This window comes from Nostoc sp. FACHB-110 (assembly GCF_014697425.1).
Taxonomy (GTDB): Bacteria; Cyanobacteriota; Cyanobacteriia; order Cyanobacteriales; family Nostocaceae; genus Nostoc_B.
In genome coordinates, this window is sequence record NZ_JACJRU010000006.1 from 1 (window position 1) to 57,671 (window position 57,671).

45 protein-coding genes (1 of these 45 running past the window's edge) are annotated in these 57,671 nt (G+C 40.1%); 27 read left to right on the forward strand and 18 right to left on the reverse strand.

Annotated features, from left to right (window positions below; all coding sequences use genetic code 11):
- Positions 1-193: 193 nt before the first annotated feature.
- Entirely contained in the window at positions 194-1,378 is a 1,185-nt protein-coding gene (locus tag H6G69_RS08150) for an NAD(P)H-quinone oxidoreductase subunit H (protein WP_190684368.1), read from the reverse strand.
- Positions 1,379-2,029: 651 nt separating this feature from the next.
- Here H6G69_RS08150 and H6G69_RS08155 point away from each other — a divergent pair.
- The 13 genes from H6G69_RS08155 (at position 2,030) to H6G69_RS08215 (ending at position 17,136) form a co-directional block, all read left to right on the forward strand.
- The gene (locus H6G69_RS08155) at positions 2,030-2,359 is read left to right on the forward strand and encodes a pentapeptide MXKDX repeat protein (protein WP_242072007.1); all 330 of its coding nucleotides are present in this window, start codon (positions 2,030-2,032) and stop codon (positions 2,357-2,359) included.
- A gap of 574 nt (positions 2,360-2,933) precedes the next feature.
- A complete protein-coding gene (locus tag H6G69_RS08160; protein ID WP_190684371.1) occupies positions 2,934-3,551 on the forward strand; it encodes a thioredoxin family protein in 618 nt (205 codons plus the stop codon).
- 14 nt (positions 3,552-3,565) lie between these two features.
- Positions 3,566-4,258, forward strand: coding sequence for a cytochrome c biogenesis CcdA family protein (locus tag H6G69_RS08165; protein ID WP_190684374.1), 693 nt, complete (start codon positions 3,566-3,568; stop codon positions 4,256-4,258).
- A 229-nt stretch (positions 4,259-4,487) separates the two neighbouring features.
- Positions 4,488-4,973, forward strand: coding sequence for a DM13 domain-containing protein (locus tag H6G69_RS08170; protein WP_190684377.1), 486 nt, complete (start codon positions 4,488-4,490; stop codon positions 4,971-4,973).
- A gap of 479 nt (positions 4,974-5,452) precedes the next feature.
- Positions 5,453-6,061, forward strand: coding sequence for a cytochrome b/b6 domain-containing protein (locus tag H6G69_RS08175; protein ID WP_190684378.1), 609 nt, complete (start codon positions 5,453-5,455; stop codon positions 6,059-6,061).
- Positions 6,062-6,068: 7 nt separating this feature from the next.
- Positions 6,069-6,791, forward strand: coding sequence for a molybdopterin-dependent oxidoreductase (locus H6G69_RS08180; RefSeq protein WP_190684381.1), 723 nt, complete (start codon positions 6,069-6,071; stop codon positions 6,789-6,791).
- Between the two features lie 43 nt (positions 6,792-6,834).
- Positions 6,835-7,650, forward strand: coding sequence for a DUF928 domain-containing protein (locus tag H6G69_RS08185; protein ID WP_190684384.1), 816 nt, complete (start codon positions 6,835-6,837; stop codon positions 7,648-7,650).
- 65 nt (positions 7,651-7,715) lie between these two features.
- Complete coding sequence (locus H6G69_RS08190; protein WP_190684386.1) at positions 7,716-8,630, forward strand: DUF928 domain-containing protein; 915 nt, start codon at positions 7,716-7,718, stop codon at positions 8,628-8,630.
- A gap of 24 nt (positions 8,631-8,654) precedes the next feature.
- On the forward strand, positions 8,655-9,386 hold the full coding sequence (locus tag H6G69_RS08195) for a DUF928 domain-containing protein (protein WP_190684389.1): 732 nt from the start codon (positions 8,655-8,657) through the stop codon (positions 9,384-9,386).
- A gap of 446 nt (positions 9,387-9,832) precedes the next feature.
- Positions 9,833-10,066 carry a hypothetical protein gene (locus H6G69_RS08200; protein ID WP_190684391.1) on the forward strand — a complete coding sequence of 78 codons (234 nt, stop codon included), beginning with the start codon at positions 9,833-9,835 and terminating at the stop codon, positions 10,064-10,066.
- A 371-nt stretch (positions 10,067-10,437) separates the two neighbouring features.
- Positions 10,438-11,382, forward strand: a complete 945-nt coding sequence (locus H6G69_RS08205; protein ID WP_190684393.1) for a DUF928 domain-containing protein — start codon at positions 10,438-10,440, stop codon at positions 11,380-11,382.
- 368 nt (positions 11,383-11,750) lie between these two features.
- Positions 11,751-15,050 (forward strand): FHA domain-containing protein, encoded by a 3,300-nt coding sequence (locus H6G69_RS08210; RefSeq protein ID WP_190684396.1) that lies wholly within the window; start codon positions 11,751-11,753, stop codon positions 15,048-15,050.
- 334 nt (positions 15,051-15,384) lie between these two features.
- Positions 15,385-17,136 (forward strand): FAD-binding oxidoreductase, encoded by a 1,752-nt coding sequence (locus H6G69_RS08215; RefSeq protein WP_190684399.1) that lies wholly within the window; start codon positions 15,385-15,387, stop codon positions 17,134-17,136.
- On the opposite strand, the gene H6G69_RS08220 is transcribed toward H6G69_RS08215, so the two are convergent.
- Positions 17,133-18,080 carry a pentapeptide repeat-containing protein gene (locus H6G69_RS08220; protein ID WP_190684402.1) on the reverse strand — a complete coding sequence of 316 codons (948 nt, stop codon included), beginning with the start codon at positions 18,078-18,080 and terminating at the stop codon, positions 17,133-17,135. The two genes, H6G69_RS08215 and H6G69_RS08220, sit on opposite strands and share 4 nt — an antisense overlap.
- 110 nt (positions 18,081-18,190) lie before the next feature.
- Here H6G69_RS08220 and H6G69_RS08225 point away from each other — a divergent pair, with 110 nt between their 5' ends.
- The 3 genes from H6G69_RS08225 to H6G69_RS08235 all read left to right on the forward strand — a co-directional run bounded on the left by H6G69_RS08225 (position 18,191) and on the right by H6G69_RS08235 (position 22,270).
- The gene (locus H6G69_RS08225; protein ID WP_190684405.1) at positions 18,191-18,757 is read left to right on the forward strand and encodes a superoxide dismutase family protein; all 567 of its coding nucleotides are present in this window, start codon (positions 18,191-18,193) and stop codon (positions 18,755-18,757) included.
- 342 nt (positions 18,758-19,099) lie between these two features.
- A complete protein-coding gene (locus tag H6G69_RS08230; RefSeq protein WP_242072008.1) occupies positions 19,100-21,184 on the forward strand; it encodes a CHASE2 domain-containing serine/threonine-protein kinase in 2,085 nt (694 codons plus the stop codon).
- Between the two features lie 396 nt (positions 21,185-21,580).
- Positions 21,581-22,270, forward strand: coding sequence for a tetratricopeptide repeat protein (locus H6G69_RS08235; protein ID WP_190684412.1), 690 nt, complete (start codon positions 21,581-21,583; stop codon positions 22,268-22,270).
- A 33-nt stretch (positions 22,271-22,303) separates the two neighbouring features.
- On the opposite strand, the gene H6G69_RS08240 is transcribed toward H6G69_RS08235, so the two are convergent.
- On the reverse strand, positions 22,304-22,618 hold the full coding sequence (locus H6G69_RS08240) for a hypothetical protein (protein ID WP_190684415.1): 315 nt from the start codon (positions 22,616-22,618) through the stop codon (positions 22,304-22,306).
- Positions 22,619-23,298: 680 nt separating this feature from the next.
- Here H6G69_RS08240 and H6G69_RS08245 point away from each other — a divergent pair.
- Both H6G69_RS08245 and H6G69_RS08250 read left to right on the forward strand, forming a co-directional pair.
- The gene (locus H6G69_RS08245) at positions 23,299-25,110 is read left to right on the forward strand and encodes a ShlB/FhaC/HecB family hemolysin secretion/activation protein (protein ID WP_190684418.1); all 1,812 of its coding nucleotides are present in this window, start codon (positions 23,299-23,301) and stop codon (positions 25,108-25,110) included.
- A gap of 101 nt (positions 25,111-25,211) precedes the next feature.
- Entirely contained in the window at positions 25,212-27,983 is a 2,772-nt protein-coding gene (locus tag H6G69_RS08250; protein ID WP_190684421.1) for a CHAT domain-containing protein, read from the forward strand.
- Between the two features lie 253 nt (positions 27,984-28,236).
- On the opposite strand, the gene H6G69_RS08255 is transcribed toward H6G69_RS08250, so the two are convergent.
- Entirely contained in the window at positions 28,237-29,376 is a 1,140-nt protein-coding gene (locus H6G69_RS08255) for an acyltransferase family protein (protein ID WP_190684423.1), read from the reverse strand.
- 42 nt (positions 29,377-29,418) lie between these two features.
- On the opposite strand from H6G69_RS08255, the gene H6G69_RS08260 reads away from it, so the two are divergent.
- A complete protein-coding gene (locus tag H6G69_RS08260; RefSeq protein WP_313950305.1) occupies positions 29,419-31,044 on the forward strand; it encodes a family 10 glycosylhydrolase in 1,626 nt (541 codons plus the stop codon).
- 148 nt (positions 31,045-31,192) lie between these two features.
- On the opposite strand, the gene H6G69_RS08265 is transcribed toward H6G69_RS08260, so the two are convergent.
- Entirely contained in the window at positions 31,193-31,735 is a 543-nt protein-coding gene (locus tag H6G69_RS08265; RefSeq protein ID WP_190684426.1) for a single-stranded DNA-binding protein, read from the reverse strand.
- A gap of 899 nt (positions 31,736-32,634) precedes the next feature.
- On the opposite strand from H6G69_RS08265, the gene H6G69_RS08270 reads away from it, so the two are divergent.
- Positions 32,635-33,384, forward strand: coding sequence for a thermonuclease family protein (locus H6G69_RS08270; RefSeq protein ID WP_190684429.1), 750 nt, complete (start codon positions 32,635-32,637; stop codon positions 33,382-33,384).
- Positions 33,385-33,445: 61 nt separating this feature from the next.
- On the opposite strand, the gene H6G69_RS08275 is transcribed toward H6G69_RS08270, so the two are convergent.
- The 10 genes from H6G69_RS08275 to H6G69_RS08320 form a co-directional block, all read right to left on the reverse strand.
- The gene (locus tag H6G69_RS08275; RefSeq protein ID WP_190684432.1) at positions 33,446-34,045 is read right to left on the reverse strand and encodes a hypothetical protein; all 600 of its coding nucleotides are present in this window, start codon (positions 34,043-34,045) and stop codon (positions 33,446-33,448) included.
- Between the two features lie 167 nt (positions 34,046-34,212).
- Positions 34,213-35,808: a DUF6798 domain-containing protein gene (locus H6G69_RS08280; RefSeq protein WP_190684435.1), complete on the reverse strand. Its 1,596-nt coding sequence runs from the start codon at positions 35,806-35,808 to the stop codon at positions 34,213-34,215.
- Positions 35,809-36,439: 631 nt separating this feature from the next.
- Positions 36,440-37,129, reverse strand: a complete 690-nt coding sequence (locus H6G69_RS08285; RefSeq protein WP_190684437.1) for an SDR family NAD(P)-dependent oxidoreductase — start codon at positions 37,127-37,129, stop codon at positions 36,440-36,442.
- A gap of 63 nt (positions 37,130-37,192) precedes the next feature.
- Positions 37,193-37,984 carry a class I SAM-dependent methyltransferase gene (locus tag H6G69_RS08290; protein ID WP_190684439.1) on the reverse strand — a complete coding sequence of 264 codons (792 nt, stop codon included), beginning with the start codon at positions 37,982-37,984 and terminating at the stop codon, positions 37,193-37,195.
- On the reverse strand, positions 37,981-38,436 hold the full coding sequence (locus H6G69_RS08295; protein ID WP_190684441.1) for a GNAT family N-acetyltransferase: 456 nt from the start codon (positions 38,434-38,436) through the stop codon (positions 37,981-37,983). Before H6G69_RS08295 ends, H6G69_RS08290 begins: the two co-directional genes overlap by 4 nt.
- Before the next feature lie 79 nt (positions 38,437-38,515).
- Positions 38,516-39,352, reverse strand: coding sequence for a dienelactone hydrolase family protein (locus tag H6G69_RS08300; RefSeq protein WP_190684443.1), 837 nt, complete (start codon positions 39,350-39,352; stop codon positions 38,516-38,518).
- Positions 39,353-39,516: 164 nt separating this feature from the next.
- A complete protein-coding gene (locus H6G69_RS08305) occupies positions 39,517-40,134 on the reverse strand; it encodes a response regulator transcription factor (protein ID WP_190684445.1) in 618 nt (205 codons plus the stop codon).
- The gene (locus H6G69_RS08310) at positions 40,131-40,946 is read right to left on the reverse strand and encodes a S1C family serine protease (protein ID WP_190684447.1); all 816 of its coding nucleotides are present in this window, start codon (positions 40,944-40,946) and stop codon (positions 40,131-40,133) included. The genes H6G69_RS08305 and H6G69_RS08310 overlap by 4 nt, the downstream gene beginning before the upstream one ends.
- A 26-nt stretch (positions 40,947-40,972) precedes the next feature.
- Positions 40,973-41,878 carry a S1C family serine protease gene (locus H6G69_RS08315; RefSeq protein ID WP_190684449.1) on the reverse strand — a complete coding sequence of 302 codons (906 nt, stop codon included), beginning with the start codon at positions 41,876-41,878 and terminating at the stop codon, positions 40,973-40,975.
- Positions 41,879-42,275: 397 nt separating this feature from the next.
- Positions 42,276-43,238 (reverse strand): NAD(P)-dependent oxidoreductase, encoded by a 963-nt coding sequence (locus H6G69_RS08320; protein WP_190684451.1) that lies wholly within the window; start codon positions 43,236-43,238, stop codon positions 42,276-42,278.
- Between the two features lie 902 nt (positions 43,239-44,140).
- On the opposite strand from H6G69_RS08320, the gene H6G69_RS08325 reads away from it, so the two are divergent.
- Positions 44,141-44,809 carry a 2OG-Fe dioxygenase family protein gene (locus tag H6G69_RS08325; RefSeq protein WP_190684454.1) on the forward strand — a complete coding sequence of 223 codons (669 nt, stop codon included), beginning with the start codon at positions 44,141-44,143 and terminating at the stop codon, positions 44,807-44,809.
- Positions 44,810-44,946: 137 nt separating this feature from the next.
- Here H6G69_RS08325 and H6G69_RS08330 read toward each other — a convergent pair whose 3' ends face one another.
- On the reverse strand, positions 44,947-45,360 hold the full coding sequence (locus H6G69_RS08330) for a DUF6636 domain-containing protein (RefSeq protein ID WP_190684457.1): 414 nt from the start codon (positions 45,358-45,360) through the stop codon (positions 44,947-44,949).
- A gap of 327 nt (positions 45,361-45,687) precedes the next feature.
- Between H6G69_RS08330 and H6G69_RS08335 the strand changes: the two genes are divergently transcribed.
- The 4 genes from H6G69_RS08335 (at position 45,688) to H6G69_RS08350 (ending at position 51,842) form a co-directional block, all read left to right on the forward strand.
- On the forward strand, positions 45,688-47,946 hold the full coding sequence (locus H6G69_RS08335; protein WP_190684460.1) for an ATP-binding protein: 2,259 nt from the start codon (positions 45,688-45,690) through the stop codon (positions 47,944-47,946).
- Positions 47,947-47,990: 44 nt separating this feature from the next.
- Positions 47,991-48,440: a response regulator gene (locus tag H6G69_RS08340; RefSeq protein WP_190684462.1), complete on the forward strand. Its 450-nt coding sequence runs from the start codon at positions 47,991-47,993 to the stop codon at positions 48,438-48,440.
- A gap of 225 nt (positions 48,441-48,665) precedes the next feature.
- On the forward strand, positions 48,666-50,414 hold the full coding sequence (locus H6G69_RS08345) for an ATP-binding protein (RefSeq protein WP_190684465.1): 1,749 nt from the start codon (positions 48,666-48,668) through the stop codon (positions 50,412-50,414).
- A 156-nt stretch (positions 50,415-50,570) separates the two neighbouring features.
- Positions 50,571-51,842 (forward strand): tetratricopeptide repeat protein, encoded by a 1,272-nt coding sequence (locus H6G69_RS08350; protein WP_190684835.1) that lies wholly within the window; start codon positions 50,571-50,573, stop codon positions 51,840-51,842.
- A 296-nt stretch (positions 51,843-52,138) separates the two neighbouring features.
- Here the strand turns inward: H6G69_RS08350 and H6G69_RS08355 are convergent, their stop codons facing one another.
- Complete coding sequence (locus H6G69_RS08355; protein ID WP_190684468.1) at positions 52,139-52,303, reverse strand: hypothetical protein; 165 nt, start codon at positions 52,301-52,303, stop codon at positions 52,139-52,141.
- Positions 52,304-52,447: 144 nt separating this feature from the next.
- Between H6G69_RS08355 and H6G69_RS08360 the strand changes: the two genes are divergently transcribed.
- Positions 52,448-55,177 (forward strand): EAL domain-containing protein, encoded by a 2,730-nt coding sequence (locus H6G69_RS08360; protein WP_242072009.1) that lies wholly within the window; start codon positions 52,448-52,450, stop codon positions 55,175-55,177.
- 89 nt (positions 55,178-55,266) lie between these two features.
- Here the strand turns inward: H6G69_RS08360 and murF are convergent, their stop codons facing one another.
- Entirely contained in the window at positions 55,267-56,628 is a 1,362-nt protein-coding gene (murF, locus tag H6G69_RS08365; protein WP_190684471.1) for a UDP-N-acetylmuramoyl-tripeptide--D-alanyl-D-alanine ligase, read from the reverse strand.
- 571 nt (positions 56,629-57,199) lie between these two features.
- On the opposite strand from murF, the gene H6G69_RS08370 reads away from it, so the two are divergent.
- Positions 57,200-57,671, forward strand: the 5' end (the start) of a protein-coding gene (locus H6G69_RS08370; protein ID WP_190684474.1) for an HAD-IIB family hydrolase. 1,745 nt of this gene lie beyond the right edge of the window; the window shows 472 of its 2,217 coding nt (coding positions 1-472); the start codon lies at positions 57,200-57,202; its stop codon lies beyond the right edge, outside the window.

Consider the following 57,671-nt stretch of genomic DNA (forward strand, 5'->3'; position numbering starts at 1 on the left):
TCCTCTTCACTCTCGGCGATCGCAATTTTAAATGGACGGCTCATGGTTGGGTTAACTTACCAAGTTTGCTTTTCTCCATTATATGCAGCTTCATTTTTAATTGGTATCAAGCAGCACTTGAGAAACCAAATAGAATTGCTATAGCAGTAGAAATTACTAAATTAATGGGTGGACATTGCCCACCCATTGAAACTTACCTGTCTACAGATCCCATGATTACGTCAATACTGCCGAGAATCACCACAATATCCGCGACTTTCATACCTCGCAATAGATGAGGTAGAATTTGCAGGTTGTTGAAATCTGCTGGGCGAATTTTCCACCGCCAAGGGAAGACATTATCATCACCAACCAGATAAATTCCCAGTTCACCTTTACCACTTTCTACACGGGCGTAAACTTCGCCTTTGGGCATTTTGAAAGTGGGGGCAACCTTTTTACCAATAAACTGGTAATCAAAAGCATCCCACTCAGATTTTTTACCAGCTGCGAGGCGTTTAGCTTCTAAGTTCTCGTAGGGGCCGCCAGGTAGACCTTTGATGGCTTGCTTGATAATCTTCACAGACTCGCGCATTTCCCGCATCCGTACCATGTAACGGGCTAAACAATCACCGGCAGTTTCCCACTGAACATCCCAGTCAAAATCGTCATAGCACTCGTAATGGTCAACTTTGCGTAAATCCCACTTTACGCCAGAAGCCCGTAACATTGGGCCAGACAATCCCCAGTTAATTGCTTCTTCGCGGGTAATTGTACCAATTCCTTCAACACGACGGCGGAAGATGGGGTTATTGGTGACTAGTTTTTCGTATTCGTCAACTACTGGTAAGAAGTAGTCGCAGAATTCTAGACACTTATCTACCCAACCATAGGGTAAATCAGCCGCCACACCACCAACGCGGAAATAGTTGTTATTTACCATCCGATAGCCTGTAGCTGCTTCCCACAAATCGTAAATCATCTCCCGTTCTCGGAATTGGTAGAAGAACGGAGTTTGTGCGCCCACGTCAGCCAGGAATGGGCCAAACCACAGCAAGTGGTTGGCGATGCGATTTAATTCCAGCATGATGACGCGGATGTAGCTAGCGCGTTTAGGAACAGCAATACCAGCCAACTTTTCTGGGGCGTTAACAGTCACCGCTTCGTTAAACATTCCGGCTGCGTAGTCCCACCGACTAACGTAGGGGACATACATCACAGTCGTGCGGTTCTCGGCAATTTTTTCCATTCCTCGGTGCAGGTAGCCGATAACCGGTTCACAATCAATGACATCTTCGCCATCCAAAGTGACAATTAGCCGCAGAACCCCGTGCATTGAGGGGTGGTGAGGCCCCATGTTCAACACCATTGGTTCAGTGCGGGTTTCTAATCTGGCCATAAATTTCCGTGTTCTCCCATGATCAAAAATTGAATGGAACCGCGTAGATGCCAACCAGACCGATAAATCGTGTCTGCCAAAATCAAGTTTGTAGGGGCAATATCTTTAGGGTAAACCCTGCAATCTATTGCCGATACTGGAGTTTGTTGGAGAAGAGGTGGCAGCAGAAGTTTTACTTGATGTTTATTTTTATTTCACTTCTTCAACTATTATATGGAGCTTGAGATACCGGAATTTAAGGCATCGGAATTTTTTCAACTCCCACTTTCAACAGTGGAACGCCAGAAATTTGGTGGACTGTCACTTTAAAGTCATGAAAGCTACAGCCTAATTCAGAATATACTGTATAAATTGTTACATCTAATCTTGGGTATCCTTAAACATTTTTCTGCAAGCCCTTAATTTTACGGAACCTTTAATAAATTTTTCCAAAAATTCAAATTTTTACGTAATCGCTTACTACGTCACTGTACTAACTAATAGACATTTCTCTAACAGCCGGACGAGGCAATTTGTAGATACTTATTAATTTTCCTAAAGGAATTAAGAAAAAATAATTAATTTGACATTTACATTTGGCCCCATCCGTATGATATACAAAATGCTTCCTTACTTCTGTTTTTAGTAAGCGTACATAGAGGTTTAAAAAATATGATGAAGTTGAAATTGGTGGGTTTAGCTGCGAGTCTGGCTTTGATGGGAAGTTTAGCTGCTTGTTCAAATCCTTCTGACACCAGTAATCAAGTTGCTCCTAATGCGCCATCAGCTGCACCCGCAGCAAACACCACTCCTGGTGATGCGATGAAAAATGGCGACGCTATGAAGAAAGATGGTGACGCTATGAAAAATGGCGACGCTATGAAGAAAGATGGTGACGCTATGAAAAATGGCGACGCTATGAAGAAAGATGGTGACGCTATGAAGAAAGATGGCGACGCTATGAAAAAAACAGAACCAGCAGCAACTAATAAACCTCAATAGCTTGTTTGAGGATACATTCGATAATGTTGTCTTAAACAAGATCAAGCGGTATAAAACAAGTAAAAGCTTCTATTTATTTATAGAAGTAATTGTTTAACGAATAATTGCTCAAAAAAAAGCCTTTGTAACCAACCATTCTAAAAAAATTTCGAGAATAACATGACTTGTTACTTGTTGGTCTAAGTTATTCTCGAGAATTTGCCCTCCAAAATCAGAGGATTGGATACTTAAATCTCTTTTCTAGAGACAAGTAGATTAATCACAAGTTGCACATAATATGGCATCTGAGGTTGCTATATTTTTAGGCTGTGTAGTTTTAGGTCTTATACCAATTTAATGTGAAGTTGCACATATCCTGATCCCCCTAAATCCCCCTGAAAAAGAGGGACGTTGATTCTTGTTCCTCCCTTAAAAAGGGGGGCTAGGAGGGATAGAATTCTATGCAGCTTTATAAAAAATTGGTCTTAGATAATTATGGGTGCGTTATTGACGCACCCTTTTCGCCTAGAGTTTTGTTTAATAATTTCCTTCAATACTTAAATGGCTTAAGTATTAAATTCTTACTTATTAGTATATGGATAAAAGTTTAATTAAGCGTCGTAGACTGCTAACCTATCTGGGATTAGGTGCTATAGGCGCAGGCGGAGTGGCTCTCGCGGCTAATTTGCGCTCACAAAAAATGGTCATTCCCACAACAGTGATTACTCCTAGTATGACTACTACTCCGTCTGAGCAAGCCACAACTACGTTACCATCAAACGCAAAAACCTTACCGGAATTTAAAGGTATTTCTCAATGGTTAAATTCCCCTCCTTTAAACACTGCTGATCTCAAGGGTAGTGTTGTACTACTCCAATTTTGGACTTTTGGTTGTATTAACTGTCAGCGCACCTTACCATACATTACTCGTTGGCATCAAAAATATGTTGATAAAGGACTCAAAGTAATTGGTGTCCATACTCCAGAGTTTGCTTTTGAAAAGGATATCAATAATGTCAAACAAGCTTTGAAGAAGCATAAAATTAACTATGCTGTGCCGATAGATAATGAATTTCAAACTTGGAATGCTTACCAAAACGAATACTGGCCACACTTATTTTTAGCAGACCGTCAAGGTATCATCCGCTATGACCATATAGGTGAAGGTGCATATACAGAAACCGAACAAATGATTCAGCAGCTTTTAGGGTAATTAAGTACTGAATTATGTCAGAAATTACTTCCCTATCAACAGGATTAGCCATTGCTGCGGGGGCTTTAACTGTTCTATCTCCTTGCGTTTTACCTGTTTTGCCTGTTTTGGTGGGGCGATCGCTTTCGACTCACCGATGGGGGCCTGTCGCTTTAGTTACTGGTTTAATCAGTGGATTTGCTACGGCTGGCAGCCTGCTAGGGATTGCTAGTAGTTGGTTAGCTGGACTAGCCAGCACTATCAGATTTTTGGGGATATTTATCCTGTTGCTGATGGGGTTGTTATCTATTTTTCCTCAATGGAGTTATTGGTTACTGAGTTATTTACGCTTGGGTAGACTCAAAAGCAACACAGGGGTAGGCTTAACAGGAGAGTTTTGGTTAGGCACTCAACTTGGTTTATTGTGGACTCCTTGTGCTGGGCCTGTACTGGGCAGTATCTTGATCCTGGCAGCAGCCAAACATCAGATTTTAGGAGCGTTTGCTTTGTTATTGGCTTTTGGTGTGGGAGCGGCTTTGCCAATGTTGGCGATCGCTTATGCTGGGCGTTATGTTAGCAAATCTTTAGTAGGCTTACGTTCTCGCAGTGAAATTTTACAACGCATTGGTGGTGTTTTAGTTGCCGTTGCCGCGATCGCCATTCTTTTAGGTTGGGATGTGCAGATTCAGCTGTGGTTGGCTCCTGTTTTCCCAAAGTTGCCTCTGTGAATTTTCTGGCAACTAATTATAAATTATTGCTAAAATATCCCGTAATTTTCCCCAGTATCTGTGTAGTTTACTGTCACTTTATGCTATGTTGCGATCGCAGTAAGTAATTACCCTGGGACTAAATGTGGAGTAATTCATAGTCCACATCTTGACTCTGCGAACAAAACTTTTGGTAGGCAACAACAGCAAAAAATCTACACAAATAGTTTAATTGGAGGCTTTTGAAGCCATGCAAGGAAAATTGCTAGTTTTGGGTTTGACTGCTTTAGCAATTGTTGGTTGCACTCAACCAGTAGCTACACAGCAACAGCCGACCGAAAATCCTATCAGCCAAGATGTTCAGAGTGTACAAACCACTGAGACAGCAACTGAGTCAGTGACAGTGATTAAATCTGGTAGTTTTGTTAAAGGAGAACACACAACTAAAGGTAATGTGCGCATTATTACCAAAAACAGCAAAAATTTTTTGGAATTGGATCAAGACTTTAACACCAGTAATGGCCCCGACGTATTAGTGATTCTCTACCGCAAAGTTAAACCGCCAATCTACGGCATTACAGAAAAAGAATACGTCAGTTTAGGGCATTTAAAAAAAACATCTGGTAGCCAAAGTTATGAAATTTCCCACAAAATCAAAATTGCAGACTTCCCGACAGTAGCTGTTTGGTGTCGGCAATTTAATGCAACTTTTGGGTATGCAGCTTTAACCCAATAGTTTTAAAGTTGCTTGCTAAAATTTAATTGCTCTATAGCAGTCCTAGCTCCATAATTAGTTGCTTAATCACAGAGGATTGCTATATAAACCTCTTAAATAAGTTAAAACAAATTTATTCCCAATTTTATAGAGATTAACATAACTTTAGCAATTAAATATAGGCGATATATATATTTAAAAACTAGTTACTAAGTAGGTCGTCGTGAATATTTATCATCAGGATAAGGCAGGAGGCAGGAGGCAGGAGTAAACAGGCTTTTAGCTTAGTTAATCTTTCGTAACATAGTTAGTTTTTTTCCCACCGACTTACTTACATCCCAACAAAATCAAATTTATCAAAACTGCATAAAGTGGAGAAATAAACCTGATATAAATATTAAGTAGATAAAAAATCATCCAAATGTAAATTTTTGTAGTTTTAAAACATTTATGCTCCTAATTAACAGGAGTTTAAGAATTTAGAAATCAGGGATTTATTTATGACTTCTTCTAAATCTAGTAAACGCAGTAAGGGTTCCCCAGGTCCGAAACAAGAATTGCCAGCTAAAATATTTCATGCTGTCAATATCATCAGTTTATTATTGATGATATTTAGTGGCTTGCAAATTTATAATGCGAATCCTGTATTTGGTGGACGTGGCGGTTGGCACTTTCCTAGCATCTTCTTATTAGGGGGATGGTTAGCAGGTGGACGTAGCTGGCATTTTGCAGCTATGTGGGTTTTTTCATTAAATTTATTAGCTTATGGCACATATATATTACTAACTCGAAGATGGCAAAAGCGGTTTATCTCCCAAAGCGACATTCAAGTTTTACAAAAAGGACAAAATCTGAAACGGAAAAACTATGCTTGGCATAGGTTAATTTATACAGCAATTGTGCCGATTTTAGTGCTAGCGATCGCTAGCGGATTAGCTATGTATAAACCTGCACAACTGTACTGGTTATCTGGTTTATTTGGCAGTTGGCAAACCTTAAGAACAGTGCATTTTATTACTGTACCGATAGTTGTATTATTTGCGATCGCGCATTTTCTACTATCTCAAAAAGTCGGTGGCTATCGCTTGATTAAATCAATGTTTACTTAGAGGTAGTATGGAAGAATTTGCAACACCCCGCCAACAAATTAGCCGGCGCAGACTATTGCAACTATCGGGAATGTCTAGCCTAGGTTTGCTATTAACCAGTTGTGGTACTAGCTTATTTTCTGAAACAGTCGGTACTATTACTGAGCCACTCAACCTCAAAGTCGGCGAATTATTACTCAAACCGCAAACACCCATACCAGAATTTCCTCTCAGTGCCATTCAACCAAAAGCACTGTTAGTAAACACCTATGACCTAACTCCTGAAATCGATCCTGTAGCTTTTCGCCTCACAATAGACGGTGAAGTTAATCAGCCAATACAGCTGAGTATGACAGACATCTACAAATTACCCCTAACTTCAATGGTAATTCGTCATGTGTGTGTTGAAGGCTGGGCGGCGATAGTTCAGTGGGGAGGTGTCCGCTTACGAGATTTGCTGAATCTAGCACAACCAAAATCTCAAGCACGCTACGCCTACTTTCAGTCTGCGGATAATTACTACGAAAGCTGGGATATAGCCTCTGTCCTGCATCCTCAAACCCTGCTAGCTTATCAAAAAAATGGTCAACCCTTGTCAGTCGATAACGGTGCGCCATTGCGACTGGCTTCTCCAATCAAGCTCGGATATAAACAATCTAAATGGGTAACTCGCATCACATTAGCTAGTAATCTCAATAGTAGAAAAGGTTATTGGGTTGACCAAGGGTATGAGTGGTTTGCTGGACTTTAATTAAACAATTCCTGAGAATTCCTGAATAGCAGGAGCATACTAAATGATTGGCGCGATAACACAAAAGTTTTGGCTATTCATCTTGACAACAACTTTTGGGTTCACTTTTCTATTGCCTGATAAAATAGCATTAGCACAAGTAACAAATGAACCTCCACCAGAGACTATAGGTAGGCCAAATAGAACTATCCAATCTGGCACAAGACTGAGATTTATTCTGCCGCAAATACCAAATATTGAAGCACCGCTTGGAAGGTTGAGAGGAGGAGCTTCTCGCGGGCTTAGTTGTGTACCAAAAAATCAGCCTTTAAAAGCTTTACTGCCCAAATCAAATATTGGCTTAACTACCCTAGACAACCCAACCTTATATTTATTTATTCCTCAAACTCCTGCTTCAGAAATAGAGCTAATTATTCAAGATGAAAATGCACAAATTGTTTACCAGCAGAGCTATAAACCAAGTACTCAAGCAGGAATAGTCGGCTTATCTTTGCCGCCGAATACTATAAGTGTAGGTAAAAAATATCAATGGACATTAGCAATTATTTGTGATTCTCAAGACCGTTCTTTAGACAGCATTATTGAAGGAAAGACGCAACGGGTTGCAAATCCTGGGTTGATGAAAAAGCTAGAGCAAGCAACCTTGCATGAGCGTTTACATCTCTATGCTGAAGCAGGAATTTGGTATGATGTGCTGGATACATTAGTAAAATTACGATATGCCAATCCCAATGATTTACAGCTGAAAATTGATTGGCAAGATTTATTAACAGCCCCAGGAGTAGAGTTAGATCAACAATTGGTACAGAAACCTTTAATTCCTCAACAACAAACTCCCCAACCGCTCAAAGGTAACTAACTGGACTCAGCAATTTATGAGACGAGCAAATTCATGACAATGCCTAAATAATAGGAGTCCAGGAAATGTTTTCCTTAAAGTCACAAACAATTAGCTTCACAGTTATCGCCACTATTGGATTAACTAGCATATTATCAATTACCACAGCCGTAGCAAAACAAGAAATCATATTTATCCCACCAACTCTGAATGGCCCTCAAAGATTAATACCCGCAGGAACACGGGTGTATGAACCACCGTCAGGACTTTTTGGCGGAAATTCGGAATTACGCCCTGTACCAGCACTACCTTCACCAGTCTCGCCAGTCAGACCAGCCGATGAAGTGCAGAATGATACGAGAGTTGTGATTCCAAAAACAATTCCTACCGCAGATCAATGTTTACAAGGTCAACTTCCCTTAACTGCTTTAATTCCTGAATCTCAATTAGGATTAACTACTGTGGCAGATCCCACATTATTGTTTTATCTTCCCCAAACTTCTGCACCAGAATTAGAATTAACTGTTCAAAATGCCAATGAACAAGAGGTTTACAAACAAAAATACAAACCTAGCAATAAATCTGGAATAATTAGTTTACGTCTACCTGTTAATACTTTAGCAGTCAATCAACAATATAAATGGAAATTTTCAGTCATTTGTAATCCTGCCAATCAGTCTCAAAATAAATTTGTTGCAGGTGTTATCCAACGCATATTACCAAACCCAGAACTTGCTAGAAAATTACCAAAAGTAACTAAACAAGAGCGTGTAGCCTTGTATGCCGCAGCAGGTCTTTGGCACGATACTATCGCTACCTTAGCCCAAATACGTTATTTAACACCGAATAATCCAGAAATTGTATCGGCTTGGACAGGACTGATTACGGGTCAAGGTGTGGGCTTAAATCCACAAATAGCACAACAGCCATTAATTCCTCCACTAGAAATAATTAATCCTGACTCTAGAAATATTCAAAATAAAAAAAGCCTCAAGTTTTAATCATCGAACCAGGAGTAAGTTAGGATGAACCAATTTTTATCAAAGCAACTTTCAACTAAAATAATTTCCGGAATTTTAGGTCTATCGCTGTTGTCTTCTATAGCTCCAGCGCAAGCACAAATTAGAATTAAATTACCCAACCTAGGCGTACCAGGTAGAAGAGTTCCCGGGGGTTCTCGGGGTGAGAATTGTGTCGCTAAAAATCAGCGTCTCACGGCTTTGGTTCCTAAGTCCAATCTTGCCTTAACAACTGTGGCTAACCCTACATTGTATTTCTATATTCCTGAGAATAAAGCTACGGAATTAGAATTAATTATTCAAGATGAGAATGACCAAGAAGTTTACAAGCAAAATTACAAACCCAATGGTAGTGCAGGTGTAGTTGGTATTAACCTACCAAACAATACTTTGGCAACAGACAAAATGTATAGATGGAACTTTTCGATTATTTGCAATACTCAAGACCGCTCTTTAGATAAGTTAGTAGAAGGAGGAATCAAGCGGATTGAGAATTCTTCTTTGATGAGTAAGTTAGAAAAAGCGAGTCTTCAAGAGCGTTTAAATATCTTCGCAGAAGCAGGTATATGGCAAGATGTACTTGATACCTTAGCTCAATTACGTTATTCTCACCCTCAAGATACTGTATTCAAAGAAGATTGGGAATCTTTGTTAACAAGCCAAGGTGTAGAATTCGATCAACAATTAGCTCAAGCACCTTTAGTTAAAGAACAAAATGTTATGCAACCAATCAATTAACTTACGGGAATGCTTAGTTAACACTTCGTTGGCAATGACTAGCAAACTCACACCTGTTGACTAAGAGGATGTTTTAAAAGTGTTGGGCGAATTATATTCGCCAAGGAAAGTTTTTAAAACAACCTCTAAGAATAAATGTGTGAAAATTCAGATTGCTGAAATCCCTGATTTGGAAAAAGTTAGGGATTTTGTTATTCATGAATTCAGTTTGACGACTCTGTACTATGACAACGAAAAATTAATTGCAATTGCAGTTTTTTGTTTGACTCAATTTTAAACCTGAATTTTTCCGAATTTAAATTGTATTGATTAAGTCATGATGGTTTTATCGGTTTAATTCCCAATTGGGTATTATTTTTTCTACCGCATCATTGACTTATATGCATACTTATAATTTGTTCTACCTATTAAAAGTATGTCAGCATTATTCCTCTGAAGAGGATACCATGACAATACAATCTTACTCTTATTTAATTGCTTCTTCTGTTGCATCTGGATTAGTAGCTTTTAATTACTCTCTTCCAGAGCAAGCTATAACTAATGAAATACCAGCAGCCCAAAGCAATCAAGAATGTGTAGCAATATCCATTAACCCACCAATGTCAGCGTTTTGTGTGCAACCAGAGTTTATTTTAGATTGGCAATTTCCGGCACGGCTCGTAAGTGCCGCCATTCGTTAGTACTGATGTATATAAATTTAACTTCGTCTTTGAACGCTAAAAGTCACAGTTTATTACTAATGAGCTATAGGAATCAGGTGTGATGATTGAAATTATCTGGGTAGCCTAAGAATGGGGCTTGGGGAGTAGGAAAGAGTGATTTTTGGAGGTACGGATTTTTTTCAGAAATCAAATATGAGTTCCAGAGTTTAATATTTGCAAAACTTAACTGTATTTTTTGATAATATTCATCAATTTTCCCAGAACATACTGCTATTGTGAGCAAAACAAGATGAAATTTTGCATAGCTCTACGGAATAAAACTTATATATGTTGTATTACATAAAGTAAAGCCCAAGACAGTAGACCCCAAGTAAGTAAGGGGATTGACTATGAAACCCGTTTTCTTGAGTAGATGCTTCTGTGTTGCCTTCATACTTGGTTCCCTATTACCTGTTAGCTTAAATGCATCGTTGGCAAATCCGCCTGGAACATTGCAAGCTCGGCTGGATTACAATCAGTATATGCAGTTGGGTTATACGGCAACCCGCCAGCGAAATTATTCCGAGGCTTTAGATTATTTTAGACAAGCACTTTATGAAAGACCTGGCGATCGCTACGCAACTCTAGCTATTAGTAATATAGGTAGTTATATCAGCCGCGATCGCCGGAGCAGTACAAAACGCAAAACCTACATCACTTTTATTCCGAGTAATCTTGGCATCGCCACAAAGCGCACACCAGCAGCTACCCGTAGTGATCAGATCCGCAGTGAGTCTGGTGAAGTTTGTATCCAAAGTAAAAAACGCTTAACTGCAATCATTCCAGGGGTTGATGTGCTAAGAACCACTCAAGCAAATCCCTCGTTCTTTTTCTATGTGCCGCAGACATCTGCACCAGTGATGGAATTAGTCTTACAAAATGAGCAAGAAGAGGTAATCTATCAAAAAACCTTGCCAGTCCCCAGTAAACCGGGCATTGTCAGCTTCAGTTTACCACCTACTGACGCTAATTTCGCTGGATTGCAGGTTGGTCAATCCTATCAATGGTACTTTTCGTTAATTTGCGATCGCCATGAGCGCAGTTCCGACTATGTAATTAAAGGTGACATTGCACGCCTAGCACCCAATAATTCAGTCAACTCTCAGTTAGCAACCGCAAATCTCGAAGAACAAGCAACTATTTATGCCTTATCGGGAATTTGGGAAAATGCTTTAACTATCGTCGCCCAATTACGTAAATCTCACCCGAATGATTTGGCAATTAAAAATGATTGGGAAGATTTGTTACGTTCAGGAGATTTGGAACCAATGATTAACGAACCTCTCCTACCTTGATATACAAGACATAATCAGCAGATATACTAACAACTTCACAATGTCAACAATATTAATTAGTACAAAATTTGAATTTCTCCGTTCCAAAACCAGATAACATCAATCATACGGGTTAGTGGAGTTCCGATCGCCAACAAAAATTCATCAACAACCAATGTAATCAACCTGTATAATCACTTATCTTCAAACCAATATCCAAACATTCAACTATCAGGTTGCTTGTTCAGCTACATTGACTTTTGGCTAACACTAACTGTCCATCTGTGAGCTAACAAGACATACTTAAGCATCTGATAATTTTTCCATAAATTCTTATTCAGCCTACTGAAATTTCATCCCCTAATTACTTAGTTAATTTCTTAACAAAAATGATTAGTCAAGTTTCTGAAAAAAAGATGCACGTAGTCAGGTGGCTGCTAGCAATCGGCTGGCTGACTTTAATATTTTCTTTATTTTATGATCCAGTTTCAGCTTGGTTAACTGACCCTAGTAATACACTCAGTCCGTTTCATCTCCATCCGGAGAAGTATCTCGACCCTGATGAATGTGTGAAAGTTCAAGGACTTTGTTTGCCAGAACAGCCTTATCCGATGGGCGCGCGGATTTTCTGGGCAATGGTACTGCCTATAGGGATTATGATTTTGGTGTTGTTTGGGCATGAATTGTGGCGGCGGATTTGTCCTTTGTATTTCTTCTCTCAAATTCCTAGGGCTTTAGGGATTCAACGGAAGCGCAAAGTTGTTAACCCAGACACAGGTAGTATTCGTTACGAGTTAGCAGGCGTTGAAAAGGAATCTTGGTTAGGGCGCAACTACCTTTACCTGCAAATGTTCCTTTTTTATCTGGGTTTGAATATCCGTATTTTGTTTGTAAATAGCGATCGCACCGCAATGGGTTTATTTTTGCTATTTACCATTGCCTCCTCAATTACTGTTGGCTTTCTTTTTAAAGGTAGAAGTTGGTGTCAATACTTCTGTCCGATGGCTCCGGTACAGATGTTTTACACAGGCCCTAGAGGTTTGTTAGGTAGCGACGCACACCTCAAGCCACCCCAAAGCATCACCCAATCGATGTGTCGGACAACTGATACCAGTGGCAAAGAAAAAAGTGCTTGCGTCAGCTGTCAATCGCCTTGTATCGATATTGACTCAGAACGTTCTTACTGGGAAGGAATCACCAGACCAGACCAAAAGCTCGTGTTTTACACTTACTTTGGTTTGATGTTTGGCTTCTACCTTTTCTATTACTTGTATGCTGGCAACTGGGACTATTACTACTCTGGCTCTTGGACACATGAAGCAGGGCAATTAAGCACCCTATTCCATCCGGGTTTTTATATCTTTGACCAAGCCATTCCCATTCCGAAAATTATTGCCGCTCCGCTAACTATTGCTGTGTGTGCAGCAGCTAGTTACTTTATATGTCTGAGCTTAGAAAAAGCCTATCGCGCCTTTTTGAAACGGAAAAATAGATCAGTTAGTGATGAAGATATTCTGCACACTTGCTTTGTCTTGTGTACGTTTATCTCCTTCAACGTCTTTTTCATGTTTGGGGGTCGTCCCAACATCAGCTTGTTTCCGACTTGGGGGATTCTCATCCTCAATGCCTTTGTAGTATTAGTCAGCAGTTTATGGCTGCATAGAAGTTTAGCGCGCAGCAAAGAAAACTATTCCCGCGAGAGCTTGGCTAGTAGCTTGCGCCGTCAATTGAACAAGTTAGCCGTAGACTGGAGCAAATTCCTCGAAGGGCGATCTCTCCAGGACTTACTTCCCAACGAAGTGTATGTACTAGCGAAAGTTCTCCCTGGTTTTAGCCGGGCTGACAGACTCCGTGTCTATAAAGGAGTATTGCAAGAATCCTTAGAAGAAGGTAACGTCCAATCTGCCGACAGCTTAGAAGTGCTAAAAGATGTTCGCAAAGAATTGAACGTCAGTGACGAAGAACATTATTCTGTTTTGGCCGAACTGGGTGTTGAAGATCCCTCTTTGCTCGACCCGCAAAAACAACTCAGCCGCGAAAATCAACTGCGGATTGATGGTTATCGCCGCGCCTTAGAGTTACTCATCCAAGAACTAGTAGAAGTCGGTACACCACTACAAGATGCCTTTGAGCGCAAACAAAAACAAATTATGGCCCTGCGACAAGAATATGCCATCACCGCTGATGAACAAGAACAAGTTTTAGCGGAAATGTTTAACCAAGACGGGGCTTTACTGCGAACAGCAGAGATGCTCTTGTCACAGTTACAAGACTTAGCAGTGCGTTATCAAGCACTACAAAACTTAGTGTCTAATCCGCAAGCACCTGTGTATGTCTTGTTAAGACAAGCAGTGCAAGAAAAGCAAAAACTAATCGCCACCCAGCTACTCAGCATCTTAGAAATTTTAGGTGATACTACCGAAGCGATCGATATTGCCCGTTCCACAGGCGTACTAGCAGCCCACATCCTCGTAGACATTTTGCGATCGCACGATGAACAAACAAAATGGATGTCGCGTCTGGGAATGAGAGTCATCAATTCCCTACGGCAAGGTAAAGACCTAGTAACTCAGTCAAATCCTACATCCACAAACTTAAATCCTGATACAGATACCAAGTTTGATGTTCAACAGGCCACAAATTGGAGTTCTTTAGTCGCACCCACCCAAATTCCCGAACCAGCAATGCGTTCTGAGGTGATTGTTGATGTCTTAATGCAACTGTTACAAGATATCGATCCTCTAGTGCAAGCAGCTAGCCTGTATGCTTTACAGCAAATTAATCCAGGCTTAGGCTTCCAGCAAGCGCGTCAGTTATTGGATAATAAATCTGTCAAAGACCCACTGGTGCAAGAAACAGCCGAACGCATCCTCGGTCAAGGACAACAATACACCCGCAGCACAGTCCCAACCATGATTGCCCAAATCAGAATCATGGGGCGCGTGGAACGACGAGTATTTCAGCAACCAACAATTCGTGTCGGACGCGAAGCCGGCAACGATATTATGATTTCCGATAATCGCGTCTCCCGCCAACACGCCATCTTCTATCTAGATGAACAAGGCGTAAGCGTCAAAGATTTAGGTAGCAGCAATGGTTTGCGGATTGGCAAGGAACAAATTCACGACCAACAACAACGACTCAAACAAGGTGACATTGTTCGATTTAGCAGTGGCGATGACTTGGTGATTTTGGTGCAGTGGGAATTGCAACCACAACAAGGAGATACTATTGCTGAAGCCTTAGGAACCTTAGAAAAGCTTTTGTGGCTGTATAAGAGCAGTTTCTTCTTAGGTTTGAAAGCCAACGTCTTAATTGAGTTAGCCAAAAATAGTCATGTGCGAGTTTACCATCCCGAAGAAGAAATTTGTCGTATGGGTACGTTTGCTCATGATTTAATCGTCTTAATCGATGGCGAAGCTAAGGTGCGCCAAAGCATGGGTAATCAAGATTTCTCTGGAGACATCTTACCCGGTCAAACGATTGGGGAATTGGAAGTATTGACTCATACCAATTATGCTGCAACCATTGTTGCCTCTGGAACCAGGACTAAGACCATAAGAATTAATGCTGAGAATTTTGAGGCAGTATTAGCAAAAGACCCATCACTAGCCAGAAATCTTTTAGAACTCTTAAGTAATCGCTTGCAAGAAAGCTTAGGACAAGCTTGTTCTGTAACGCAAATCTAAGTAGAAAGTGTGAAGTCTGAAGTGTGAAGTATGAAGTATGAAGTATGAAGTCTGAGAATTCCTTTTAGTCTTCATACTTTACCCTTGATCTTTCCCAATCACGTCTTCACACTAAACCCTACCCCCAACACCCCACACCCTTCTTCTTGAACTGCTGCGTCACTTTGACATACAAAACTTTAACCAAAAACTGTATTTATTTATACAAAACTATATTCAGAAATTTTTATGACTGTGTTGAGTTTATGGTAGTGATTACAACATAAAATGTAAACAATTTCACCCACATTTCTATTAGCAAAACCAACATAAATTTACATATTCGGTAATTAATATGCTTAAACTCAGAATCATTGATCCCCAGCATCCAAACGAACTGAAAGAATTAGACCTGAATCTAGATATGATGCTCAATCATGAGTGTCTCATTGGGCGTTATCCAAACTGTAATGTAGTTTTAGATAGTGCCGAAGTCAGTCGGATGCATGGCAAAATTTCTTTAAAGAATGGTAATTTTTATTACACAGATTTAGCTAGTCGTGCTGGTTCTCGCTTGAATGCTGAACATATCCCAATCAATCAAGATTATGCTTTGAAAATCGGAGATATGATTCAGATTGGGCGGTTTTTCTTAATGATTATTGGCATAGTTACAGCCGATGAACCAACTAAGATAGATTTGAAAATTAATATCAATACAACTAACGTGGTGACGACAGGCAACGGTCAAGGAATCCAACCAGAAGTAGCGATCGCTCCTGTTCAACCTGTACAATCTCCACCAGCCCTCCCCGTTGTTGCTACCACCGAGCCTCAAGAATATATGCCGGTAGCCACCGTAGACCCCACCCAACTAGAACGCTGGACAAAAGGAGATGTAAGCGTCCAATGCGTTCAAATCATTGATGAAACCCACGACGTTAAAACCTTTCGCTTCGTCACCGAGCCACCCGTACTGTTTACCTACAAGCCTGGTCAATTCGCCACCCTCGACCTAGAAATTAACGGCGAACAGGTGTCGCGTTCCTACTCCATCTCATCCACTCCTTCTCGTCCCCACACCTTAGAAATTACCGTCAAACGAGTTCCTGCACCGCCTAACTCAGATGCAGATGTGCCACCAGGGCTAGTTTCTAACTGGTTACATGACAATGTGAAAGTTGGCAGCAAAATCAAGCTAAGTGGCCCATTGGGTAAGTTTACTTGCTTTGCCAATCCCTGTGCCAAGCTCTTGCTAATTTCTGCTGGCAGTGGCATCACACCTATGATGTCCATGTCTCGCTGGTTATACGATACCGCCTCCGATGTGGATATCGTGTTTTTCCACTGCGCTCGCAGCCCCCGCGATATTATTTACCGTCAAGAACTAGAGTGGATGGCAGCCCAAAACCCAAAATTTCATCTAGCAGTTAGCGTTACCCGCCGCGAACCAGGCCAAAGTTGGATGAGTTTTACTGGCAGACTTGATGCCACAATGTTAAAAATGATTGCCCCAGACTATCAAGAACGTACAGTTTATGTATGTGGGCCGAACCCATTTATGGAATCAGTCAATGAGATGCTAGAAAGTATTGGCTTCCCCATGCAGAACTACTACGAAGAAAGCTTTGGCCCTCCCCGCAAAAAGAAAAAAACACCTGTAGTTACTGCCCCCGTGCAAGTTGAAGTTGCTGCTAGCAACTCCGGCAATTTAGGTTTGCGCGGGATGTTAGGGAAAATCCCCGCAGAATCGCCCATCCAAGACGCAGTTGCCCGTGTCGCTACTAACCCAGGAGTCGCCATACCAAACCCAGCTAATAGCAATGCGGCATCTACTAGCCAAACAGTTGTCGTCTTCTCCAAATCTGGGAAAGAAGTCTTTAGTGATGGGGAAGAAAGCATCCTGTCTCTGGCTGAACAAGAAGGAGTCAAAATTCGGAGCAGCTGCCGTTCTGGTGTTTGCGGAACTTGTAAAAAGCGCAAACTAGAAGGAAATGTCAAAATGGAAGGTTATGATCCTGAAGCACTAGAAGAAAGCGAAATTAAAGAAGGTTACGTTCTCACTTGTGTTACTTATCCTGTAGGTAGGGTAGTAGTTGATGCTTAATTCTCGGTTCTGGAGATATTTTCTGGAGCAGGAGTTTCTGTCTCTGGCATAAACTTCGGCAAACCCAACTGCATCCGCAAAGCCTCGTCATATCTGGCATATTCCCAATTTTTCGCAAGCTTTATTTGCTCTAGTTGCAAATTTTGTGCCTCTCTTAGGTCTGCATTGTACAAGTCGGCAGCTTGAAAGTTAGCTTGATCAAGATTAGTGGGGCTGAGATCAGCACCTTGTAAATTGGCATATTTGAGGTTAGCTCCTTGAAGATTGGCATAGCTGAGATCCGCTTCTTGAAGATTGGCATAACTCAAATCAGCACCTTGAAGATTTGCACTCCACAGGTAAGCTGATTGCAAATTGGCATGACTCAAGTAAGCATCTTGAAAATTGCTATAGCTGAGGTTAGTGGTTTGTCCTTCTAAATGGGCATTTCTTAAATTTGCACTTTGGAGGTTGGCATATCTCAAATCTGCACCTTGCAGATTGGCATTCCGTAAATCGATTTCTTCTAAACAGGCATTCTTCAAGTTAGTCCCTTGGAGATTAGCATCTCTGAGGTCAGATCGTTTTAAATTAATTCCAGCTAAGTAGGCTTTATCGGCTGTTAGTCCCGCCAGACTCACACCTTCGTTGTTTAAGTCTTGCAAGGCTTGAATTCTCCCGCCACTGGCTCGTTGACCATAAGCAGAGTTAATCACGCGCCATGCTTCATATTGTGCTTGTTTTTTACGCGCAGGTGTTTCGCGGAAGTATAAAATCACTGCTGCCAAAATACTTAAATCTTGGAGAGTGCCAATAAATTCTGAACTTGTTAATGCTTGAACAATAGTTTTAAAAGGAGGTTTATCTTCTAAAACCCGAATTATCACTATCGAAATCACAAAGATGAAAGCAAAAACAATCCACTCTTGAAACTGTTGTATCCATTTATGTAAACGTTCGCTCATGATTCACCACTCTGGTATGTAACTAAATTTGTGGCTATTCACTGTCATGGTGCAGTCTGCAATTATGTTGAATAGCAAACAAGGCTTTAATTAATTGTTGAGTGTCAGATATGAAATTTATTTCTTACATTTTGATGGCATTTTTATTGCTACTGACAGCTTGCAGTTCTCCAGTCCACAGTTCTGGTGCAGAACTTAAAGCCCAAGCCCCAATTAGTGGCCCTAGTATTCAAGGCACTTTGAAAGCTACCCAAACTGAAAATGGGTTTGTTTGGATGGCTGTGGAACTGAACGGCGACCCCAAAATCTTGACTCCGGGACTTCATGGGGTTCACATCCATGAAAAAGGCAGTTGTCAAGCAGGTACAGAAAAGCCTTTTACTTCTGCTGGTGGACATTTTGATCCTGGCCCCTTCGGCTCATCGACTCCGGTAGAAAAAAATCATCCTTATCATTTAGGTGATTTACCAAATATTAAAATTAATCCCCTTGGTCAAGGTCGTTTAGAAGCATTTATTAGCAGTGTCAGCCTGAAGGAAGGGCCACTGAGTTTATTTGATAATGATGGTAGTGCAGTTATTATCCATAAACTAACCGATCAAAAGAAGGCTGGCGGGACAGCTGACGAAGCTGGTGGCGGTCGTCTGGCTTGCGGTGCGATCGCATTAGTTAAGTAGTCAACCTTAGTAGGGGGAACTAAAGTTTGTTCTCTCTACTTCAATATACTTAAGTTTGTGCAGCAATAATTTAAATTACTATAAGTAGAACAGTAAAAAGACGTAAATATTTTATAGTGGGGATAAACTAGGAGCTAAAAGAATTTTAGATTTTGGATTGGTTGATGACAAATCTAAAATTGCTAATCACAAATCCAATCTGAAAAGGGCTAGAGAAAAAAGGTTTAAAGCTGCATTTATCTTTTTTCGTGGTTGCCCAATTAGGAAACCAACAGACACACCATCAAATTCAACCTTCCTAACACTATGCTTGCAGGGGTGAAAAAGTTCTTTATACAGCCAATGTTTGTTTCTAGTGTGCTAGTTACACTAATTTTGGCTGGAGTTCAAAGGCTAGGGCTATTAGAATCTTTTGAACTCAAAGTTTTTGACCAGATGATCCAAAAGCGTGCCGAACTACCTCCTGATCCGCGCTTGCTGATTGTGGGATTTACAGAAGAAGATATCCAAGAACTCAAACAATCATCGCCATCAGGAGAAGTACTCAACCAGCTGTTGAAGAAATTAGAAACTAACCAAGCTCGTGTCATTGCTTTAGACTTTTTTCGGGACATACCTGTAGAACCTGGTCACACCAAATTATTGAAGCACCTGCAAACTAGTAATAAAACAATTGCCATTTGTAGTGCTACAGCACCACCACCCCAAGGATTAGAAGCAACCAGCATCGGCTTTGCAGATTTACCAGAAGATCCCGACGGGGTGATTCGTCGTGCTTTGTTATTTGCCAACCCAGAATCTAAATCACCTTGTCAAAGTCAATACTCTGTTGCTGTGTTAACGGCACTACAATATTTAGGCGAAACTGCCAACATCCAACCGCAACTTTCACCCACAGGCGACTCATTACAACTGGGTAAAACAGTCTTTCACCGCTTGGAACAAAACTCTGGCGGTTATTTTAATGCAGATAATGGCGGTTTTCAAATCTTGCTGAACTACCGTTCGTTGGATAATGTTGCCAAACAGGTGAGTTTTGTCGATCTGCTCAACAATAAAGTTGATCCGGCTTTGATTAAAGGCAAAATCATTTTAATTGGGGCAACAGCACCCAGCAAACAAGATATTCGCAATACTCCCTACAGTGATGGCAGGCAAGATAACTCTGGCAAAATGGCAGGGATTGTGATTCATGCTCAAATAGTCAGTGAAATTATCAGCGCAGTTTTAGACGAGCGCCCGATATTTTGGTACTTACCAGAATGGGGTGAAATTCTGTGGATTGGGGCTTGGACTTTATTAGGTGCTGCGATCGCATCACACATTCAGCATCCACTACGCTTAGGATTAGCAAGTGGCGCGTCTATCGTCGTTTTGTTAGGCAGTGGCTTTTTTATCTTCACTCATTCTGGATGGATTCCATTAGCACCACCGACAATAGGACTCATTGCCGCCGCAGGTAGCGTAGTAGTCTACACGGCATACCGGAACAAACAACAAGGCAATGAAATCGCCGCTAAAATTCAAGAGCAAGAAAAAACGATTTCCCTATTACAATCTCTGCTGCGAGAAGGTGGCCCAACAACTTACGAAGACCGCGATCTTGTTGACAGTATGCCCCAAAGCGGCAAAGTGCTGAATAATCGCTATAAAGTGACGCAAATCCTGGGTGCGGGGGGTTTTAGTTACACTTATTTAGCTGAAGATACGCTGCGTCCGGGTGCGCCAAAATGCGTTGTCAAGCATCTGCAACCAGCCAAAAGCGATCCGAGATTTTTAGAAGTTGCTAGACGCTTATTTAAAACAGAAGCGGAAATCTTAGAAATTTTAGGAACTCACAATCGAATTCCTCAATTATTGGCTTATTTTGAAGAAAGTCAGCAATTTTATCTGGTACAAGAATTTATTGCTGGACATTGTTTGCAGGATGAACTACATACAGGTAAGCGTCTAGAAGAAGCAGCAGTAATCAAGCTTTTGCAGGATGTTTTAGAAGTCTTAGTCTTTGTTCACGGCCATCATGTGATTCATCGAGATATCAAACCCAGCAATTTGATGCGGCGAGAAGCTGATAGCAAAATAGTTTTGATTGACTTTGGCGCAGTCAAACAAATTCAACCGCAACCAGAAGAAGAAAACTTGACAGTGGCTGTTGGGACACTGGGTTATGCCTCGCCAGAACAACTCATGGGACAGCCAAGGCTGAACAGCGATATTCATGCTTTAGGGATGATTGGCATTCAAGCTTTATGTGGCAAAAATGCCAAAGAAATTGAACGCGATCCGCAGACGACTGTACCAATGTGGCGAAATATGGGGCAATGTTCTGATGCGTTAGCGGCAATATTAGACAGAATGACAGCCTATGATTTTATCCGAAGATATCAATCGGCACAAGAAGTTTTAGAAGATTTGAAAAAAATTTAGGAAAAAATTAAAAATGCGATCGCTAGCTTTGATTACTACTTCCGAAATAAGCGATCGCATTTTTATCTACTTTAGTATTTATATCTTACGTTGTAAAATTTGAGCATAGTGCAATTACACTACCTAACGAAAGATTGTATCCAAAAATCGATATCTACTACAAAATAGATGTTTTTATTGATGATTATTGTCACTATACTCAGTAGGTGTATACACAGAAGTCAACTCTGAATAACTTTGGGAGAATTAGAAGCAAGAAAAAATTTCTCATCTAAAAATTTAAGTCAATTATCAAAATTAATCTGACGAGGCAATGTTTACAGCAAGGTTGATTCATTTTTCCTTATAACTTGTCTCTAAGGGCTGTACATTCACCTTAGCCTTATCAAACAAATTATGAATCAAACACTTCTTAGCACCACAGCATTAATTACAATAACATGGTTCACGCCTCTGGGGGCAATCAAGCCAGCTTCAGCCCAATTAACCCACAGAGAAAGCCTGAATCAAGTAGTTGCGCCTAATTCAAATTCTCATCAAATTGATTTAGGGAGACAATTATCTGGGATGTTGGTGATTGCTGGTGCAGGAGTCTTTGGTTGGTTTGCTATGCGAAATGGCAAACGCCTTTTGTTTCAAAATAATTTAGACCAAAATACTGCTAACGCGGCATTACCAACAATTGAAAAATCGCCGAAAGAACAGCCTATTTACATCACAGAAACTACAGATATTCCCACATATATTAAACGAGCCTATAGTCATTTTAAACAAGGGGATACGCAAAAAGCGATCGAGGAATTCAATAAAGCCATTGGGTTTAATCCTCATAACGCTTATTTGTATGGGGAAAGAGCAAATTTTCGACGCAAAAATCTTGGTGATAAACAAGGAGCAATTGAAGACTACAGCAAAGCAATTGGTATTCATCCCCAAAACGCACTCTTTTATCTTTGGCGTAGTCAAGCTTATAACGATATGGGGGAACAAAGAAAAGCCATTGAAGACTATAACACTGCAATTCGTTTAGCACCAGAAAATACCATGTATCACGATTTTTATGGTGCTGTTAACTCCAGAGAATAATTACTCTTAAAAAGCATTAAATAACTGTATATATTAATCAATAAGCGATCGCTGAATAATTAAACAGGACTTACGCAAAGTCATGAAAAAACGGCGTTGCATAAATGCGGGATGAATTGAGATGTTTAACAAAAATAAAATATTGATTCTTCGCGCCTTTGCGCCTTTGCGCGAAACAAAAAACATCCCACTAATCAGCAATGCCGAAAAAACGAACCGCAAAGGGCGCATAGACGCGATAGCGGCTTCCCGCAGGGTAGGACACGAAGTTAAGAGGATTTGAGAGGGTTTTTGCGTAAGTCCTATTAAAATTAAAATAAGTAATACCAATTTTTGATAAAGCTGCATAGAGTTCGATCCCCCTAAAAAAGGCAGGGCTGTTTCATTCGCTCAGATGAGGATTTTGTCAAGAGTATCAGCCAAAAATTTTAGTGAGTCGGCAATCGAAAAATTACTGTTTCAAGCAGAAAATTTAAGTGTGATCGCCTGGTTCATCAGGAAATTAAGTTGTTGAACTACCTGACTTTTTTGATTGATACGCTTGTAAATTATGGACTTTTAGGGAATGAAACAGCCCTGCCCTAAAAAAGGGGGGAACAAGAATCAAAGTCACCCTTTTTAAGGGGAGCCAGGGCCGTGGGCGGGTTTCCCGACTTGAGGAGGCACTGCGTTGCGGTGAGCAAATTTTGAGTGAGTGAAGTACACAATTGAGTTCTCAACGCTAGACTCCTGAATTCTGACTCCTGCTATGAGTCCCATATGATATTTCGTTAAAAAGAAAAATTACCTACGCAAATATACTGTTAAAATCAGTTGAGAAATTCGTCTGTGATGATTTTTAGGTGTTTTTTTAGTGAAAACACTGATATTTGGTGCTGAATAGATACTGCAATAGTGTGATTTTGAAGATCCGGGTGCGAAAAAATTACGAAAAAGTCCTGCTCCAAGCTGGATATTCCAACAGGGCAGAGTCTCACTGAGTGCCTCTACCCTTAGCCAATAAACAAAAATTTTGGTTGATATCTACCATGTCCGTTGAACATTCTTTGAGTCTACAATCCCAAAAGCGATCGCTAATCCTCATTCTCACACCCTTGTTTCTGGGGAGTTTATCTCCTTATTCAGTCACAGCCCAGACTGTGAATAATTATTCAGTACCACAAAATCAAGCTCAAACTACTCCCCTACCGCCCCCAGAAAGATTACCTCGTCCAGAAACACCGCCACCATCTCTACCACAACCAGAAACCCCCACCCTACCGCCTCCAGAACAACTTTTCCAAACACCCACAGAAACTACTCCACCTCCTGGCACGACTAGCCCTAGTGGTATCCCACAAACAATTCAAGTCGAGCGATTTGAAGTTATGGGTAGCACCGTATTCAGCCGTGAAGAGTTAGCCAATGCCACCCAGGAATTTATCGGCAAACCAATTACTTTTGCAGAATTGTTGCGAGCCAGTGATAAAGTTACGGAACTTTATACAAAAAAAGGTTACATTTCCTCTGGAGCATTTATTCCTGCTAATCAAACCTTCAAAGCACGGGGCAGTGTTGTTACAATTCAAGTGATTGAAGGTAGCGTCGAAAGTATTGAAGTTAGGGGCTTAAAACGGCTTCAGCCAGACTATGTTCGCAGTCGCATCGCCGTCGCCACAGGTAAACCCCTAAACGTCAATAAATTACTCCAAGCACTGCAATTACTCCAGCTTGATCCTTTGATTAAAAATATTTCGGCGGAGTTAGCTGCGGGTTCTCGCCCTGGAACTAGCGTGATTGATGTCAGAGTTGCAGAAGCTAAAACTTTTAACCTGCAAGTGAGTTTAAATAATAACCGCGTGCCGAGTATTGGCAGCTTTCAAAGACAAATTCGACTTAATCAAGCTAACTTATTAGGCTTGGGTGATGGGCTTTCGATTGGTTATGGCAATACCGATGGTAGTAATGATGTGGATGTCAGCTACACGTTGCCCGTGAATCCTTACAACGGTACGGTGCAGTTTCAATATAACTACGCTACCAGTAATGTGATTGAAGAACCCTTCGATGTGTTGGGTATTGAAGGTGAATCGCAAGATTTTGCCATTACATTTCGCCAACCCATTATCCAAACACCTACTACAGAGTTGGCACTAGGAATCACTGCTAACCGCCGAGAAAGTGATATCGGCTATTTAAAACCTTTGATTAAGCAACGCATTCCTTTTCCTTCACCGGGATCTGTTGATGGGGAAACGCGCCTGTCGGTATTGCGATTTTTTCAAGATTGGACACAACGCAACAGTAGGCAGGTAATAGCTGCGAGATCGCAGTTTAGTTTTGGGATAGATGCCTTTGATGCTACTAACAGTGGCGCACCACCAAATAGCACATTCTTTTCTTGGCGTGGACAAGCCCAATGGGTACGTCTATTAGCACCCGATACCTTATTTTTACTCCGTGCCGATGCTCAGTTAGCCGATAGGGCTTTAGTACCTCTTGAACAGTTTGGTTTAGGTGGGCAACAAACTGTGCGCGGCTATCGCCAAGATTTGCTGTTAACAGATAATGCCTTTTTCGTTTCTGCTGAACTGCGCTATCCCATTCTGCGCGCCCCGCAATTGGGAGGAGTATTACAAGTCACACCATTTGTTGATTATGGTACTGCCTATAACAGTTCTAATCGTGCCGATCCTGACCCTAATAGTTTGGCTTCTGTGGGTTTAGGCTTATTGTGGCAAAGTGAAAGACTCAATGCTCGCCTTGATTGGGGTATACCATTAATTGAAGTAAATTCTCGCAAAAACACGTTGCAAGAAGAAGGTCTATATTTTTCCTTAGTTTATACCCAACCATTTTAGGGATTTCCATCTAAAAAATATCCCATCCCTGCGGCCTTTGAGATCAGTTTTTCACCGAACACAATATTGAATCACCAGCCCTTGTAGGAGCTGCTTATCTTATGTCTGCAATTATTTTTTTGGCGGCACTATCCCAACTTTCTTACTCAGTTGCTATAGTACCTAATTCTGCTCAAATTGCCATTCAAAATATGACTGCGCCTGTTGCTGATTCTCTAGTCTCAGCAAAACCAGAACAACTTTTAGAACAAGGTATTCAACTTTATCAAAATCAACAGTTTACGGATGCCGCTCAGGTATTACAACAGGCAGTACAAGGCTGGCAAACTCAAGGCAACCAAATCAATCAAGCTTTGGCATTAAACTATTTAGCATTGGCATATCAGCAAATTGGGCAATTACCAAAAGCAAATCAAGCGATCGCTGATAGTTTAGCACTGTTAAAAAACGCTAGTAGCGCTAATAAAACAGATTTAGCAATACTCGCCCAAGCACTCAACACCCAAGGCCAAGTGCAGTTAGCCTCGGGGAATTCACAAGCAGCCTTGACAAGTTGGCAGCAAGCAACAGCTACCTACAGCAAAATTGGCGATGATGCTGGGAAAATTGGCAGTCAACTCAATCAAACTCAAGCATTGCAAGCATTAGGACTTTATCGCCGCGCCAAAATTACGTTAATTCAAGTTAATCAATTACTGCAAAAACAACCAGCCTCTCCCCTCAAAGCTACAGGACTTTTGAATTTAGGCAATACCTTGCGCTTAGTTGGCGATTTAAATCAACAAAATCCAGCAGTTACAGAAATTGACCAACTTGGTTCGCAAAAAATATTAGAGCAGAGTTTAGCAATTGCCGAGCAGGTATACCCCCAATTAATCCCGGAAATTTATTTGAGTTTAGGCAATACGGCCCAAGCACAACATAAACAAGATGTGGCTTTAAATTATTACCAAAAAGCCGCGATCGCACCATCACTTTTAACTAAACTTCAGGCACAACTGAATCAGATGCGCCTATTAATTCACGAAAAACAATGGAGTCAAGCACAAAGTTTGTGGCCAGCCATTCAGCAACAACTCAATACTGCACCCGCTAGTCGCCAAACAATTTATGCACGAATTAACTTTGCTCAAAATCTCATGTGCTTCAAACAGCTAACTGAGACATCTAGAGTCACAACTAATAATAATTGTGCCAGAAACGAAATTGTGAGCGATGTTGACAACTTAAATCTCAAAAGTCTGGAAGTATCACAATTAGCCCTGAATAATCCAAAATGGCAAGAAATTGCCCAAAATCTTGCCACTGCCGTAGAGCAAGCTAAAATTATCAAAGATACCCGCGCAGAAGCTTATGCTTTAGGCACATTAGGTAGCATATACGAACAAACTCAGCAATGGACAGAAGCCCAAAAGTTGACGCAACAAGCTATCCAACTAGCAGAAGGCCTTGATGCAGGTGATATTGCCTATCGTTGGCATTGGCAATTAGGGCGAATTCTCAAAGCCCCAGAAAATCCTCAACACAACCCACAAGCTGCGATCGCAGCTTACACCAAAGCCGTCAACCACCTCAAATTATTACGGAGTGATTTAGTCGCCATTAACCGCGAAGTCCAGTTTTCGTTTCAAGAAGGAGTTGAACCTGTCTATCGAGAATTGGTAAGTTTGCTGCTACAGGAATCTCCCAACCAAGACAATCTCAAAACGGCCAGAGATGTCATTGAATCACTACAATTAGCTGAATTAGACAACTTTTTCCGTACAGCTTGTTTAGATGCTAAACCTGTACAGATTGATCAAATTGATCGCACAGCCGCAGTGATTTATCCAATTATTTTACGCGATCGCCTAGAAGTAATTGTTTCGCTACCAAATAATCAACCCAATAGCAAAGAGCAGAATATATTAATTCGTCCCCAACCAATTCGCTTATCTCAAGAACAAGTAGACAAAACAATTGAGCAACTAAGGGCAAAATTAGTCACCCGCTCAACTAATGAATTCTTAGCACTTTCACAAACAGTTTATAACTGGCTCATTCGAGATATTGAACCTCAATTACAACAATACAAAATCAAAAATCTAGTCTTTGTTTTAGATGGTTCCTTGCGGAGTGTACCAATGGCTGCACTCTATGATGGCAAACAATATCTCATTGAAAAAGGCTATAACGTTGCCCTGACACCTGGTTTACACCTATTACCACCGCGTTCTTTTGCTAGAGAAAAACCGCGCACTATTGCTGCTGGCATCACAGAAGCCCTAGGCAACTTTGAAGAACTACCAAGCGTTAAAGAAGAACTCGACAAAATCCAAAAACAAGTGCCATCACGGGTATTACTCAATCGTCAATTTACCAAATCCGCCCTAGAAAAAACCATCGAATCCTTTGCTGCACCCATAGTTCACCTAGCCACCCACGGACAGTTTGCTTCCAAAGCCGAAGACACATTTATTTTGACGTGGAAAGACTCTGGCGAGAACAACACCTCAAACATCGATCGCGTTAACGTTAACGAGTTAAGTTCATTATTACAAACTAGAGAAACAAATCAACGAGTGGCGATCGAGCTACTAGTTTTGAGCGCTTGTCAAACTGCTACAGGCGATAAACGTGCAGGCTTAGGAATTGCCGGATTTGCAATGCGTTCTGGGGCGCGGAGTACCCTAGCAACATTATGGAATGTAGACGACCAAGCAACCTCCACCCTCATGGGCGAATTTTATCAACAGTTTGCCAATCCTAAAATGAGTAAAGCCGAAGCCCTCAAACGCGCCCAACTTTTACTTTTAAAAGACCCTAAATATAAGGATTTATACAAGCACCCTTATTATTGGGCGCCTTATGTTTTGGTGGGGAATTGGCTATAAGAAGTATGAAGTATGAAGTGTGAAGTGTGAAGTATGAAGTGTGAAGTATGAAGTGTGAAGTGTGAAGTGTGAAGTATGAAGTGTGAAGTATGAAGTGTGAAGTGTGAAATTTCTTTTAGATATCTACCTTAACTGCGTAGCGGTAAGGCAAAAGTAAAAAACAAAAAATCAAAAGTATTCTTCATTTTTGACTTTTAACTTTTGCCTTTTGACTTCTCTGGCTTTGCCAGAGTGACTTTTGCCCTATTCACCGTTAAATTTTCCAAAACCAGCGACGGCGGTACATGACATATAAAATTATCCACCACAATAAAACCATCACTAAGGCAAATAATAAAGAACCATTTAATGCCCCAGCCCAAGGACGAAATAGGTTTTCATAAATCCAAGTGTAAGTTGTGGTGCTGCCAATATAAGTTTTAATTAAAATTCTGCTCAATATGCCAGAACCAACAAATAAAAATATGGCATTAAGTCCCATAACTTCTAATGGCAAGCCCCATTTTTTAAAATTACGTACTTCGATTAATTCATAACATAAAGCCAGAATTAATATTGCCCAACCAGCCGTAAATAAAACGTAAGAACTTGTCCACAATTGTTTATTAATGGGAAAAATAAATCCCCAGATTTGCCCAACAACTAAAGCAATTAATCCAAAGATTACTAAATTGATACTTGTGCGACTTTTAATCGGCTGAATTCTTAACCAATCGCCTGTAAAGTATCCTAAAACAACTGTAACAACTGCTGGTAAAGTGCTAAATAAACCTTCTGGGTCAAATGGGCCTCCACGATAAAGATGCTGGCCTAAAATAATTCGGTCGATGTAACCCGCGAGGTTGCCTTCGCTTGAGAGATTACCTGCACCAAAACCAGGAACTGGAATAAATTGCATCGCCAGCCAATAACCAATGAGGATAATAGCTGCGCCTATGTATAACCAACGGCGCGAAAGGTTGAGAACTGCCAATGCTGCTAGCACGTAAGCCAGACTGATGCGCTGTAATACCCCCATAATTCGCATCGTGCTGAAATTGGGCGGGATACCTTTAATTAACCAGTCCAAGGTAAAAGAAAACAAGGTGAGAAACAAACCCAGGGCAAACAATATTACACCCCGCCGGAGAATGCGCGGATAAACAGCAGCATTCGGGCGATTTTCTCTTGTGTACTTGGCAAAAGAAAAGGGCATTGCCACACCGACAATAAACAAAAAGAACGGAAATACTAAATCAGTCGGGGTGCAACCGTGCCACTCGGCATGTTCTAGGGGAGGATAAATATAATCCCAACTTCCAGGATTATTCACTAAAATCATAGAGGCGATCGCAATTCCTCGAAACACATCGAGGGAAGCGAGACGTTTAAAGGGTGTTGAGGAATTGTCCATAAAGTTATCGTCTAATTTGTTAAACGCTCCTCCAGAATTTTTGTGAACATCAAAGACATTTTTTTTAGTGGATTTTTAAGTCAAGTGCAGCAGAATCAAAATCAGTATGCAGTCAAAATTCTTGCCTCCTGCCTTCTGCCTTCTGCCTTCTGCCTCCTCCCGTTACAAATCGCTGACTCCGCACCCCAGCCAGTCAGTGTTATTCCCCCTTCACCTACTAGAGAATTTCGGGGTGCTTGGGTAGCAAGTGTAGCAAATATTGATTGGCCTTCTAAACCAGGACTCAGCACAAATCAACAACAAGCAGAATTAATTGCCATACTTGACCGTGCTGCTAAATTAAATCTCAACGCAGTGATTTTACAAGTCCGTCCTGATTGTGATGCCCTATACCAATCTAGTTATGAGCCTTGGTCAGAATTCTTAACTGGACAGATGGGTAAACCACCATCACCTTATTATGATCCTTTGGCTTTTGCCGTCACAGAAGCCCACAAACGAGGACTCGAATTACACGCTTGGTTTAATCCTTATCGTGCGCGTTATCCTCAATCAAAATCAATTGTTGCTGCCAATCATATCAGCAAAACTCATCCTGAATTAGTCAAACGTTACGGCAAATATCTTTGGTTAGACCCAGGCGAAAAGGCAGTTCAAGATTACACCGTTGATGTAATTATGGATGTTGTCAATCGCTACGATATTGATGGTGTTCACATTGATGACTACTTTTATCCCTACCCAGAAAAAGATAAAAGAAATAGAACTATTAATTTTCCTGATGAAGTTAGCTGGCACAAATATCAACAATCAGGTGGCACAGCTAGTCGAGATGATTGGCGGCGAGAAAATGTCAATACATTAATACAGCGTTTATACCAAAATATTAAAAGCACTAAACCTTGGGTAAAATTTGGTGTTAGTCCGTTTGGCGTTTGGCAACCTGGATTTCCTAAACAAATAAGCAAAGATAAAGGATTTAATGCTTATGAAGAGTTGTATGCAGATTCTCGCAAATGGTTAATGAATGGTTGGGTAGATTATCTTTCACCACAACTTTATTGGAAAATTGAACAAGCTCAACAAAGTTATCCTGTATTATTGAATTGGTGGATAGAACAAAACACCCAAGGTCGGCATATTTGGCCAGGAATTTTTACTAGCCGTGTTGGTCAAAACAGCAATGCCGCTTGGCCTGCTAAAGAAATTATCTATCAAATTAAAGCCACTCAAGGTCATGCCGGTGCAGATGGTAATGTCCACTTTAGTATGAAACCTTTAATGCAAAATCGAGGCGGAATTTCTGATTTATTACCACAAGATGTTTATCATCATCCCGCTTTAATACCAGCATCACCTTGGCTAGATAAAACACCACCAGAAAAACCAACTGTGAGTATTGTCAAAGATACCATTGGCGGCAAAACTTTACTCACATGGCAACCTACAGGTAAACAACAAGTTTGGTTATGGGTTGTGCAAACCAAAACTGGCAATGAGTGGAAAACAGAAATTGTACCTGCTGGGCAGAATTCAACTTTAATCACGAATAATCAAGTTGAAGACGTAGCTGTGTCTGCTGTAACTCGCTATGGAGTTCAAGGTACAAGTGCCATTATAGAATTTCCTGAATATCAAGCCAGAAAATCTAGCGTTGGTATTCGTTAACAAAGATAAAAGACTCATTAGAAGAGATTCCGCCAAGAAATCTGCCAGAAAAAAGGTAAAAACTTTGTTTGTAGGGGTAGGGGTATTAGGGTGTAGGGTGTTTTTCATTTCTTCCCTTACACCCTGACACCCATTTGCATCACTTCGATTAAAACGGAATATCATCTGGGTCTGGTTCTTCTACGACTGGCGTATAGGTGTTACGCTCAAAATTGCTAGGTTGGTAGGTTGGTTCAGGATTTTTTGCTGGAGGTGCAACGCTGACACTGGCAGGGGTGGGCGTTGGGCGCGGTGGTTCATAACTGGAAACATCAGCTTGAGTATAGGTTTGAACAGCAGATGGCTGTGAATAAGTATCTGTGGCTGATGCAGTCGGCTGAAAACCTTTACCAACAGCATGAATGCGTTGTACTGTCAGTTCGGCACGTTTTTCTTTAAAGCCTTCGGGGCGACGCTCAAATGTTACCATCCCTAAGCGGCCTTCAATGATGACGCGATCGCCTTGATGATAATTTTGCTGCACTTCTGTAGCTAAATTTCCCCAACTTACAACTTTTAATGTGGCTGGCGCATCTTCTGGTCGCTGGGAATGAGAAAACTGTACTAGCATTTCTGTTACCGCTAGATTATCGGCTGTATACCTTAATTGCGGTTCTTGAATAATATCTGCCATTAAAATGCAGCTATTCATTACTTCCTCCTAATCAAAATAATTTGTAATTATGAATCAATAATCTATAGCCGTAGTCACTTAGGTTAGGAAAATGTTGATTGCTCAAAGTCTTAAAGATGAATAGTTCTAAGTTAACGGCAAACTCATGATATATAAGGCTGTTGGGTGCAAAGTGTGACTCTTTTGGGTGTAGTGAACAAGAAGTTTTCTTGATTTTTCCCTACACCCCACACCCTAAACCCTGCCCAAACAAGCGTTTTCTTTTCCATTCATCCTAAAGATACTAGGTTTATACTCCGCACTTTCCTATAAGTGTTCTATTGTCTGCTACCTTTAGCATAAAAGCCAAGCGATGGCATTGCACAGTAGCTGTAACACTACTGGCAGCCTTCGCCTGACTGAACCGAGCATTGAATTCTGCATGAGTAGTATAATTGTACCATTTGTTAGCAGAAAAAATACGAGAATTTAATTTTGTACATAAAGGGGAAATGCACTTAACACATATCTTGCACGAGGGCGACTGAAGTCGCACGCCAGTTGCTTCAAGTCGGGCATTGCCCGCCCAACGCACTGGCTCGGCTATACAGACAAAACCCCTGACGCTCCTTCTCCCAAAGGGAGACGCTACGCGTAGCTTGCTTCTCCGAAGGAGTACGTCGCTCTAAGCGAAGCTATGCCATCAGGCTTTACGCTGCGCTAACGACGGGAACCGCCAAGACGGCGATCCCCTCACCGCCTACGCGGGTTCTCCTACGCTGTTAGTTTTAGTTCCTTGATAATTTCTGTGCTAGTTGCAACACCGCCGCGAAAGTTGCTTTATTAATCAAACTTAAAGTTGTGAGGATAATCACAGTACCAGTCTAATTACTGAAATAAAATTAGGCATTTAGGCATAAACAAATACACAATAATTTATGAATTTGCTGGAGTTAATTTTAGTGCTAGGTACGGTGATTGGGATTGTAGATGGACAGACAATTCAGGTTAAAGATGAGGCTGGGCAAACAACAACAGTCAAATTAGCTTGTATTAATGTACCAAAGACGACTGACAACAGCGAGCAAGCAGCAACCCAACAGCTAACACAGCTGTTACCACCTCTGACTCCTGTTGTGATTAGAAATACACAACAACTAGAAAATGAAGAAACAGCCGCAGAAGTTTATGTAAATAATCGCTCCATCAATTTGCTTTTAGTAGAGTCAGGTAACGCTGTCGTTGACCGAGATACAATTCAAGACTGCGCTGAAAACCGAACCCAATATTTTATTGCAGAGGCCAATGCTAAAAACCAACATTGGGGATTGTGGCAACAATCAAATAGCGATGTCAATCAATCTAAAATATCTACCTGGCAAGGTAAATTAATTTATGAAAAAATTCCGCCTGTGATGTCAGTTAGAGCTTATCAAGGAGAAGAATTTTTCCTAATAACCAACACTCCCAACCAGAATCAATTAGTTTTACGTCCCTCTGCTCAAGTTTCTCAGGCTAAATTGCGATCGCTCCAAAATCAGCAAGTTAAAATCACCGCAGTATATACTGAAGGTACTCGTCCAAACCTAACTGAAACTGCTTGTCCTTTAAATGCTGATGGCCAATGTATGCCTCAAGGTGAAGGTTATCAGGTTTTATCGATAGTACCGTTGCAACCCCATAATTAAACTTGCCTTACACACAAAGATTGTCTATTGAGGCGAGATTTAGGATATTAATAGCATTTGATTATTGATTAACCTGAGTAATTTTTGCCGAGTAAATATGCCACATTCTTTGTGTGGGAGTTGAACCAGTAACATCATTAACACGTTTTAAAACATAAGTACCTCTAAAATTCTGAGTTTTTCCATTAATAGTTTTTGCTATAATTGTCACAGGAATTTCTATATAAGATGAGCCTGCTGCTCCATTTATTTCTCCGGGTTTGCCAATATTAACTTTCACTGCAAGTGTATTTTTAAAACCTTGGCTAAATTCTTCAAAAGATTGTTGACTAGCCGCACCATTATTTGACCAGTCTGCATAAGCACTTTTATAGTCGTGGCGGTTAATGGCACTATAGTAGTGGCGAATTAGCTGTACAGCTTGTTTTTGGATATCTTGCGTTTTTACAGATTTAGAAGATGAAGACAATGGTTGTAAAAATACTTCAGTATTTTTGTAGTTTTGAGTTTCATTTAAGATTCGCAATTGAGAGTTAGACACACTTGCTTGAACACTAGCTCCACTACAAGCAGTCATAGCAATAAATACTAAACTTGATAGCAATACTGTGTGATATTGCTTGATGTCATTGATTTTTAAAGAAAATTTGCGTAAGCTCATGATTGTGAATTTAAGGTATCTACCTGATCAGACGCAAACAAACAGATTGTTGTTGCAATCATAGAATTGATGTGACAATAAGCTTGCTCCTGGGGGAACTTGCAAAACAGCATTGCTTCATTGGCTATCTCTAATGATTGGATATTTTTTAGTTATAAGTCCCCAACTCATTCTTTGTAGAGAACATATAACTGGTTGCGGTAGACAACTGGTAAATTGAGGCGATGTTGAATCCGAGTTACCAAATAAGAAGCTTTATACCTTGCCATAAGTATCTTAGCTTGAGCAGTTGTCAAGCTGTTGTAGCCATCAGTGAGGAGTTGTGGCTGAAAGCTATTTAATGAATTAACTCTATTCAAATCACCACTCAAATCTCGTAAACGTTCATACCATTCTAAAATGCCAGCTTTAGTTTGAGCCAAAAGCTTATATTTAGCAATGGTGGGTCTTTCACTTAACCAACTGAAGTTAACAAACTCAACAGGTGGAGACACAAATACAGCATCTTTAGGTGTATTATTTCGTATCCAATCACACATATTTTTCCATTGAGGATCTACTTTTTGTGCTTCATTGGGAAAGGTAAGACGAGACTGAAAATTTTTCTGAAAGTCATGAAATGAAGTAATCACAAATGTACTTACTATCAAAGTACAAATGAGGAATAGTATTTGTTGTTTTTTTGCATTTGAAAAAATTTGTTGTACCGCACAGGCAAATAGTAGCCAAGCGTTGAGGGGCAACATTACATCACCTATTCGGAAAAGGTAATATTGCAGTAAACTGCCTTGAGTATCGAATGGAGCTATGATTAGTCCGATTACATTAGGAACTAAACTAATTAATGTAAATTCAAATAGTCCAATACGAGCTTCATCCTGTTGAGATAACTGATCAGATGATCGATTGAAAAATAGAACAGTGCTACTTCCTATAAGTAGCACCAAGAAAAATGCAGCAATTAGCAACCACTTTGGAGACCAAGATAAGGGATTAAGATGATGAGGTAAGCGAAGAAATACATATATGTAAGAGGGAGAGATGGGATTTGTAGGCGTTGGCGTAGACAATTGTTGAATTACGGCTTTAACTCCAAATATACCTGTGGCAAAATAGAGCAAAGCTATTAATCCAAATTTGCGGAGATTGGGGAAACGGCTTTTTCGTCTAACTATTAGCCACGCCAGTGTAAATAAAGTAGTATATGCACCTACCAAAACATGAAATGAAGTTGCCAGACCTAATAGCAAAGCCATCAGTTGATAACGTTGCCTGAGCATTAGTGCTATAGCCAAAAATACTAAAGCATAAGCAACAGTTTTACTTTCGATTCCTGGTACTATTAATGTTGCTCCAGCTGCAATATTTTGTCTCAGTAAAAACATACTCACTGCACACATCAGCATTACTGGATGCAGACCTAGCCTTCGTCCTATAAGTACTAGTCCCCACGCCATTAAGCTATAGCAAAACAACCTTCCTGCGATGGAACTTGCTAGAAAACCCCAACTTACAATTAACCTACCAAATAAAGTTTGAAATAATTCTCTATAGCTGACTGGTTGGTTAAGATACCAATCACCAGGTATCCAATTTGGCTCAACATACTGTCTGGCTAAAGGTAATAAGTCTACCTCGTTAATTTCCATATTTCCTAATAGCAATTGCCTCAAACAGATTAATATCAGGATTGCTATTGTTTCTATTCCTATCCCAGCAGTGGTTCGCCAAACAAAATTACTTCTTAAATATTGTTGAGTCATTTTTAACTGCCTCAATACTTAACTCTACCAAAGCATTGCAAGCAAATCCAATAACAGGAAGATTTATGCTTTGTTAATCAACTCTTGCCAGTGTCTCTGTTATACGTTACAAACACCCGCTTGGTGTATAAGTGTATATAGTTGCTCTAAGTAGTTTTACTCTTTTAAGCCAAAAATTATTTTTGAATGTTAAGTTTTTTATTGACATTTTTCTAGTTTATTACACAATATTGATAAAAATTTAATAAAGAATTGAAAGTATTAGGACTTACGCAACGTCGATAATGTCATAGCGACCGGAACGAAGTGTAGGCAAGCAGTCCCAGCGTCAGGGGAGATTACTTCGCTATCGCTCGTAATGACAGAGTTACGTTATTTTTGCGTAAGTCCTGAGTATGAAAAAATAAGCAATATATAATTTTATTAGGAAATACCAAGACACGAAAACACCATAATTTAGGCAATTTTCAGTGTACTTATTGAACAATTTTTCAATATAAAGATGAAGTTCTTATAAAAGCTCAGTATGTATATTGGATATACGGGGATTTATACGTTATGGCAAGCCATAACATAGGACGGGTCACAGTTGTGCAGTTTGTATGCACAACAACTGACTGTTATTCATTCATCAAAATGTTTCTACCCAAGGACGCAATTCTACTTCCCATGTCCAAGCATTGCGGGGTTGACGGAGAATATTAAGATAAGTTTGGGCGATCGCATCGGGATCAAGTAAGCTATCTGGTTTATCTTCTGGCTCTGTACGGGTAGCAGAACGAATTGCTCCATCAATCACAAAATGCGCCACATGGATATTTTGCGGTGCAAGTTCACGCGCAATACTCTGTGCCAAACCCCGCAAAGCAAATTTACCCATCGCAAACGGCGCAGAACGCGCATAACCTTTAACACTCGCAGAAGCACCTGTAAAGAAAATTGCTCCTCCGCCCACAGCTAACTGGCGTTTGGCAGCTGCTTGTGCTACCAAAAAACCGCCATAAGCTGTAATTTCTAGCGTTTTAGCAACATCGGCGGGATCAAGTTCGACGAGGGAACCGCGAACTCGCCAACTGGGATTATATATAACTACCGTTGGCACTCCTAATTTTTGTTCAACATTTTGAAATAGCTGTTCTACCTCATCTGGTTTAGAGGCATCAGCAGCAAAACTCACGGCTCCAATCTCATCAGATAAAGCACTGAGTTTATCAATTTGACGTGCGGCTAAAGCGACAGTGAAACCTTCTTTTGCTAACAACCGTGCTAAAGATGCACTAAGTCCACTACCAGCACCTACAATTAAGGCAATGTTTGTCATGTTTTATTTCTCCTATTTTTGCAGATTTTGTTAGGTTACATGATTTTCTAGAAATACAAAGTATCAAATTGCTCTATAAGCCCAGATTTCAAACTTAGCTTCAGAGGAAAGGATAGTTTTTAAAGAGCCATAATTATTGATACAAAATTCTTGAAATTCATTGATAGCTTGAGCAAATATTTCCTCGGAAACTCGCCAACATAAACCGTATGCTCGCGCTTGCAAAAAACTTAGTAACTCTTCAACTGTATTATTAACAGTCCATTCTTGAGCTACCAAATAATTTGAGACATATCCTTTTTGTTGTAAATATGCTTCAACATCTATCTTCGGTTTCTCTAGATTTTTATTTGGCTTTATTTCTTCATGTTTAGATAATATATCTTGAAAATAACCTTCAAATTCTCGTCTAGCTGGGGGAGTAATCCATTGGCAATTCAGATAGAATCCTCCAGGTTTCAATACTCTATCAATGTGGTCTAAACAGACTTGCAAATCAGTAACAGTATGCAGCATATGAACAGTTAATACAACATCAAAACTGTTATCTGGAAAAGGTAATTGTGAAGCATCACCCTGAATTAGCGTTAATTGAGGAGGGACGACGTTGAATTTTTGCCGGAATTGTTCAAGCATTTCTGAGGAAATGTCAATTCCTGTTACAGGATAACCACGTCTAACAAGTGGAATTACATTTAAACCTGTACCAACACCTAATTCTAAAAAAGAGGTTTCAGGGGTAGCACTAGTTAAATCTAGAATAAAATCGGCAATGGAATCGGCAATTGGTTCTGTTAACCATCGTGTTTGGTCATATATCTGTGCAATATTGTCGTAGTAATTGGACTTTTTCATATAGATTCTGGTGTAGCAACAAAACCAGTTTTAATATTTTTTTTAAACCCAGCTTTTTCGTAGAATTGGTGTATTTCTTGGCGTTGACTTCCACTTAGAAGCATGACTTTGTAACAGTTCTGACTCCACGCCCATTGCAAAGCATGATTTATCAAACGTGTTCCTACGCTTTGACGACGATAATCAGTATGAGTGATGACATTCTCAATCAAGCCATAGGGACGTGCGCCTCGTGTCAAATTAGGAACGATTACTAAAATACAAGAGGCTATTAATTTTCTATCTAAGTCTGCTACAAAGCAATTAATCTTGCGATCGCTTAATATTTCGTGCCATATTTCTTGGAGTGTTATTTCATCAGGTAAGGCAGCATCCATTGGATTCAGATGTTTGTATAGATTTAAAAGTGCGTACAATTCATCTGATTGGATGCTACGTAGGGAAATATTCATGATGGAGATTGATCAATAATCAAACTTAGACAGCAACAGACTTGTAAATCTGTAACCTATCACCTATCACCTACTATCTCTAAGCCGAAACGCCATGCTGCTTAAACCATGCTTGCAGACGTTTCCAACCGTCTTTTGCTTCTTTCTCTCTGTAAGAAGGACGATAATCAGCAAAAAAGGCGTGGGGTGCATCGGGATAAACGATGATTTCTGATTTACTACTGCTGGACTTGAGGCGCTCTCGTATTTGTTCTACTGTCTCTAAAGGAATTCCTGTATCTTTTCCGCCATAAAGTCCTAGTACGGGAACTGTCAAACTAGAAGCAATATCAACTGGATGCTTGGGAGTTAATTCTGTGGAATTACCAACTAATCTTCCATACCAAGCTACACCTGCTTTAACTTGGGGGTTGTGTGCTGAATATAACCAAGTAATGCGCCCACCCCAACAAAAGCCTGTAATAGCTAATTTATTAGCATTACCCTTTGCAGATTTAACAGCCCAAGCGACGGTTGCATCAAGGTCAGATAATACCTGAGCATCGGGAACTTTAGCTACTACTGGCCGAATTTCGTCGATATTGCTTAACTTGGAGACATCGCCTTGACGAATAAATAATTCTGGTGCGATCGCAATATACCCCAATTTGGCAAATCGACGACAAACATCTTGAATGTGTTCGTGTACACCAAAAATTTCCTGAATCACCAACACAATCGGAAAATTACTTCCTTTACTAGGTGCTGCCCTATAAGCTGGAATTTCCCCATCTTTAACAGGTATTTTCACCGCACCTGCTACTAATCCTTTGCTATCTGTGCTGATAACTGCGGCAGAAATAGGTTTTACCGCCAATGCAAAACCAGTTGTTAAGGTAGCCGTGGCAATAAATTGGCGACGGGTAATCTCTTGCATCGTCTTTACCTAAATTTTTTGGGTTTAGTCTTATTTGGTCAGAGATTTATAAGTTTTGTCAACTTACGTTAAGTATAATCCGAAGTGACATTATATTTAGTTTAGCTAAATATTAGTAAAGCATAAATAATCAAAAGTAAAGGCGCACAGATTTGCGCCCTTTACTACAACATAATCAAACCCAAACGAACACCAGCCGTCACAGCCTCAGTACGGGTAGAGACACCCAGCTTTTGAAAGATTGATGAAACGTGGAATTTTACTGTATGTTCGGAAATTTGCAGGCGTTTGGCAATCGCTTTATTCCCCAAGCCAGAACCTAACATTCCTAAAACCTCGATTTCTCTGGGTGTCAAGGTTTGCACGGCGTTAGCTACGACTTTTTCCCGCATTGCTAGCAATTCTAAAAAATCAGGGTGCAGCACGACTAAACCAGAAGCAACTGCCTCAACTCCGGCAATAATTTCTGTTTCTGTGCTGGTAGTGGATAATATGCCGCGAATACCAGAACGAAATGCTGTTTCTAGATCAATACTATCGATATCTTCTGCGATCGCAATAATTGGCTGTTCGGAAATTAACTGTAATTTTGTCCAAATTGGTTGCGGGTTGCTACCTAAATCGAGCAAAACTACATCCGGTTGTAATTGCTCAACTGACTTAGACAATACATCTAAGTCAGCTGCACTACCAACGACTGTCAATTGCGGATTGCTACTTACTACCGCCGATAAACCTGCCCGTACTACAGGAGAAGCAGCAACCACAATCACCCGAATCATGTCGCCTCCACAGCAGTTTTTCCGGTGATGTAAACCACGAATTGCTGACCATGACGCAATATTTGTAACGGGATAGATTTTTGAGTGTGATGCAGATATTTAGCTAAATCATCAGGTCGAGTCAAAGCTTTACCGGAAACCCCAACTAACACATCCCCAATTTGTAATCCCGCATTTTCCGCAACACTATCAGGAAGTATTGATAACACTAGTAAACCAAGATTGCGTCTACTTAAAATCACAGGTTGCAGCGTTACACCTAATTGCAGACGATGATTACCAAGTAAAAAGCGGTTGACAGTGTTGCTAGGAATTGCCACAGCCAAGCCGTTGACAATCATTGTATTAATCCCCACAACTCGACCAAGACAGTCAGCCAAAGGCCCGCCAGAATTACCAGGATACAGTTGTAAATCTGCCATCACCGCCTGTGGATGACGTGTGTGAATCATCCCAACTGTAACTGCACCAGTATCAGCGAGAGGGTTGCCTACTGCTAAGACTAGTTCACCAACGCGTAACTTATCGGCATCACCGATAGTTGCAGAATTTAAATTTGTAGCGTTAATTTTGAGTGCGGCTAAATCTTGCTGGGGGTCAAAATGCGATCGCACGGCCTCAAATACTCGCCCATCTGCTAATTCCACCGTCGCCCGGTTGCTAGTTGCGACATGGGCATTAGTAATAATTAACCCGTCAGCTTGCCAAATCACCCCAGAACCGATTCCTACTGCACCGCTTTTAACTTTAACTGTGCTTTGACGCAGTGTAGTGGCGACTGCTGAGAGTTCATCATTAAATTGTGTAATCATAATTGCCTTAATGTAGTGGTAATTACTTATTCAGCAGGACGTTCGCCAACAACAACATCTAACTGGGCTAATGTGCCACCGCGTACAATCTGAATTTTGACAGTTTTACCGATGCGATCGCTATTATTTAGTAGTGCTAACACATCACCTGTATCACTGACAGCAACACCATCAAAACTAACTAACACATCCCCTAGTAACAAACCAGCATTATCAGCCGGGCCATTCGGTTCGACATTCACAACAATTACCCCTGTGGCTGTGGATAAATTTAAAGCAGCTTTGAGGTTACTAGGTAAGAGTACAGGCTGCATTCCCACACCCAAATAACCCCGTGAAATATGCCCTTTTGTGACTAATTGATTTACCACGCGCTCAACTGTAGCCGCCGGGATAGTTAAAGCTGTACCGCGCCGCCCCGATGTATTCATTCCCACTACATAACCCGCCGCATCTACGAGTGGCCCACCTGCAAAACCAGGATAAAGAGTGATATCTGGGCGGATGAATTGGTCAATATTACCACCACTCATACTCCGCCATGCACCACTTACTACACTGACTGCACCCATCGCGGCACGTATGTCACCTTCGCTACCTCTTGCTAGTCCTAATACCAAATGGCCGACTTTGAGATTTGTCGCATCGCCAATTTGTGCCGCAGGAATTTCATTATTTTGTAATTGAAATACAGCTATATCTGTGCTTGGGTCATGGCCGAGAAAAGAAATCGGTTGAGTCTGTCCATCTGATAAAGTGATGGTGATTTCTTCGTAACGTCCGAGTGACTCATCTGATGTGACAATAATACCTTTGCGCCAATGAATGCCACTGGGAGAAATGCGTCTACCAGCGTTGATGGCAACTACAGCACTTCCGGCTTGTTGTACGATGTCAGCTAAACTGTTGGACAATGCCAGCAATGAAGACATAAAAATTCTCCGCCAATATTCTGTGATGCTCCTATCGTGACGTTTTACATCTAGAGATAGCATCAGAAAAATGGAGAGAATTTTACCTAGAAAAATGGCTAGGGAGAGAAGTATGAAGTATGAAGTGTGAAGTGTGAAGTGTGAAATGAAAGAACAATAGGAAGGTTGGGCATTTCCAGTCCAATCAATTCACTTCAAATACAGCCTTGGCGACTTCAGTCGCGGCTACACAGACAAAACCCGCCTATCGCGCTTGGCGCACCACGCGGGTTCAAAAATCTTAGCTTTCTACTAGTCCGCGCAGGCGGACTTCGTTTGTGTAGTAGCGAATTATATTCGCCCATTTCTTTTCAGACATCCTCTTACAGATACTAAAGTGAAAAATCAAAAAAGAAATTTAAGACATTTCTAATAATCCTTCTTGGCGGGAAATGACTGTTTGATAGCCAATTTCGCGCCGTGCTTTTGCATCATTCACAGTGACTTCTCCAGCAATCATAGATAAGGCAGTTCTAGTGATGGGAGGTACGCCTTTTAACCTTAATAAATTCCAAGTTTGTTCTAAACTCCAAGCTAAAAACCAAACAAACCAACGTGGTATAGTACGAGTCCCTGGTTCAACTCCTTGAGTCCGGGCTAATTCTGTAATAAAGCTGCGAAAATCTACCGGTGAACCATCAGTAATAAAATAAATTTCTCCACCTTTTCCGCGTTCGGCTGCACAAATTAACCCTTGACATAAGTTTTGTACATGACAGGTAGAAGTCAGATAGTGTCCGCCAGAAATCCAAGCAAACTTTTTATCGCGCATAGTTTTGAGGAAGCGCGGCAATAGGGTAGTGTCTCCTTTTCCCCACACAAATCGCGGACGCACTACTACGGTTGTAAGTTCATCTGAATTGGCTGCAATGACTTTTTGTTCTGCGATCGCCTTTGTCAGAGGGTAAAATCCTAATGGCTTTGTTGGTAAGCTGCGAGTTTCATCAGCATTAATAATGGCTTCGCCACCTATCAAGACAGCTTCTGTACTCACATAAACAAGGCGCGATACACCTGTGGCTTTAGCAGCTGCAATCACTTGTTCGGTTCCCCGAATATTAACTTGTTGAAAATCTTCTAAAACTCCCCAGTCGTCAACCTTTGCTGCTACATGAAAAACTACACTACATCCTTCCATTCCCGACTTAAGAGCTTGGAAATCATTAATATCTCCAAAGATAGGAATAGCGCCGCAGTTTTTGATTAACTCTATTTCATCCTCCCACTTAACAAGCGATCGCACTTCAAAACCTTGTTTTACTAAAGTTGTAATCAAATTACGACCAACAAATCCTGAGCCACCAGTTAAAAAAATCCGCATCCCCATATCTCCTATATTTAAGTAGATTGATTGTGGAAGTTTTATTGCATAAGCATGACAAAATAGCCCATAAAGCAGTAATACATATTTTGTAAGTTCGAGAAAATATGTACTCAGGCTATATGCTCGTTCGGCAGACTAATTGAGTCTTTATAACTAGAAAACTTTCCTGTGAGTGTTTGACAATAAGTTCATTAATTACTACTATGAGAATCTTTATTTAGATCACTGTGAACAAATACAAGCAACATCACTCAATATTTAAAGCAATGACCTTTCTAATATAAATCATTTTTATTTTTCTACCATCAGACTTTAGTCATATTAGTTAATATGACTAAAGCCCTATATAAAAGGCAACTAATAGTTATTTAATTTTTTATCTGTAAAATATAAGCATTTTCACAATTTATTTTTGATATAGCGCACATATATGAACTAGTAATGAATGTAAATTTACTAAATATGCTTAAAAATTCAACTAACAGTAATAAGCTTTTTTATACAGCTTATTTTGTATTATTAATTACAGTTTTGGCTAATAATATATCAATCCTATTTGATTTATCAAAATCGTGATGCTTAGTTCCCCAACTTATTTGAGAAGTCGGGGAACTGAATTTCTGTATCAAAGATAATTACTTTGTAAAATCAGATACCTGACTTTTTAAAAAAATTTGGTTATCTTGTTGTTACTGAATAATTTATCCCTGCTGTAAGTATAAATACTAAATAAATCCAGTGTTAGTGATCAGCAATAAATGTTATTTCTTTATCACAATTTGTCAATTTATGTAGTCATTTTAACGACATTTTAATAAAAAGTAGCATATACTCGGTGGTATAAGCCTCCGAAAAAGAAAAATAGCGGAGAATTTAAACTTAATTAGCAGGTAAATCCTATGCAAAAAGTATGGGAATCAACGGAATTAGAATATGCCTTTCTATTTACCCTAAGAAAGGTAAATTCAATTAATCCAGAAAGTTTCGAGCCGTTCTTTAAAAATTTGCCAGTTGATCCTTATATCAAAGGTAATTATCGGTTAAGAAGGCTATCTCGGTTTACTGTTTCTGGTAATGAGTTAATTAAACTACCTCATGGCTATCTTTTCCAAAGTAAATCTTATAATCCTTTAGTAGGAGATATTAAACGAGAATTTTCTGAATTAGAAGATAGCATTGTTGAGCTTGATAGCTTTAAAAAGATGGTTTTAGCATTTAGTGATTCTTGTAAACTGCACCCAGAAGCAGAAATTGGAGTTCATCAAATCAGAACCATCTGTTCGCCTGATAACATGGGTAATCCTGCCCCTGAAGGTATCCATCAAGACGGAACTGATTTTATCGGCATATTCTCTGTGAATAGAGACAATATTCAAGGTGGAGAAACCCATTTATACACAGCTAAAAAGGAAAAACCTGTTTTTAGCAAAGTACTAAACTCTGGAGAACTTTTATTAGTTAATGACCATGATTTCTTCCACTTTACTACTCCGATAAAACCGCAAACCGAAGGCTTAGGAATTAGGGATGTATTTGTTTTAACTTCTCCTAGCTTGCTAATTGAATGATTATTGCTGGACTAAATTGATTTATAGACATTAAATGGATTAGTTTATTTTGCCTTCCCAACATTAATTTACAGCAAATATTTAATAGTCTAAGATATTTGGGGAAATGAATTTAATCATTTCCTCAATTTTTATATTTAAAAAAATATTTGTTGCTCTCTACTCAGTTCCCAGCCTTTTTTATCGCGGTTAATGCAAGTTAATCCTGTTTTTTTGGATGTGCAAACAAAACCTTGATAACGCAATGTTCTACCATATTGCAAAACAGGACTGTCTGGATTAGCTACTGTGTCACCATAACAACCCCGATAACCACTTCCTCGCTGTCCGAGATTGTATACATGACCCCAATCTAATTCGCAATCTTTGGGTTGCGGTGGAAGTTGACCAGTAATTTCTAGAACATCACAACGAATATTTTGTTCTGCTATTAAGCAATAAATATTTCCCGAAGGTGTTTGAAATTGAGTTTGTTCTTGAGCGATCGCTGGCAGAGTTATGATAGAAAATACTGTTGTTGTCAAAACAGTGAAATAATTCTTGAGTTTCATCAAAACCACCTTTTGTCAAAAAGTTCTCAATAATTGACCAAATACACTATAGATATAACAGTTATACAGTGTAACTATTAGCCATACTTATCTTGGCATTAGAATTAAAAATAAATCAGAGATATTAGCAAAATTTGATGTAAATTTTAAATTAAAATTACGTAGCAGTTACAGCATATTTAAACCAAGTGAAGTACACACTTTTATTCGGCAAGCTAGGTATAAAGCCTATTATTCTGACTCCTGACTCCTGAATGCTGACTCCTGAATTCTCCTTCAACTGTAATTTAGTGCATTGTCATCAGTTAAACTTTATTTATTCACATCATGAGTCCTGAAGACATCACTACTCAAACTAATTCTGATAACAGCCATGACCAGCCAATTCATTTACCTGGGTCGATACAGCCTTATGGTGTGTTAATCGCCCTAAATGCGGAGTTAGAGATTTGGCAAGTCAGCAACAACACCACAATCTATTTGGATAAACAACCTCAAGATTTACTCGGTCAACCGCTGAGTTGTTTACTTGCTACTCAACAAATAGCGGTTATTCAACAATGCTTAGAGAAAAAGATTGGCAGTGTAACAACTTTCAAAGTATCAATCACAACTATCGATGGAGAACGATATTTTGATGGGATTGTTCATCGCACCAGTAATGCTGTGATTTTAGAACTTGAGCCAAAAAATAGTGATGATGAGGTCAGTTTTTTAGGTTTTCATGGTTTGGTGAGTGAAGCGATCGCTAATTTGCAAAATACCACTAATCTAGACGAATTTTTGCATTTAGTTGCCACAGAATATCGCAAAATCACAGCTTTTGACCGAGTAATGGTCTATCGATTTGCTGAAGATGGTGCAGGTTCGGTAGTTGCAGAAGCCAAACGAGAAGATTTATCACCATTACTAGGACTTCACTTTCCCGCTACAGATATTCCTACACCAGTCAGACAGTTATACACTCAGTGTTTACACAGATTTATCCCTGATTTGACAGCCCAAGCAGTCCAGCTAATTGCTCAAGATGCAAATAATACACCCGTTGATTTAAGCTGGTCTGGATTACGCAGCGTTGATCCTTGCTGCATTACATATCATCAAAATATGGGTGTAGCAGCCATATTAGTAATTGCCTTAATTAAAAATCAGCAGTTGTGGGGATTAATTTCTGCCCATCACCAAACACCGCAGCATTTAAGTTATGAACTGCGGAAAATCTGTGAATTTTTGGGGCAAATTGTCTCTTCAGAGTTGGGGCATAAAGTAATTCATTCAGAATTAGACTATGAAGTCAGGTTAAAATCTCTCCAGTCAGAATTTGTTGAGTTAATTTCGCAGGCAGATAATTTTATTGATGCCTTAATTAAGCCTCAACCAAGTTTACTCGCCCTTGTTAGTGCCACTGGGGCGGCGGTATGTTTAGACCACGAAATTACTTTAGTAGGTGCAACACCAAATAAAGAACAGGTGCGGGAATTAATTACTTGGGTAGATAATCACGTTAGTGAACGCTTATTTTCTACTGATTCTCTACCGAAGCTCTACCCAGAAGCAATTAATTTTAAAAATACAGCTAGTGGATTGCTGTTATTACGTATTTCGCAAATTCAGCGTTACTACATTCTGTGGTTTCGCCCGGAAGTATTACAAACCATCAATTGGGCAGGTAATCCTAACACTTCCAGACAAACTCATATAGATGGTAGCGTGAGCTTATGTCCGCGGACATCTTTTGAAAAGTGGCAAGAAATAGTACAGTTAACTGCTCTACCTTGGAAACAATGTGAAATTGATAATGCTTTGGCCTTAAAAAATGCGATCATTGGAATTGTGCTTTCTAAAGCCGAAGAATTAGCCAAAATTAACCAAGAGTTAGAACGCAGTAACCGCGAACTTGCATCGTTCGCTTATGCAGCTTCTCATGACCTTAAAGAACCATTGCGTGGTATTTATAATTTTTCGACGATTTTAATCGAAGATTATGCTCAACTCTTAGATGAAGATGGGATTGATTACTTGCAGACGGTACTATCTTTGTCTGTACGTATGGAAAGTCTGATTAATTCTTTATTGCGTCTTTCCCAACTCGGACAAACAGAACTACACCGTCAGCCAACCGATCTCAATGAACTGCTAAATCAAGTACTTGACGTCATTAATGCCAGTCGTCAACAAGCTCAAATTCATCTTCTCATTCCTCGCCCTTTACCCACAATTGCCTGTGACGCAGTATTAGTCAACGAAGTTTTTACTAATTTAATTATCAACGCTTGGAAATATAACGATAAAACAGCAGCATTAATTGAAATTGGCTCGATAAATCCCCAAGAATTATCCAATATCCCGAAAAACACCTCATTTACCGTGTTTTATGTCAAAGATAACGGAATTGGTATTCAAGCACATCATTACCAAACTATCTTTCGCCTCTTTAAAAGGCTACACTCCCAAGAAAAGTATGGCGGCGGGACAGGCGCAGGATTAGCCATTTCTAAAAAAATTGTTGAGTTACACGGCGGTCAAATTTGGGTGGAATCTAGCGTGGGCAAAGGTTCCACCTTTTATTTTACGTTGGGGCAATAGTTTAAGATATTTAAAAATTTTTGTTACATTTTTTAAAATCTCTGATGACAAAAAAACTTAACAAACCTCTGTTGGTTGTTGAGGATAGCAATGAAGACTTTAAAATGTTGCAACGCCTGATGCGGCGGATGGCTGTCCAGAACCCCATATATAGATGTACAAATGGGGATGAGGTTTTGGACTTTCTGTATGCACCAGAAAGTTCTCAACAACCCAACACCATACCGAAGCCTTCGGTGATTTTGCTTGACCTAAATTTACCAGGAATTGATGGTCGTGACATCTTAGAACGGCTCAAGCAAGATATCTGTTTCAAAAAAATCCCCATTGTGGTTTTTACCACCTCATCTAACCCCAAAGACATTGAATTTTGCTATCAGAAGGGAGCCAATGGCTATCTCGTTAAGCCAATGGATGCTCAAGAACTGCAAAAAACAGTTCAAGCCTTTGTGGACTATTGGTTAGAGAGCAATACTTTGCCGCCTACGGAGTAGAGGGGCTGGGGGTTAGGGACTAGGGTGTTGACTCAGCACTTTCCACTCAGGAGAACAAAGCCGCAGTGAATATCTTTTCTCTCCCTAACCCTAGTCTCTAGCCTCTAACTTCTACCCCCAAGAATTTAATATTTTATTTATATTTTTGTAATGATTAGTTAACAATTACAGCATTGCATGGGATTCTAAATACAGGAGTATAAATATTCTCCCTAATTTCTGAATATGCCGGACACCTGGACGCTACTCATCATTGATGATTGTGCCGAGGATCGGAAAATTTATCGTCGATACCTATTAAAAGATCCTCAAAATTCGTATCAAATTTTCGAGGCAGATTCTGCGGAGGAAGGGTTGGCTTTATGCCAAGCAATGCACTGTGATGTGATTCTGCTGGATTTTTGCCTACCTGATATGAATGGGTTAGATTTGTTGGCACGGCTAAAAAATTGTAAGTTTAGCTCGCCTGTTTCCATAATTATGTTAACAGGGCGCGGTGATGAAGCTGTTGCTGTGCAAGCGATGAAGCAGGGAGCGCAAGATTATTTAGTTAAGCAGCATCTCCAGTTGGATGTTTTGCAATTGGCAGTGCGCAATGCGATTAAGCAATCTTGCTTGCAAGTCAAACTGAGCAAAACTCAAGAACAACAGCGCTTAATTGCGACGACTGCATTACGCATTCGTCAATCACTCAATTTAGAAGAAATTTTGCATACAGCTGTTGTTGAGATACAGCAACTTTTGAAGTGCGATCGCGTGATGGTTTATCAATTTACTTCCGATTTAGGTGGTAAGATAGTCGCGTCATCAAAAGAACCTGCTGCCAAAAGCGATCATCTCCTAAATTACAATCAAGCTGAAACGACTTTTGTAACTACACAGATAGCTCATAGTTCAACTACCACTAAACAAAAAAGTTTGGTTGTGGCTTACAGCAATCTGGGAGAAAATCATCGTTGGCGATATCGACGCAGAATTTCTCAAAACTATGAAGCAAGTTTGAGTCATTTTTGTTTCCACGCTAAAGAGCAACTCAATACCCAAGCAAACTTAGTCGTTCCGATTAATCTGAACCAAAACAGTAACCCCAGCCCGAAACTTTGGGGCTTTTTAATTGCCCAACCCAGTGCGCCAGATAGGCTATGGCCTGCGGATGAAGTAGAGATGCTCAATCAAGTCTCAGTTCAATTAGCAATTGCCATTCAACAGGCTGAACTTTTGGCGGTGACACAAGCTGCCTTAGCCAAAGAAAAGCAACTCAATCAATTTAGAACGCAAATCGTGACAACAGTTTCTCACGAATACCGTACACCTTTAGCTTCGATTTTGGCAGCTGCATCAACAATCAAACAACACAATACAAAACTCGATGAATCAAAACAAAATAGATTTTTACAAATCATTGAGCAGAAAGCTAGACATATGTCTAAACTTGTAGACGATATGCTCTTGGTTCATCAATTAGAACTAGACAAAACTAAATTTAAACCGCAACCTTTAGATTTACTGCAATTTATTTCTGAGATTATTGAAGAACAACAAGCAATCTTAGACAAACGCCACGAATTAATTTTAAAGGTTACAGGCAATCATAAAAGTTTTTGGGGCGATCGCGGACTTTTACGACAAATACTTTTAAATTTACTATCCAATGCGATTAAATACTCTCCAGAAGGTGGAGATATTCAAATTCACATCAACAGCAAAGACTCAGAAATCGTCCTAGAAATTATCGATGAAGGCATTGGCATTCCATTAGCAGATCAAGAAAATTTATTTAAATCTTTTAGTCGGGGCAGTAACGTTGACACAATACCAGGCACAGGTCTGGGCTTAGTGATTACTAAAGCTTGTGTAGAGTTACATAGCGGCAAGATTAATTTATCTAGCCAACCAGGACAGGGAACAAAAGTAACAGTTAAATTGCCGAGAAAACATAGAAATTCACTAGGGAGTAGCCAGTTAAGAAGATGAGAAGACAAAGAAGACAAAGCAGATATGGCAGAGAAGAAATCATGAGTTTTGACTTTCCCGAAATTTGTAACAGACTCTTTACAGATGAGAGTGGCAAGTTACTAACGTTTACCCGACAATGGGAACTGAGTCTGAGTGACGGTGCAAACACACGCCATGAATCATCACGAACTCTATTTTCAGGGACTAGAAAAAGCCCAGCAAAAAGATTATGCTGGGGCGATCGCAGATTTTAGCCAAGTAATCCAACTTGTGCCTTATGATGCGGAAGCTTATCTGCAAAGAGGTTTGGCCTATTACGACTCAGGGCAAATAATTCTGGCTGTTTCCGACTACACCGCAGCCTTAAAAATTGCTGCTGATTTTGTCGAGGCTTACTATAGCCGGGCTTTGGCACGTTTGGCACTCAAAAATTTACCTGGCGCGTTAGCAGATGTGGAACGTGCGATTTCTTTGCGTGGTAATTATGCCGCAGCTTATAATTTAAAAGCAATGGTACGGCGCAAACAAGGATTTATTCAAGATGCGATCGCTAATTTTAAGCAAGCCGCAGAATTATATTTACAGCAAAAAGATAAAGAAAACTGTCGTCTGTGTTTAGAAAAAATTCAACAGTTAAAACCGCCAGCTAAACCCGCAGAGCAACCAAAAAATCATCCCACTGCACCCATCATTTCTACACAAGATTATTTTACGCAACTATTAGCCAAAGCCGAACAAGGAGATACCAGAGAAGCGATCGCAGATTTAAACTGGATATTACAAGCCGACCCCCAAGATGCTCAAGCATATTGCTGTCGCGGTGTAGTCCGCTGTAAAATGGGAAAATATCGTGAAGCAATTGCCGATTTTAACCAAGCTCTCTTACTCAACTTTCAAAATGCCATTGTTTATCGCAACCGAGGCAAAGCACGAGCTTTTTTAGGAGATCATCAAGGGGCAATTGCCGATTTTAACCAGGCAATCAAAATGCAGCCCCAAGATGGCTTAGTATTCGTTGCTAGAGGAAATGTATATCGCACAATGGGTAATTATCTTGGTGCAATTGCTGATTACACTCAAGCATTACAAATTAAATCGGATGATGCCCAAGCTTATTATAATCGCGGACTCGCTTATACATTACTCGAAGAAATACAAAGTGCAATTGCCGATTATCAACACGCTGCTAGTATTTTTTGTGAACAAGCAGACTGGGATAATTATCAACAAGTTTTAAACAGCTTACAAAGAATTCAAACAGCTGCACCTGAATCTAAACAACAAAAGCATGATTTACTCCGGCAAAAACTGTTGCGTTTGGTTGGTGGTTATTGGGAAATTGCTCAAAGGTTAATTGACCAAAAACAAGATGATTACCCCGGAATGCCTGATAATTGGTATATGCAAAAAGTCATTGAAGATTTAGAACGCGATCGCGGTAGATAGTGTCTCAGTATTCAGGAGTCAGAATCTAGGAGCTAGAATGTTAGAAAATTTAATCAAATTATTTTCGCTAAAAATAGCCTAATTATCCTCAATTACTCTTAAATTCTAAATTCTCACTTCTGTATGCTGAATCCTTAAAATCATGTTATTACTTACTAGTCTTGTCGGAAATATCATAGAGTTAAGAGGATGTTTTAAAAGTTTTGGGCGAATATAATTCGCTACTACACAAACAAAGTCCGCACTTCGACAAGCTCAGTGACCACCTGCGCGGACTCATGAAAAATCAAGAGTTTTTAACCCACGAAGGTGGGTTTTGTCTGTGTAGCCAAGCCATTGCGTTGGGCGGGTTCCCCGACTTGAAGCAAATGGCGCGCGATTTCTAATCGCCAAGGAAAGTAATAAATTAGACTTTTAAAACAACCTCTAAGATAGGCTTTGATTCTTTTGCTGTTACTCATGCCCTATCCACTTCTATCCATAGGGAAACTTGATTAACTTAATAGTATTAGTCTTAAATAATTTTATATTTTTGAACCCCTGATTTCAGGTATAACTAGCAAATAACCTGATGATTCGGGGTTGCTAGTTTAAGATGAAAACTTATGGCTACTTATAATATCTTGCCTCGCTGTCAGGCTTCTGCTTTGAATGCCTGGTTTCAATCATGGTCACAAACGACTAGTATTTTAGTCACCTTGATTGGTTTTGTGGTGATTGTGGGTTGGATAAAAGACATTACAATTTTCAAAAGCGTTTGGCCTGGATGGGTAGCGATGAAAGCCAACACAGCTATTTGTTTAATCTTAGGGGGAACATCATTATGGCTGTGGCATTGGCAATCAACAAATATTATTACACGCCATATTTGTCAACTTTGTGCTGCTTTGGTTTTAGTAGTTGGTTTATTCACACTGATTCAATATACATTCAACTTAGACTTAGGCATCGACCAAATATTTTTTCAGGCTAGTCTTGACCCTCTAGGTGATGCCGCTCCGGGCCGGATGGCAGTACATACCGCAGTAATTTTTGTGTTGCTTGGCACTAGTCTTCTACTTTTAAGTCTCAATCACCCGGCGTATTTTATCGCCCAATTATTGGCAATAGTGGCATTTTTCATCGCAGGCATGGGTCTTTTAGGCTACATTTATGGGAACGCATACTTGTATAAATTTGGTTCTTTAACCTCAATTGCCATACATACAGCCATTGCACTCTTGTTATTAATTTGTGGCATTTTATTTGCCTGTCCCAACCGTGGACTCATGGTAGTTGTCAGCAATCAAAATGCTGGCGGCATCATGGCTAGACATTTATTACCAGCAGCTGTTGTGTTTCCACCCATAATTTGCTGGGTGGTGTTGTGGGGTTATCGAATGCAGATTTATACTGCTGAATTTGGACTCTGTGCTTTAAGTGTTTTAAATATTGTAGTTTTTGCTGTGCTGATTTGGGGAAATGCCAAATCCCTGAACATTATTGATTATCAACGCAGGCGATCGCAAATAGCACTCAAAAAAGCCAATGAAGAATTAGAACAAAGAGTTAACTTACGCACACACGAGTTATTACAGACCCTACAACGATTACAGATGGAAATTGCCGAGCGTCAAGCCGTAGAAAAAGCTTTGTTTCACGAAAAAGAACTGGCTTTAGTCACCTTAAAATCTATTGGCGATGGAGTCATTACAACCGATGCCAGTGGTTTGATTAAATATCTTAACCCGGTGGCGGAAACCTTGACAGGTTGGAGCCTAAACGAAGCATTAGGTATGCCGCTCACCCAAGTCTTCAATATTATCAATGAAATTAGCCGCGAACCCGCACAAAACCCAGTCGAAAAAATTTTGCATTCTCGGGGAATTGTTGGTTTAGCCAATCAAACTGTACTAATTACTCGTAACGGTAGAGAGTTATCTATTGAAGACTCGGCTGCGCCCATTCGGACTAGCGATGGTAGTATTGTTGGCGTTGTAGTAGTGTTTCATGACGTTACCCACAGCCGTAATATGGCACGTTTACTATCTTGGCAAGCCAGCCACGATAACTTAACTGGCTTAGTTAACAGATGGGAATTTGAAAATCGACTATTGCAAGCAGTCACTAACGCTCAGACTCACAAAGAACAACACGCATTGTGTTATTTAGATTTAGACCAATTCAAAATTGTCAATGATACTTGCGGTTACGTAGCGGGTGATGAATTATTGCGTGAATTTGCTAAGTTGTTTCAAAATGGTCTACATTCCTCTGATACATTGGCACGTTTAGGAGGAGATGAATTTGGCATCTTACTCAAAGATTGTTCTTTAGAAACAGCCGTGTTAGTTGCTCATAACCTCAGAGAAGCCGCGCATAAATTTCGCTTTGTTTGGCAACAAAATAAAATTTTCAATTTGAGCGTCAGTGTTGGTTTAGTAGCAATCAATTCTGAGACTCAAGATATGAATAGTGCTTTAAGTGCCGCCGATGCCGCTTGTTATGTGGCTAAAAATCAAGGAAGAAATCGCGTACATATTTATCAAGCCGATGATCTTGAGTTAGCAAAACAGCATGGTGAAATGCAATGGGTAGGGCGAATTACTAAAGCTTTAGACGATAATCGTTTTCAACTTTATTATCAGTCAATTGTGCCTGTCACCCGCACAGCATCTTTGACAGAGCATTACGAAATTCTCTTGCGGCTGATTGATGAAAAAGGCAAGTTAGTGTCACCAATGGCCTTTATTCCGGCTGCGGAACGCTACAATCTGATGCAAACTATCGACCGTTGGGTGATTCACACATTTTTTGCTAATTTAGCTCAATGCGCTGTTTCTCAATGGCATCATTGTCCATCCTTAAACAACAATCGTGATTGTTTATATACGATTAACCTTTCGGGAGCGAGTATCAATGATGATAAATTCATTGATTTTATCTGCGATCAATTTACATTACATAAAATTTCTCCAGCATTAATCTGTTTTGAAATCACCGAAACAGTTGCGATTAAAAATTTAGCTAAAGCAGCAGGATTTATTCGCTCATTGAAAGAATTTGGCTGTTGCTTTGCTTTAGATGATTTTGGCAGTGGAATGTCTTCTTTTGCTTATTTAAAAAACTTACCAGTCGATTATTTAAAAATTGATGGTAGTTTTGTTAAACATATTGTCGAGGAGCCAATTGATTTAGCAATGGTAGATGCCATTAATAAAATTGGTCAGGTAATGGGTATTCAAACCATTGCCGAATTTGTCGAAAATAACGCCATATTAGAAGTTATTCAAAACCTTGGGGTAGATTATGCCCAAGGTTATGGAGTTGGTAGGCCACTGCCTTTGAGTAAATAGAACTTACGCATCAAAATGAAAAATCAAGGGTTTTAGCGAGGGTATAGGGGTGTACTGATTCAAAATCCTTACACCCCACACCCTACCCCCTACACCCTTTTCATCAACTCTGTTCGTAATTGATTCACAACACGATCTAAGCCTACAGAATGAGCAGCTTTAAATAAAATCCGATCGCCTGCTTGAATAAACGTTTTGAGTCGTGCGGCTAAATCGCCATGACTGGCAAAACATTCACAAGGAACGCCTACAGCACTTTTGGCAATTGCTTCGGCATCTTGTCCATCTACCAAAACTAGCAAACCGTCTAAATTTAAATTTCGCACAGTTTCGCCAACTTTTTGGTGCAATTGGGGCGATCGCTCGCCCAATTCTTTCATTGCTCCTAATACGGCAATTTTGCGCTTACCGGGCGTGTCTGCCAATAATTGCAATGCTGCTAACATTGCTTCTGGGGCTGCATTATAAGTTTCATCTAACAAGACAACATCATCCAGTAAAGTGTAACGCTGCGATCGCCCGGTGGGCATATCCACAACTACACCATTGGTTAAATTCGCCCAATCAATTCCTAATACTTTGGCAACTGCTAAAGCGGCTAAAAAATTAGTAGCGTTATGACGACCAGCTAAAGGCAACGGTAATTTAATTCCGCCAACTTCAATAGTTTCGCTATCAATTAAGTTTCCTATGATATCACCACCAGTTAAACCATAGGTTAACACTTCCCCTGACCACACTTTTTTGGCAGTAGCAATTAATAAATGATTGTCATAATTGAGAATTGCTACGCTATCGTTTGGCATTTCGGCTAATAATTCACATTTTGCTTCAGCAATTGCTGTTTCGGAACCCAACAATTCAATATGCGCCGTGCCAACATTAGTAATTACGCCAATTGTGGGTCGAGCAATATGTGTGAGTTCGGCAATTTGACCTCTTCCCCGCATCGCCATTTCAATGACGGCATAGTTGTGTTTTGCATCTAATTCCAGCAATGTTTTCGGCACACCAATTTCGTTATTAAAATTGCCGTAAGTCTTGTGAACTTTGCCTTGGGTTGCTAAAACTGCGGCAATTAACTCTTTAGTCGTAGTTTTACCGACAGAGCCAGTTACCCCAATCACCGGGATATTAAAGCGATCGCGCCACCAGCGACCAATTTTTTGATAAGCTTCTAAAGTGTTTTTTACTTGTATAACAGGGAATTGAGAATTTTGATAGTCAAAATCTACAATTGCGGCTATAGCACCTTTAGCGATCGCAGTTGAGATAAAATCGTGACCGTCAAATTTTTCCCCACGCAAAGCCAGAAATACTTCTCCTGGCTGAAGAATGCGCGTATCTGTCTGAATACCATTACTAACTTGTGCTAAAGCAGCTGGCGATAAATTAGCAGATTGGGCAGAAAGAATTTCAATGAGTTGGGATAGGCTAGCAGACCAAGGCATGGTAGATATTTTGTGATGATTTTATAACAAATGATTATCTATATAGTCAAGTAAATCGTCCATAAAGGGGACAGGAACAAAATTCTTTTAATCATATAATTCTTGTGTCAAAAGCACAAATTATCAAATTAAGTATGTTATTTTTCCTTTTTTGCTGCTGTAATTTTAGGCGATCGCTTGACCCCTAGCTGATAACATAGACAAAAGCCTGTTTGTCAATTTCCAAGTAACAAAGTATCTACTGTTGCCTCATTTTTTGCTGGCATAATGTTTTAGATTTATCTATGGGATCAATCTAAAATTCTCAATCTGAAATTGTTTGACACAGGCTATCGCGTGATAGGTGTTTTGTCTTTGACACTTCAAAATTATTCTGTAAAAATTCAAGAGTCAGAATCCAGGAACCAGAATGTTAGAAACTTTAATTGCATTCTTCTGGATAAAAATAGACTAATTATCCTGAATTACTCTTAAATTCTGACTTCTGACTTCTGTATGCTGAATCCTCACATTATTCCATATCTCAAAAGCTCAAACATCGCATTGCCTATCATTACCTACAGAGGAAAACATGAGCGCAAATAGTTCAGGGTTGTACATTCTACTAGTCAGTGTTCACGGTTTAATCAGAGGAAAAAATTTAGAATTAGGCAGAGATGCCGACACAGGCGGACAAACAAAATATGTAGTTGAACTTGCCACTACATTAGCCAAACATCCCGAAGTCGCAAGAGTTGATTTAGTTACACGTTTGATAGATGACCCCAAAGTTAGTTCCGACTACGCCCAACCAGTAGAGAAACTTTCCGATAAAGCCCAAATTATTCGCTTGGCTTGTGGCCCGCGCCGTTACCTCCGCAAAGAAGTGCTTTGGCCACATCTAGATACCTTTGCTGATGAATTACTCAGATATATCCGCAAAATTGGCAGCATTCCCAACGTTATTCACACTCATTACGCCGATGCCGGATATGTTGGTTGTCGAGTCGCCGGTTGGCTAGGAACCCCACTAGTACATACAGGTCATTCTCTTGGACGCGTCA

Bases quoted from the DNA above. Each gene is read 5' to 3' on its own strand.
- H6G69_RS08150 (WP_190684368.1), bottom strand. From the start codon at position 1,378: ATGGCCAGATTAGAAACCCGCACTGAACCAATGGTGTTGAACATGGGG.
- H6G69_RS08155 (WP_242072007.1), top strand. From the start codon at position 2,030: ATGATGAAGTTGAAATTGGTGGGTTTAGCTGCGAGTCTGGCTTTGATG.
- H6G69_RS08160 (WP_190684371.1), top strand. From the start codon at position 2,934: ATGGATAAAAGTTTAATTAAGCGTCGTAGACTGCTAACCTATCTGGGA.
- H6G69_RS08165 (WP_190684374.1), top strand. From the start codon at position 3,566: ATGTCAGAAATTACTTCCCTATCAACAGGATTAGCCATTGCTGCGGGG.
- H6G69_RS08170 (WP_190684377.1), top strand. From the start codon at position 4,488: ATGCAAGGAAAATTGCTAGTTTTGGGTTTGACTGCTTTAGCAATTGTT.
- H6G69_RS08175 (WP_190684378.1), top strand. From the start codon at position 5,453: ATGACTTCTTCTAAATCTAGTAAACGCAGTAAGGGTTCCCCAGGTCCG.
- H6G69_RS08180 (WP_190684381.1), top strand. From the start codon at position 6,069: ATGGAAGAATTTGCAACACCCCGCCAACAAATTAGCCGGCGCAGACTA.
- H6G69_RS08185 (WP_190684384.1), top strand. From the start codon at position 6,835: ATGATTGGCGCGATAACACAAAAGTTTTGGCTATTCATCTTGACAACA.
- H6G69_RS08190 (WP_190684386.1), top strand. From the start codon at position 7,716: ATGTTTTCCTTAAAGTCACAAACAATTAGCTTCACAGTTATCGCCACT.
- H6G69_RS08195 (WP_190684389.1), top strand. From the start codon at position 8,655: ATGAACCAATTTTTATCAAAGCAACTTTCAACTAAAATAATTTCCGGA.
- H6G69_RS08200 (WP_190684391.1), top strand. From the start codon at position 9,833: ATGACAATACAATCTTACTCTTATTTAATTGCTTCTTCTGTTGCATCT.
- H6G69_RS08205 (WP_190684393.1), top strand. From the start codon at position 10,438: ATGAAACCCGTTTTCTTGAGTAGATGCTTCTGTGTTGCCTTCATACTT.
- H6G69_RS08210 (WP_190684396.1), top strand. From the start codon at position 11,751: ATGATTAGTCAAGTTTCTGAAAAAAAGATGCACGTAGTCAGGTGGCTG.
- H6G69_RS08215 (WP_190684399.1), top strand. From the start codon at position 15,385: ATGCTTAAACTCAGAATCATTGATCCCCAGCATCCAAACGAACTGAAA.
- H6G69_RS08220 (WP_190684402.1), bottom strand. From the start codon at position 18,080: ATGAGCGAACGTTTACATAAATGGATACAACAGTTTCAAGAGTGGATT.
- H6G69_RS08225 (WP_190684405.1), top strand. From the start codon at position 18,191: ATGAAATTTATTTCTTACATTTTGATGGCATTTTTATTGCTACTGACA.
- H6G69_RS08230 (WP_242072008.1), top strand. From the start codon at position 19,100: ATGTTTGTTTCTAGTGTGCTAGTTACACTAATTTTGGCTGGAGTTCAA.
- H6G69_RS08235 (WP_190684412.1), top strand. From the start codon at position 21,581: ATGAATCAAACACTTCTTAGCACCACAGCATTAATTACAATAACATGG.
- H6G69_RS08240 (WP_190684415.1), bottom strand. From the start codon at position 22,618: ATGCAGCTTTATCAAAAATTGGTATTACTTATTTTAATTTTAATAGGA.
- H6G69_RS08245 (WP_190684418.1), top strand. From the start codon at position 23,299: ATGTCCGTTGAACATTCTTTGAGTCTACAATCCCAAAAGCGATCGCTA.
- H6G69_RS08250 (WP_190684421.1), top strand. From the start codon at position 25,212: ATGTCTGCAATTATTTTTTTGGCGGCACTATCCCAACTTTCTTACTCA.
- H6G69_RS08255 (WP_190684423.1), bottom strand. From the start codon at position 29,376: ATGGACAATTCCTCAACACCCTTTAAACGTCTCGCTTCCCTCGATGTG.
- H6G69_RS08265 (WP_190684426.1), bottom strand. From the start codon at position 31,735: ATGAATAGCTGCATTTTAATGGCAGATATTATTCAAGAACCGCAATTA.
- H6G69_RS08270 (WP_190684429.1), top strand. From the start codon at position 32,635: ATGAATTTGCTGGAGTTAATTTTAGTGCTAGGTACGGTGATTGGGATT.
- H6G69_RS08275 (WP_190684432.1), bottom strand. From the start codon at position 34,045: ATGAGCTTACGCAAATTTTCTTTAAAAATCAATGACATCAAGCAATAT.
- H6G69_RS08280 (WP_190684435.1), bottom strand. From the start codon at position 35,808: ATGACTCAACAATATTTAAGAAGTAATTTTGTTTGGCGAACCACTGCT.
- H6G69_RS08285 (WP_190684437.1), bottom strand. From the start codon at position 37,129: ATGACAAACATTGCCTTAATTGTAGGTGCTGGTAGTGGACTTAGTGCA.
- H6G69_RS08290 (WP_190684439.1), bottom strand. From the start codon at position 37,984: ATGAAAAAGTCCAATTACTACGACAATATTGCACAGATATATGACCAA.
- H6G69_RS08295 (WP_190684441.1), bottom strand. From the start codon at position 38,436: ATGAATATTTCCCTACGTAGCATCCAATCAGATGAATTGTACGCACTT.
- H6G69_RS08300 (WP_190684443.1), bottom strand. From the start codon at position 39,352: ATGCAAGAGATTACCCGTCGCCAATTTATTGCCACGGCTACCTTAACA.
- H6G69_RS08305 (WP_190684445.1), bottom strand. From the start codon at position 40,134: ATGATTCGGGTGATTGTGGTTGCTGCTTCTCCTGTAGTACGGGCAGGT.
- H6G69_RS08310 (WP_190684447.1), bottom strand. From the start codon at position 40,946: ATGATTACACAATTTAATGATGAACTCTCAGCAGTCGCCACTACACTG.
- H6G69_RS08315 (WP_190684449.1), bottom strand. From the start codon at position 41,878: ATGTCTTCATTGCTGGCATTGTCCAACAGTTTAGCTGACATCGTACAA.
- H6G69_RS08320 (WP_190684451.1), bottom strand. From the start codon at position 43,238: ATGCGGATTTTTTTAACTGGTGGCTCAGGATTTGTTGGTCGTAATTTG.
- H6G69_RS08325 (WP_190684454.1), top strand. From the start codon at position 44,141: ATGCAAAAAGTATGGGAATCAACGGAATTAGAATATGCCTTTCTATTT.
- H6G69_RS08330 (WP_190684457.1), bottom strand. From the start codon at position 45,360: ATGAAACTCAAGAATTATTTCACTGTTTTGACAACAACAGTATTTTCT.
- H6G69_RS08335 (WP_190684460.1), top strand. From the start codon at position 45,688: ATGAGTCCTGAAGACATCACTACTCAAACTAATTCTGATAACAGCCAT.
- H6G69_RS08340 (WP_190684462.1), top strand. From the start codon at position 47,991: ATGACAAAAAAACTTAACAAACCTCTGTTGGTTGTTGAGGATAGCAAT.
- H6G69_RS08345 (WP_190684465.1), top strand. From the start codon at position 48,666: ATGCCGGACACCTGGACGCTACTCATCATTGATGATTGTGCCGAGGAT.
- H6G69_RS08350 (WP_190684835.1), top strand. From the start codon at position 50,571: ATGAATCATCACGAACTCTATTTTCAGGGACTAGAAAAAGCCCAGCAA.
- H6G69_RS08355 (WP_190684468.1), bottom strand. From the start codon at position 52,303: ATGAGTAACAGCAAAAGAATCAAAGCCTATCTTAGAGGTTGTTTTAAA.
- H6G69_RS08360 (WP_242072009.1), top strand. From the start codon at position 52,448: ATGGCTACTTATAATATCTTGCCTCGCTGTCAGGCTTCTGCTTTGAAT.
- murF (WP_190684471.1), bottom strand. From the start codon at position 56,628: ATGCCTTGGTCTGCTAGCCTATCCCAACTCATTGAAATTCTTTCTGCC.